The sequence below is a fragment of the Streptococcus mitis genome, from assembly GCF_047459985.1.
Lineage (GTDB): Bacteria > Bacillota > Bacilli > Lactobacillales > Streptococcaceae > Streptococcus > Streptococcus mitis_DZ.
The window spans coordinates 1-57671 of the sequence record NZ_JASHHD010000009.1 but is presented as its reverse complement, the minus strand read 5'-3'; the positions used below and the strand labels follow the sequence as shown (position 1 = coordinate 57671).

Genomic DNA, 57671 nt, shown 5'->3' with positions numbered 1-57671 from the left:
AGAAAATAGATTTAGAGCAACAGGTACAGAACTTGGTGAAGATAGCTAAAGAAAAGGGCTATGCCCAATTGAAATCAAGGCATATTCAGGACTACCAAGCCTTATTCCAGCGTGTTCAATTGGATTTGGGAGTTGATGTTGACACATCCACTACAGATGATTTGCTAAAAAATTATAAGCCACAAGAGGGTCAGGCTTTGGAGGAGTTGTTCTTCCAGTATGGACGGTATTTATTGATTAGTTCTTCTAGAGACTGCCCAGATGCTCTACCAGCTAATCTACAGGGAGTCTGGAATGCGGTCGATAATCCTCCGTGGAATTCGGACTATCACTTAAATATCAATCTGCAGATGAATTATTGGCCAGCCTATGTTACCAATCTCCTAGAGACGGCCTTTCCAGTCATCAACTATGTAGATGATTTGCGTGTTTATGGTCGTCTAGCCGCTGCAAGGTATGCAGGAATCGTCTCTCAGGAAGGGGAGGAGAAGGGTTGGTTGGTTCACACACAAGCGACTCCCTTTGGTTGGACGGCACCTGGTTGGGATTACTATTGGGGGTGGTCACCAGCTGCCAATGCGTGGATGATGCAAACTATTTATGAAGCCTATTCATTTTACAGGGACCAAGACTATCTCAGGGAGAAAATTTATCCCATGTTGAGGGAAACAGTTCGTTTTTGGAATGCTTTTTTACATGAAGATCAGCAGGCGCAACGTTGGGTGTCTTCTCCGTCTTATTCCCCAGAACATGGTCCGATTTCGATTGGCAATACCTATGACCAATCTCTGATTTGGCAGTTATTTCATGATTTTATTCAGGCTGCTCAGGAATTGGGTCTGGATGAGGACTTGTTGACTGAGGTTAAGGAGAAGTTTGATTTACTAAATCCTTTGCAAATCACTCAATCTGGTCGAATCAGGGAGTGGTATGAGGAGGAAGAGCAGCATTTTCAAAATGAGAAAGTGGAGGCCCAGCATCGGCACGCTTCCCATCTAGTGGGACTCTATCCTGGCACTCTCTTTAGCTATATGGGGCAAGAGTATCTTGATGCGGCGCGTGCTAGTCTCAATGATCGTGGAGATGGAGGCACAGGCTGGTCTAAGGCTAATAAGATTAATCTCTGGGCGCGTCTAGGAGATGGCAATCGAGCCTACAAATTATTAGCAGAGCAGTTAAAGTCATCCACCTTGCCAAATCTTTGGTGTAGCCATCCTCCTTTTCAGATAGATGGTAATTTTGGTGCTACGAGTGGCATGGCAGAAATGTTACTCCAGTCTCATACATCTTATCTGGTGCCTCTAGCCGCCCTACCTGATGCCTGGTCAAGTGGTTCTGTTTCAGGATTAGTGGCACGTGGATATTTTGAAGTTAGCATGAGCTGGGCGGATAAAAAACTTTTACAGTTGACCATTTTATCAAGAAGTGGGGGAGATTTGCGAGTCTCTTATCCAGGTATTGAGAAGAGTGTGATTGAAATGAATCAAGAAAAAGTAGAAGCGAAATGCATGGGGAAAGATTGTATTTCTGTGCCAACAGCAGAAGGGGATCTTGTTCAATTTTATTTTTAAGAAGATGTTAGAAGGCAGTAGTTTGAGACTGCCTTTTAATAAGGATTTGAGAATGTAAGCAGTTTCCAACTAGTTGAAAAAGGGTTATAATGGTAGTAGGAAGTAATTTGTTTGAGAGAGGGTGAGTATGATGGCTTATATTGAGATGAAACATTGTTACAAGCGTTATCAGGTTGGGGACACGGAGATTGTGGCCAATCGTGATGTGAATTTTGAGATTGAAAAGGGGGAGCTGGTGATCATTCTTGGTGCGTCTGGTGCAGGTAAGTCAACGGTTCTTAACCTTCTTGGGGGAATGGACACCAATGATGAAGGGGAAATCTGGATTGATGGTGTCAATATTGCAGACTATAGTTCCCACCAGCGCACCAATTACCGTAGAAATGATGTCGGTTTTGTTTTTCAGTTTTACAATCTAGTTTCCAATCTGACAGCTAAGGAAAATGTGGAGTTGGCCTCAGAAATCGTAACGGATGCCTTGAATCCTGAGCAGGTTTTGACAGATGTAGGTCTGGCTCATCGTCTCAACAACTTTCCAGCCCAGCTTTCTGGAGGGGAGCAACAGCGAGTCTCCATTGCACGCGCAGTAGCCAAAAATCCTAAAATTCTCCTTTGTGATGAACCGACTGGAGCCTTGGATTATCAGACAGGCAAGCAAGTCTTGAAGATTCTCCAAGACATGTCTCGTCAAAAGGGAGCGACGGTGATTATCGTGACTCACAATAGCGCATTAGCACCTATTGCTGATCGCGTGATTCATATGCACGATGCCAGTGTCAAGGATGTGGTGATCAACCAGCATCCTCAGGATATCGATACATTGGAGTACTAGCATGATGAAGCGAAAAACCTATTGGAAGGACTTGATTCAGTCCTTCACAGGCTCCAAGGGGCGTTTTTTATCCATCTTGACCTTGATGATGTTGGGGTCTCTAGCTCTAGTAGGCCTCAAAGTAACTAGTCCCAATATGGAGGCGACAGCCAATGCTTATTTAACAACTGCTCAAACCTTGGATTTGGGAGTTATGTCTAACTATGGCTTGGATCAAGCAGATCAAGAAGAACTAGAACAGACAGAGGGCGCAGAGGTAGAGTTTGGCTATTTGACAGATGTAACTATGGATAATGGGCAGGATGCCATTCGGCTATATTCCAAACCAGAGCGAATTTCAACCTTTCAGCTAAGGGAGGGGCGACTTCCGCAGTCAGATCAGGAAATCGCTTTAGCTAGTCATTTGCAAGGTCAATATCGTGTGGGACAGGAGATTAGCTTTAAAGAAAAAGAAGGCAGTCATTCCTCTTTAAAAGACCATATCTATACCATTACTGGTTTTGTTGATTCAGCTGAAATCCTCTCTCAGAGAGATATGGGCTACGCAGTAAGTGGAAGTGGGACTCTGACAGCTTATGGAGTGATTTTACCTAGTCAGTTTGATCAGAAAGTCTACAATATAGCACGCTTAAAATATCAAGATTTGTCAGGTTTAAATGCTTTCTCAGCAGCTTATGAAGAAAAATCCAAACAGCATCAGGAAGATCTAGAACAAACTCTGTCAGATAATGGCAAGGCACGTCTGCAACTCTTGAAAAAAGAAGGACAAGAGTCTCTTGTCAAGGGCCAAGAGACCCTTGTCAAGGCTGAGACTAATTTGCAGGAAGGAAAGCGTCGTTTAGCAACTGCGCAAGCTCGTTTACAGGCTCAGGAGAGTCAACTAGCCTTGCTTCCTCAAGCCCAGAGAGAGCAGGCCAGTACTCAACTTACCCAAGCCAAGCAGGAATTGGGTAAGGAAGAGGACAAACTAAAGCAGGCTGAACAAAATCTAGCCCAAGAAAAGGAAAAATTAGAAAGACATCAGCAAGTCTTGGATGATTTAGCTGAGCCAAAGTATCAAGTATATAATCGTCAGACCATACCTGGCGGTCAAGGCTACCTCATGTACAGTAATGCTTCAGCCAGTATTCGGGCAGTGGGCAATATCTTTCCTGTAGTGCTTTATGCCGTAGCTGCTATGGTGACCTTTACAACCATGACTCGTTTTGTGGATGAAGAGCGAACACATGCAGGGATTTTTAAGGCCTTGGGCTATCGTAGCAAGGATATTATCGCTAAATTTCTCCTCTATGGTCTAGTAGCTGGGACTGTCGGAACAGCTCTAGGTAGTATACTTGGACATTATTTACTAGCCGGTGTGATTTCAAGTGTTATTACAAAAGGTATGGTAGTGGGAGAAACCCAGATTCAGTTCTATTGGACCTATAGCTTACTGGCTCTTGCTTTAAGTTGGTTGGCGAGTGTGTTACCAGCCTATCTGGTGGCTCGTAGGGAACTTCATGACGAAGCAGCCCAGCTTTTATTACCTAAACCACCTGTCAAAGGGGCTAAAATCTTACTGGAGCGCATCGGTTTTATCTGGCGTCGTCTTAGTTTTACTCATAAGGTAACAGCCCGCAATATCTTTCGTTATAAGCAGCGGATGTTGATGACAATCTTTGGTGTGGCAGGTTCTATAGCTCTGCTCTTTGCTGGTTTGGGAATCCAATCCTCTGTAGCAGGAGTTCCGTCTAGACAGTTTCAACAAATCCAACAGTATCAGATGATTGTCTCTGAAAATCCTAGTGCGACCAATCAGGACAAGGCAGAGCTAGAAGAAGTATTGAAAGGGAAAGATATTCAAGCCTACCAGAAAATCTATTCTAAAACGCTAGACAAGGATTTCAAAGTTAAGGCTGGTCTTCAAACCATTACTCTTATGATGACAGATAAGGGAGATTTGACCCCCTTTATCCATCTTCAAAATCATCAGCAGGAACTGACATTAAAGGATGGCGTCGTTATCACAGCTAAACTCGCCCAGCTGGCAGGTGTCAAGGTTGGGGAGAACCTAGAAATTGAAGGTAAGGAGCTAAAGGTCGCTGCCATTGCTGAGAATTACGTTGGTCACTTTATTTATATGAGTCAGGCTAGCTATGAGCAAATTTACGGACAGGTGCCCCAAGCCAACACTTATCTGGTTACGTTAAAGGATACCCGTGCTACTAGTATCGAAAGTCAGGCAGGCTTACTTATGAATCAATCTGCGGTGTCCAGTGTTGTCCAGAATGCTTCAGCCATTCGACTCTTTGACTCCGTCGCCAGCTCACTCAATCAGACCATGACCATCTTGGTCATCGTATCGGTTCTGTTAGCTATTGTTATTCTTTATAATCTGACTAATATCAACGTAGCTGAGAGAATCCGTGAACTCTCCACTATCAAGGTTCTCGGTTTTCATAATAATGAAGTCACCCTCTACATTTACCGTGAGACGATTGTGCTGTCCCTTGTGGGTATCGTCCTTGGTCTGGTAGCTGGTTTCTATTTACACCAATTTTTAATTCAAATGATTTCGCCTGCGACTATTCTCTTTTATCCGCAGGTAGGCTGGGAAGTCTATGTAATCCCCGTGACGGCAGTAAGCATTATTTTAACCTTGCTTGGTTTCCTTGTTAATCGCCATCTGAGAAAGGTTGATATGCTTGAAGCCTTGAAATCTGTAGAGTAATTTAGTTGTTTTTATCAGATCGAACTTGAATTTACTCGTAAATCATGACCACCCGCATAGCGGGTGGTTTTTTTGTCTCGCACCTAACGGAGCGAGACGGACTAATAGTCACATAATTATAAGGCTAATAGTATTAATTTCACTATCAGCCTTACAGGTTATTTAACGTTTCAGAAAAACTATAATGTCAAGATTAACTAAACAGTATCTAATTCCTTCAAATAATTTTCTATCTTCATCAACATTAAAGGATTGTTATAAATCTTACATAACTCTCTTGCTTCTATATAATAATTTTTGACTTGTTCTTTGTCTAGAAATTTGGTCCCAGCATTTCCTACAAGAATAAGTAGAGGAGCCAGTTGGTAGCTTGTCTGTCTTTGTTTACAGAGTTCAATCGTCTCAAGAGCTTCTTGGATGGCTTCGTTATATTTTTTCTTTGACACTAGGTAGTGAGCGTAGTTGTAACGAACTCTGATGTAGCCAAATAAAAACTCTTGATGCTCAAAATTTTTTGTCTGATATAACTCCATCAAATGAGAGTAGTTTGCCTCATATTCTTGTTCACGACCCACTAAGGAATAGAAATTAGATAGAGTATTCAACGCCTTTAAATAAATCAGAGTATCTGAGGAGACTTTTAATAATATTTTTTCCAATGAAGAAATAGCCTCACACTTACTGTCATATTGATAGAAGTCAATAATAGCTTTAATCCATTCAAGATAAGTTCGGTCTTCTAGTGTTAGAAAAGTACTTCGCTCAATCTCTATTCTATAAATATATTCCAAATCGTCATAATTCCTATCATCTAATAGGCGAGCAGATAATTGCTTGAAATTAGAGAGGTTAGATTTAATTTCAATTTGTTCATTAAAAAAATAATCTAATGGCACTTCAAGTCGTTGGGAGAGTTTGAACAAAAGGTCTGCGGAGGGAATAAAATGACCTCTTTCAATTTTACTAATCTGACTTTGTTCACAAATTCCTTCTGCAAGAGTTTGTTGGGAGAGTCTCAACTCTTTTCTTTTCAATCTGAATTTCTCTGCGAGTGTATTCATTAAAGATAATAATCCTTCCTATTTGCTTAATTTCATTATAAAATTTTTAGTTCAAAATAGCAAGTTAAAGGAATAAATAATTCTTTATGGTAATAAAGTCAAAAAAAAGTTAAAAATTACATAAAAGTACTTGGCTAAATAAAATATATCTGTTAAAATAAGGATAATGAAAAAGAAAAGGGTTTCACGAATGAAGAAAAATCGTGAAATTCAAAAATTAGCTATATTAGCATTACTCGTTTTTTTACATTTAGTAACACAATTCCTTACCAACAATTCATTCAGAAGAATAAACAATTGGAGATTCGAGTGCAATCACAAAAGAAGTCCAATGGTCTTGATGTTGGGAAGGCTGAAGGAACGTGCAGTTAGAAAGGAGGAAAAAATAGGATACTATAATTCAGACTGAGATTTCTAATTAAAATATGTAGTTGCATTTCGCTCATTTTCATAATATTTCATTCAGAGGAGTAATAATATGTTAAAATTTAGAAAAGTAGTTGCATCATCCCTTGCCGTTTTGGCATTTAGTTTGGCTCTTCCTGTTTTGGCAGTTTCTCACCGTGGTGGCGAGTGGACCTATGGAGGCCATCATGATCCAAATAATTGGGGAGCATTTTCGAATTATTATCATGGTTCACGGGATCACTGGGCCTATGTTGAAAGTAATGGACGTGACAATCAAAAAACAGCTTATGCAGGAGCACGTAGTGCGGCCTATGCGTTTGTTAATACAAATTTTGGGGAGCAAGTTACATTTGATGCGGGATGGTAAAGAATAATTGAAGAAGATTCTTTTATCAATAGTTTAGTAAGCTTATTAGTTTATAGAGAGCAGGGGTATTTCTGCCCTCTATTTTAGAATAAGGAATGCACTATGAAAAAATTATTTATACTCATATCCAACCTGCTTGCTAGTTTGTTCTTTGTTTGGGTATTTACCATTTGGACTGATACATATGTCTCCCATTATTACCCCAACGTTGTTGTACGTGATTCTTCCCCTGAAACAACTTTTCAGCATGTTGCTACACGCTTGGAAAAACTAGCAGAAGAAACGGATAGCTTTATTGTGATTCAACACCAGGATCCTAACTTAGAAGGTACTCCAGTGTTTTCTTATACGACCTTTGGGAACGGAAAGTTGCCTGATGGGCTACAGGAAAAAAATTTAGAAGATGCTCAAAGTAGTAGTGTTGAAACAAACTATTTTGTATTCGATGGAAACCTAGATATTCACTTGCTAAGAGAGGAGCTAAGTCAACTTGGCTTGACTAACATGCACCTGATAATTCCATCTAAACTATCTACGTTAATGGCTATCTTTAGTAACGGATTTCAGTTAATCGGTTTATTGATTTTCATCTTAACCTTTGGAGCACTGACTTTAATTAGTCAAATTAGCCAATTACGGTCGTCGGGCATTCGCCTCATTTCAGGAGAGAAACGGTGGTCCATTTTCCTTAGACCAGTTGGTGAGGATTTGAAAGGGATAGCTGTTGGTTTCAGTTTAGCTGGCGTGCTCGCCATTCTTATGCAAAAAATTCTGTCGCTTCCAACGCAATCCCTAATGACCATAGGAGAAGGCTTGCTCAGTTATAATCTCATCTTGTTGTCGATCTCCCTGTTTTTCGCTCAACTCTTCGCAGTTGGGATAAAAAAGATACACCTGATGCAGATTATAAAAGGGCAAGTGCCTGTCAGAGGAATCATTAGTTTGATTTTAATCGGTCAACTATTAGCGATTATTATTGTAACGCTGGGAATAGGGAGTAGCTTAAAGTATTCCCAAGCCTGGCAACAGCATCGGATTGGACAAGAGGCTTGGAGCCAGGAGAGGCAACTGATTACCCTATCAATCAGCCGTGAAGGAACGAGTCCTGGTTTTGATGAACAAGCTCAAAGGAAACTCAGAACTTGGTATCAATTGATGGATCTGGCTGTTTCAGAACAAAAGGCTTTCTTATCTAGACACCAGTTAATTGACCGTACTTTGCAAAATGGCATGGCTTCCTCCAAAAACTTTATAACCTCTACAGAATGGCACGATTACAGCCCGAATGGCAATGTCCTTATCGTCACACCGCAATACTTGAAGCGTCAAAACATTCCTGTAGATACAACTATTGAGCAAAAGATGAATCACCTTGATGTAGGGGAGTTTGTCTTATTGCTGCCTGAACACCTCCGTTCAGAGGAAGAACATTATAAATCTGTTTTTGAAGACGACTTAACCAGTCGCATGTCTAGTCGAGATGAACGACAGCAAATGACTGCTACGGTAGGTTATTTGGAATCAGGTCAGGATCGTTTTGTGTATAATACGACCCCTATTTCTTACCAGCAGTTTTTGAAAGATCCAATCATCATTGTTATAACACCCCAATCAACTGGTCCACAGTCCATTCTGTTTTGGGTAGACGCAGTACAGAACTACGTTCTCTTTAATCAATTGTCTGATGCCCAGGAGCTTATCCAGAGACAAGGCATTGAAAATTGGGTCTCAGAAATGCAAACAGGTTACCACAACTACATCACATTATTGGATAATATCCAGAGGGAACGTTGGGTAATGCTAGCAGGAGCTGTGCTTGGGATTGCAACTTCAATCTTGTTGTTTAACACTATGAATAGGCTCTACTTTGAAGAATTTAGACGTGCCATTTTTATCAAACGCATTGCAGGTCTCAGGTTCTTAGAAATCCATCGCACTTATCTCTTTGCTCAACTGGGTGTGTTTTTACTGGGATTTGTTGCGAGTGTATTTCTTATGGTAGAGATAGTAGTTGCTTTCTTAGTCTCGTTACTCTTTACTGGTCTATCTCTTTTACAGTTACATGTCCAAATGCAGAAAGAAAACAAGATGTCCATGCTTGTTTTGAAGGGAGGTTAATATGATTGAACTTAAACAGGTGAGTAAATCTTTTGGAGAACGAGAGTTATTTTCGAATCTTTCAATGACATTTGAGGCTGGAAAAGTCTATGCCTTAATTGGTTCAAGTGGTAGCGGAAAAACAACCTTGATGAACATGATTGGGAAATTAGAATCTTATGATGGGACGATTTTTTACCGAGGTAAAGACTTGGCCAATTATAAATCGAGTGATTTTTTCCGTCACGAATTGGGCTACCTCTTCCAGAACTTTGGCTTAATTGAAAACCAAAGTATTGAAGAAAACCTTAAGCTAGGTCTCATTGGTCAAAAGTTGAGTCGGTCGGAACAGCGGTTGAGACAGAAGCAGGCTTTAGAACAGGTCGGCCTAGCTTATCTTGACCTAGATAAGCGCATCTTTGAGTTATCGGGCGGAGAATCGCAACGGGTTGCCTTGGCAAAAGTTATCTTAAAGAATCCACCCCTTATTCTGGCAGATGAGCCAACAGCTTCAATAGACCCAGCAACCTCTCAGTTGATTATGGAGATTTTGCTATCTCTTCGAGATGATAATAGGCTAATCATTATCGCAACACATAATCCGGCAATTTGGGAGATAGCTGATGAAGTGTTCACGATGGATCGTCTGAAATAAAAATCCTTGTTTTTAATTGCACGATGAGTTACTGAAATATTATCATGAATCAATAATTGGAGTTAATTTAGAATTGTACTTTATTAATATTGAGGTAACTTTTTCTTGATAAGGGAAGAAATAGTGGAGAGGAAGTTAGAATGAAAAAATTCGACAATTATATTATTGAGAAGCCTTGCGATTCTAATTCAGATAAACTGCAAAAAATCTTAATAATTGAAAGTTTGGTAGATGATATTTTGCAATTTTCTCTCAGAATCAATAATAGTGTAGGAGAGATTTTCCTCCTACAACTGTTTCAAAAGAAATATTTACCCATTGGGAGAAGATGTTGCAGTGGATAATGTGTTACTCACTGAAAAATATAATTTTCAACTAAAAGATTTTGAAGGATTAATAATTAAAGAATAAGAAAAATCCTCCGTTTCAAAGAGCAGGGAACTCTTTGTGACAGAGGATTTTTTTCTATAGTTCTTTAGCTGCTGCAATTGCGGCTTCGAAGTTTGGCTCAGAATTGATATTGTCCACATATTCAACGTAGCGAATAGTATTGTCAGTATCAAGGACAAAGACTGCACGTGCTAATAGGTGCCATTCATTGATTAAGAGGGCATAATCACGTCCAAAGGAATGGTCGAAATAGTCTGAGAGCATGATGGCATTTTCAATGCCTTCAGCACCACACCAACGTTTTTGGGCAAAAGGTAGGTCCATGGAAACAGTCAATACGACCGTGTTGTCCAGTCCAGCCAGTTCTTCATTAAAGCGACGCGTTTGAGTTGAGCAGATACCTGTATCGATAGAAGGCACGACACTCAAGACTTTTTTCTTCCCATCAAAATCAGCCAGAGATTTTTTAGAAAGGTCTGTCGTAGTGAGAGAAAAATCAAGTGCCTTGTCGCCGACTTGTAGTTGTTTACCTGTAAAGCTCACAGGATTTCCGAGGAAAGTTACCATAAGATACTCCAATCTTTTTTCTTCCATTGTAGCTGAAACAGTTAGAATTTTCCAATGATTTGACTGGAAATGTGGGCATAGAAAAAACGTCAATTCGGAAAAGAATGACGTTTTTCAGAGGCTTATTTTGCCAATCCTTCAGCAATCTTGTCAAGGTTGTATTTCATCATGTTGTAGTAGCTATCGCCTTCTTTACCTTGTTCTGCGATAGAGTCAGTAAAGATTTGTGCGTAGATTGGGATGTTTGTGTCTTGTGAAACAGTCTTCATTGGACGGTCATCCACACTTGATTCTACAAAGAGTGAAGGAACTTTTGTTTGGCGAAGTTTTTCAACCAAGGTCTTGATTTGGTCAGGTGTTCCTTCTTCTTCAGTGTTGATTTCCCAGATATAGGCACTTGGGACACCGTAGGCTTTAGAGAAGTATTTGAAGCATCCTTCGCTGGTTACGATCAATTTCTTCTCAGCAGGGATGTTGTTAAATTTCTCTTTAGCTTCCTTGTCAAGTTTGTCTAGCTTATCAGTATATTCTTTGAGATTTTTTTCGTAGAATTCCTTGTTGCTAGGGTCTTTAGCGCTCAATTGTTTTGCGATATTCTTAGCAAAAATAATCCCGTTTTCAAGGTTAAGCCAAGCGTGTGGATCTTCTTTGCCTTTTTCGTTTTGACCTTCAAGGTAGATAACATCAACGCCTTCGCTGACTGCAAAGTAGTCTTTGTTTTCAGTTTTCTTAGCATTTTCTACCAATTTTGTAAACCAAGCATTGCCACCTGTTTCAAGGTTGATACCGTTATAGAAAATCAAATCAGCTTGAGAAGTTTTCTTAACGTCTTCAGGGAGTGGTTCGTATTCGTGTGGGTCTTGACCAACAGGAACGATACTGTGAAGATCAATCTTATCACCAGCAATATTTTTAGTAATATCAGCGATGATTGAGTTTGTAGCAACAACTTTTAGTTTTTGACCAGAAGCTGCATCTTTTTTTCCGCTAGCACATGCTACAAGAGCAATGACAGAAAGAAAAAGAACGAGTAATGTACCTAATTTTTTCATTAGATCCTCCAATTTATTGGGGTTTTGCCCCTTATTTTAACAAATGTTTATTTTTCAGTTTCAAATATCGTTGTTTTGGAGCGATAAAGAAGCTAATGAGAAAGAAACTAGCGGCTGTAAGCACGATACTAGAACCTGCCGCAACGTTAAAGCTATAGCCGATAAAGAGTCCTAAAACTGAAGCTGTAGCTCCAAAGGTTGAGGAAAGGAAAATCATGCTTTTTAGGCTATTAGCATAGAGATAAGCAGTTGCCGCTGGGGTAATCAGCATGGCTACAATCAGGATAGTTCCGACACTTTGCATGGCTGTCACAGACACGAGAGTCAGGAGTACCATGAGAAGGTAGTGATAGAAATTGACAGGCATTCCCATGGCTTTAGCCAAGAGTTCATCAAAGGAAGTTATCAAGAGTTGCTTGAAGAAAATCCAGATTAACAAGAGAATGGCTGCACCAACACCCATAGTAATAAACATATCCGTATCTTGGACGGCCAGGATATTACCAAAAAGGATATGGAAAAGGTCAGTTGAACTTTTAGCGACACTAATCAAGATGATACCGAGGGCTAAGAAAGAAGAAAAGGTAATGCCGATGGCGGTATCGCTTTTGATAATCGAGTTCCCCTTGATGTAGGTAATGATGATGGCAGCTAGCAGTCCAAAGACAATGGCTCCGATAAAGAAGTCAAGGCCCAAGATGAAGGAGAGGGCTACACCTGGTAAGACAGCATGCGAAATGGCATCTCCCATGAGTGACATCCCACGTAGAATGATGAAACATCCTACAGCTCCAGCTACGACCCCGATGACAATAGCTGTTATCAAGGCATTTTGGAGAAAGTGGAAGTTCTGCAATCCATCTATAAATTCTGCAATCATAGGTCACCTCCATTGAAAAAGAGTCGATTACCGTAAGCTTCTTTAAGATTGGCTTCGGTAAAGGTTTCTTTGGTCGGACCAAAAGCAATCACTTCTCGATTGACAAGCAAGACTTGATCGAAGTAGTGGGGAACCTTGCTGAGGTCGTGGTGGACGATGAGAACCGTCTTCCCAGCTTTTTTCAGATCTCTCAGCGTATTCATGATGATTTCCTCACTGACTGAGTCAATCCCAACAAAGGGTTCATCCAAGAGGATATAGTCGGCTTCCTGCACCAAACATCTGGCAATCAAGACCCGCTGGAATTGACCTCCAGACAGTTGACTGATTTGCCGTTCAGCGTAGTCAGCTAGGCCGACGATTTCAAGGGCTTCTTGCACTTTCTTCCAATGTTTAGCATTTAAACTTCGAAAGAGAGGAATAGAGGGAAATAGTCCTAACGAGACGCATTCCTTGACCTTGATGGGAAAGTTGTAGTCGATATTGATTTTTTGTTCGACATAGGCGATTCGATGTAAGGATTTTTTAACTTCCTTGTCATCGAGAAATGCCTGACCTTGATGTGGGATAATTCCCAGCATACCTTTTAATAGTGTTGATTTCCCAGCGCCGTTTGGACCAATGATACCGATAATTGTTGGTCCATGGAGCACTAGTGAAATATCCTTAAGTGCCAACGTTTCTTTGTAGGAGACACTGAGGTTTTCGATACGTATCATACAGTTGTATTCCTCCTGACTCTTAATATACATTAAAAAAAAAATTAAGTCAAGTTAATTTTTAAAAAAATTAAAATATTAATAGTAAAACATTTAAGTTTTTTTAATCTTGTATTTTAATTGCATTCCCAGGTAATTTTTGTTAAGCTAAAAACAAGTACAAATGAAAGCGAGAACAAGATGACACGTTATCAAGACGATTTTTATGATGCTATCAATGGAGAATGGCAGAAGACAGCTGAAATCCCAGCAGATAAGTCTCAAACGGGAGGTTTTGTTGATTTAGATCAGGAAATTGAAGACCTGATGTTGGCGACAACAGACAAGTGGTTGGCAGGAGAAGAGGTGCCTGAGGATGCTATTTTGGCAAATTTTGTCAAATACCACCGCCTAGTTCGTGATTTTGACAAGAGAGAAGCTGACGGTATCAAACCTGTCTTACCACTTCTTAAAGAATTCCAAGAATTGGAGACTTTTGCAGATTTTACTGCTAGACTAGCAGAGTTTGAACTTGCTGGAAAACCTAACTTCCTTCCTTTTGGTGTATCACCAGACTTTATGGATGCCAGAATCAATGTTCTATGGGCTAGCGCTCCAAGCACGATCCTGCCAGATACGACCTACTATGCAGAAGACCATCCTCAGCGCGAAGAGCTCTTGACTCTTTGGAAAGAAAGCAGCGCAAATCTCCTCAAGGCTTATGATTTCTCTGATGCAGAAATTGAAGACTTGCTTGATAAAAGACTAGAATTGGACCGTCGAGTTGCGGCAGTGGTGCTCTCTAATGAAGAAAGTTCAGAGTATGCTAAACTCTACCATCCATATTCATATGAAGACTTCAAAAAATTCGCACCTGCTCTACCTTTGGATGACTTCTTCCAAGCCGTTCTTGGGCAAGTACCAGACAAGGTTATCGTAGACGAGGAACGTTTCTGGCAAGCAGCAGATCAATTCTATAGTGAAGAGGCTTGGCCTCTCCTCAAGGCAACCTTAATTTTAAGTGTTGTTAATCTCTCAACCAGCTATTTAACAGAAGAAATCCGTGTCTTGTCAGGTGCCTATAGCCGGGCGCTTTCAGGTGTTCCAGAAGCCAAAGACAAGGTCAAGGCAGCCTACCAGTTAGCACAAGGTCCTTTCAAACAAGCCTTGGGTCTCTGGTATGCCCATGAAAAATTCTCTCCAGAGGCTAAGGCAGATGTAGAGAAAAAAGTGGCAACTATGATTGATGTCTATAAGGAACGCTTGGCTAAAAATGACTGGCTGACTCCTGAAACTCGTGACAAGGCCATCGTCAAACTCAATGTCATTAAGCCTTATATCGGTTACCCAGAAGAATTGCCAGCACGCTACAAGGACAAGGTAGTGGATGAGACTGCTAGTCTTTTTGACAATGCTCTAGCCTTTGCGCGTGTGGAAATCAAGCACAGTTGGAGCAAGTGGAACCAGCCTGTAGACTACAAGGAGTGGGGAATGCCTGCTCATATGGTCAATGCCTACTACAATCCACAGAAGAATCTGATTGTTTTCCCAGCGGCTATTTTACAGGCTCCTTTCTATGACTTGCATCAGTCATCTTCTGCTAACTACGGCGGTATTGGGGCAGTTATTGCCCATGAAATTTCCCACGCCTTTGATACTAACGGAGCTTCCTTTGATGAAAATGGTAGCCTTAAGGATTGGTGGACAGAGAGCGACTATGCTGCCTTCAAGGAGAAAACACAAAAAGTTATTGACCAATTTGATGGACAGGATTCTTATGGAGCAACCATCAACGGTAAATTGACTGTGTCAGAAAACGTAGCTGACTTGGGAGGAATCGCTGCAGCACTTGAAGCAGCCAAGAGAGAGTCAGACTTCTTAGCAGAGGAATTTTTCCATAACTTTGGCCGTATTTGGCGCATGAAAGGTCGCCCAGAATTTATGAAACTTTTGGCTAGCGTTGATGTGCACGCGCCAGCTAAACTCCGTGTCAATGTACAAGTACCAAACTTCGATGATTTCTTTACAACCTATGATGTCAAAGAAGGTGATGGTATGTGGCGTTCACCAGAAGAGCGTGTGATTATTTGGTAATGCAAAGAGACAAGTAATCAGAAAAAAGGCATCCAATCAGGTGTGAAAACCTTGATAGGATGCCTTTTATAATGGAAAGAATTGCTGTATAGTTTACTTATACTCTTCGAAAATCTCTTCAACCACGTCAGCTTTATCTGCAACTTCAAAGCGGTTCTTTGAGTAACCTGCGGCTGGTTTGCTCTTTGTTTTTCATTGAGTATTAAATTGCGATATACATAATCATCAGCTGACTAGAAAAAAGGATTGAAAGTTTTTTCGTGAGCAATAGTAGTAGCTGGACCATGCCCTGGATAGACGTCGTAGTTTGGTAGGGTGAAAAGTTGGGTTTGGATACTATGGAGAAGTTGCTCCGTACTACCAGTTGGAAGGTCGGTCCGCCCGATAGTTTCACGGAACAGAGCATCACCTGTCAAGACTAGGTGAGCATCAGGAAATACTAGGGAAACACCACCGATAGAATGTCCTGGTGTTGGCAAGACAGTGAAACGAAATTCCTCTAATTGGTATTCTTCATGAAAGACAAAGGTGTGCTCAGCTGGTTTTGCGACCACATCTGCCATATCATCGTGGCGGGGAAGCCCAGAGAGATTATCGACAGGAGTATAGAGCCAGCTGGCTTCGCTCTCTGCGATATAGACAGGAGGATTGCCAAAAGTTTCGCGAACTAAGTCCAGACTCATGATATGGTCATAATGAGCGTGGGTCAAGAGAATAGCGCAGATCGGTTTGTTGATCTTCTCAATTGTTTGACGAATAGCTTCCCAATGGCTACCAGGATCGACAACGATGAGGTGCTTTTCACCTTCTAGGTAATAGGTGTTTTCATAGGCAACAGGATTCACAGTTTTATGGATTTTCATACTAGCTCCAATCTCAAAGAATGTACTAAGATAAGTATAGCATAGTTAGGGAGAATAAGCATAAAAAGGAAATAGTTCTAGAAAGAAGAATACGGTTTGGATAAGAGAAATAAGCCCCGAATGAGTTTGAGGCTTAAACTGTTTTAATTTCCTGCGTAATATTTTTGGATTCCCTTGACAATCCCTTCAACCAGTTTATCTTGGTATTCACTACTACGGATTTTTTTGTTTTCTTCTGGATTGTCCATATATCCCATCTCTATCAAAACAGCTGGTTTAGCTGTTTCACGTAGGACAGCAAAGGTTGCTTGCAAGAGTCCGGCGTCCCTAGCTCCAGTTTCGACTAGTAGTGAAGAATGAATATCGGCTGCGAGACGATTACTTTCACTCATCCGTTCAGGATTGTTGTGCCAATCCTTGTTAATCTTGCTAGGGAAACCAGGTTCATCCTTGTAAGAATAGGTCTGGATACCTAGATTAACGGTTGTATCATTCCCTTTTGCATTGAAATGAAGGCTGATGAAAAAGTCGGCATTGGTCTTGTTGACCATACGAGAACGCTCAGTAATAAAATCAACGTCTACATCACTGTCTCGAGAGGTGAGAACGGTGTAGCCGAGACCTTCTAATCGTTTACGTAGTTTACGATAAACTTGTAGGTTCAAGTCTTTTTCAGTTATGCCATAGTAATAAGCTCCGCGGTCCTTACCACCGTGTCCTGGATCGAGAAAGATAGTTTTAGAGTAATGTCCTTTTTGAAAACCTTGTGCTAATTCACGGACCCATTTCCCATTCCCTTGGAAGAGGTGGTTTTTACCATCCACAGCATAGGTTCCTGTAACATACACACCATCGTCCTTAAGATAGTACCAAGCTTGATAGTCTGGGTCGTAGATCCATTCTTTGTGGGCCATGTAGCCACCAGATTTGAGGTAGTAGGAACCAATCCATTGTTTTTGGGCATAGCGTCCGCCAGATTTTAGATAAAACCAACTAGAGTAGCTTTGGTCGTAGACCCATTCCTTATCAGCCATAGCACCGCTGGATTTGAGGTAGTAATCGCCCTTCCAGACATTGGCCAACATTCTACCGTAGCCATCAAAAGCATACCACTTGCCATTGATTTGGCTCCATTGGTTGGATAAATATTTACCTGACCCATTGATATAGTACCAATTATTTCCCATTTGGTACCAGCTGTTTTCAAGCAAATAGCCATGATTATCAAAGAGATAATCATCATAGAGAGTATCTGTAAATTTGACCCCAGTTTGACTATAAAAAGTCCACTTGCTTCCTTCTTTTACCCAGCCAGTCTGTATAGGTTGATTAGGTTTGGTTTCTTGCTCACTTGAACTAGTTGCACTTGACGAAGTTTCTGTACTAGCTTGTGAACTGCTAGCAGAAGTATTTGTAGAATTACTTGTTGAGCTATTGGTTGAACTAGTCATAGGGTTAGTAGTGGAATGACTTGTGTCGTCAGCCAAAACCACTTGGCTGGATAAGCCAAGAACAGCCAAGGCTAAAAGGGTCAGTCTTTTGTGTGATTTCATGTTGTTTACCTTTCTAGAGAAATGAAATTTCAGTAATTATCGTAAAAAACTGTGCTTATTACCATTATACACTAAAAAAGTTAGAAAATTATCAAAATATCAAACCTTATTTTAAAAAAAGATGGAGAAAATAAGGAAAATTGGGAAGATTTTTAAAAGGAAATTAGAAGTATGCTATAATTTAGGAAAATAATAAGGTAAGTTTCTGTTGAAATTTTAAGAATGTAAGGCAATATGTTATACTAAAAATGAGAAAATAAAGACTTGCTCAAGTAAATAAGAGGAGAAGTTATGGCTTTTTTAGATCAATTAAGAGATAGTGCTAGAATTGTGAAAGAAACAACAAGTAATGTTATTTCTGAAGGAAAGCAAAATGTTGAAAATAATCGTAAGAGGAAAGAAATCCAATTGCGACAAAATAAAATTAATGATTTATATAGATTAATTGGAATTAAATTTGTTGAAGAAAATTTAGAAGAAATCAAGGAAAATTCTCTCTATTCTTCAGAAATTGCTGAGATAAAAGAGTTATTTAAAGAACAAATAAGTATTCAAAAATCGATTGATATGGATGACCAAGATTTGATTTCTTGTCCAAACTGTGGAGAAAGTCTAGCAAGAAGTTTTGAGTTTTGCATCAATTGTGGTAAAGCAGTGAAGAAGAGTTAAAAATGAAAGATTATACTGTAAAAATAGTCTGTCCAAGTTGTTCTAAAAAGATAGGAGTGGGTTGGAAATTTTGTGCTTTTTGTGGAGAATATATTGATAATTCAAAACCAAAAGTTGAACTATGCTATCTTGATGACAATAGGAGTCACTACAATCAAAAGGAAAAAAATGCGCATTTTAAAATGCCATCAAGCTTTAAGAAGGTTAGCGAAAAAATAAAGGATAGTATTTCTGAAAAAATTGATAAGGGTGAGGAAGTTTCAGATAATACCTTGTCTTTCTTTACCTTTGTGATTACAAAAGATGGTGTTGAAATAAAGGAACTTGATGAAATTGTAAATGATCTTCAAAATAGTTCTATACAAAAGGATTATCTTGGTTATTACTTACAAAGTGAATCTGAAGATGTCTATGTCAACAATGTAAAAAGTGAAGTGGGGAAAAAACACTATCTAACGAATAGAGATACGCTTAGACAGGGTGAGACTATTTATATATTTAGTCTCATGAATCAAAAGGATGTTGAGTGGCAGCAGGAAGGAATTACTCTTCAAATAGCTGATAAAATTAGTGATAGTTTTGAAGTTTTTGATGATGAAATTCTCTATCTTATCCCAAATGATGATCAAGTAATTTTAAATAACAGCATTCTTCAGGATAAAATTCGTTTAAAAAACTATGATTTAGTATCCATTCATCACAGATTATTCCTTGTCTACGGTAATCAATTAATTTTTCAAAATGAATTGACTGAAGAGCAAGAGAAAAGTATTGCAGAAAATATCAATAGTATCTCAGATGATACAAGCTTATCTGTTTCAATTCGAAAACGTTTGGCTGGAGAAAAGCTGTTGCTTTCGGATATTGATTTTTCAGTATCTTCTGGGGAAATAGTGCTCATTTTAGGAGGATCTGGTGCAGGAAAAACAACACTCATCAATGCAATAATGGGAATTGAAAAAGCAGATGCTGAAATCTTGTTAGGAAATATTAATATTTATAATCAATTTGATAAAGTTAAAAGAATGATAGCGAATGTTCCTCAGTTTAGTTTGCACCGTGAAAAAGATAGTGTCTATATGACATTGAAAAATGCTGCTGAGATGAAACTAGTTAGGGATTTTACAAAAGACAAGTCTCTATTGGAAGATAAAATTTCAAGGGTTTTAGAGACCGTGAAATTGACAAAGAAAAGAGATTCTTTAGTGTCAGAGCTTAGTGGCGGAGAAAAGAAGAGACTAAGTATTGCAACGGAGTATATTGCAGATCCTGTTTTATTTGTCTTGGATGAACCAGATTCAGGTGTAGATGGCAGCAATGCTCGTTCTATCATGTCTAGTCTTAGAAATATAGCTGATGATAATAAGATTGTTTTTATTATTTCTCATAGTCCTGATAGAACGCCTGAGTTGTTTGACAAGGTCTTAGTTCTGGCTAAAAGTGAGGAAGAATCTTGTGGTAAATTAGCTTTTTACGGTTCTGTAGAAGAGACTTTGAGTTTTTTCAATGTAAACCAATTGGAACTTGTAGTATCTGAAGTAGAAGCGACTCCAGATGCCTACATTAAAAAATATAAAGATTATAGAGGAGATTAAGATGAATTACGTATCGAATAAAGAACAGGTGTTAATCTATTTAGGGAAATTTAAACGTAATTTCTTAAATGCAAATGGATGGTATGCATTTGTAACGACTATTATTATTGCATTGATTGCATGTATTGTATCAGGGAAAAAAGAGGGTTTTGACTCAAGGATTGTAAACACTTCATTTATTATTGTTTGTGCTTGTATTTGGATTGGAATTTTTAATTCTATTACCTTGATTTGTCGTGAGAGGGATATTATTAAGCACGAGTATCGAGGAGGGATGAACTTATCATCTTATATGTTTGCTCATATGCTGTTCCAAGGAATTATCTCTTTGATTCAAGCTGCTATTTTTTCAAGCGTCCTGTTTATATTCTATAGTAGTCAAATTTCATCGTTTTCAACTACATTTAATAATGATATTTTACGCTTTATCTCTTATTTTATGACCATATTTTTGATGATTTATTCTGCGGATGCTTTGGGCTTATTTATTTCATCAATTGTTAAAAATGTTGAACAGGCCATGACGGTCATGCCCTTTGTGATTCTGTTACAATTCCTATTTTCAGGAAATCTTCCTCTGGATGGTCTATTAAAATTTTTATCTTATTTGACAGTTAGTCGATATGGTTATGATAGCTTATTAGGCTTATCGAATACTAATACAGCTGGTTTCAGCTTATTTGGAATGAACGCAAACCAAGAACAAATACGTATAAATCTGATTATTTGTTGGTTGGTTTTGATTGCATTTTCAATTCTTTTTGCATACTTGGCAAGTAAGTTTTTAAAATCTGTTGAAAATGATACTAGAAGTTAAAGTTTTTTTATAAACATGTATTAGTAAAAATGACTTTCTATCTATTGAGAATATAAGAGGAAGACTAGTTGCCTGTCTTAGATGGGTAACTGGTTTTTCTTTTAGGTGGAATACTCTTTTTCTAGTTTTCATATTCTTAAAAAAGTGATAAAATGGTAGGAAGAATTGGAGAGTAGAGATGCCTAAAGAAGTGAATTTAACAGGCGAAGAAGTTGTCGCTTTAACCAAAGAATATTTGACGGAAGAGGATGTTCATTTTGTCCATAAGGCCTTGGTCTATGCGGTGGATTGCCATTGTGGCCAATATCGTAAATCAGGTGAACCTTATATCATTCACCCTATCCAAGTGGCAGGTATTTTAGCTAAACTCAAGCTGGATGCTGTAACGGTAGCTTGTGGTTTTTTGCATGATGTGGTTGAGGATACAGATGCGACCTTGGACGATTTGGAAAGAGAGTTTGGTCCTGATGTGCGCGTGATTGTCGACGGGGTTACAAAGCTTGGTAAGGTTGAGTACAAATCGATTGAGGAGCAGTTGGCTGAAAACCATCGCAAGATGCTCATGGCCATGTCTGAGGACATTCGCGTTATCTTGGTCAAACTGTCTGACCGCTTGCACAATATGCGGACCCTGAAACACCTTCGAAAAGACAAGCAGGAGCGAATTTCCAAAGAAACTATGGAAATCTATGCCCCACTTGCCCACCGTCTGGGGATTTCTAGTGTCAAATGGGAGTTGGAAGACCTGTCTTTCCGTTATCTTAATCCAACGGAATTTTACAAGATTACTCATATGATGAAGGAAAAGCGCAGAGAGCGTGAAGCCTTGGTGGATGAGGTAGTTACGAAACTAGAAAACTATTCGACAGATCGTCACCTAAAAGGGAAAATTTATGGTCGTCCCAAGCATATTTATTCGATTTTCCGCAAAATGCAGGATAAGAGAAAACGTTTTGAGGAAATCTATGACCTGATTGCCATTCGTTGTATCTTAGATACCCAAAGTGATGTTTATGCCATGCTTGGTTACGTGCATGAGCTATGGAAGCCGATGCCGGGTCGCTTCAAAGATTATATCGCTAATCGCAAGGCCAATGGTTATCAGTCTATCCATACCACTGTTTATGGGCCCAAAGGGCCGATCGAATTCCAGATTCGGACAAAGGAAATGCACGAGGTGGCTGAGTACGGGGTTGCGGCTCACTGGGCTTACAAGAAGGGCATCAAGGGGCAGGTTAACAGCAAGGAATCTGCTATTGGAATGAACTGGATCAAGGAGATGATGGAGCTCCAAGACCAGGCTGATGATGCTAAGGAATTTGTGGACTCTGTTAAGGAAAACTATCTGGCTGAGGAGATTTACGTCTTTACCCCAGATGGAGCTGTCCGTTCACTTCCAAAAGATTCAGGACCGATTGACTTTGCCTATGAAATCCATACAAAAGTTGGGGAAAAAGCAACTGGTGCCAAGGTCAATGGTCGCATGGTTCCGCTGACAACTAAGCTCAAGACAGGAGATCAGGTTGAAATTGTCACAAACCCGAACTCCTTTGGGCCGAGTCGTGACTGGCTCAATATGGTCAAGACCAGCAAGGCTCGTAATAAGATTCGCCAGTTCTTTAAAAACCAAGACAAGGAATTGTCTGTCAATAAGGGTCGTGAAATGCTGATGGCTCAGTTCCAAGAAAACGGCTATGTGGCCAATAAATTCATGGACAAGCGCCATATGGACCAAGTTCTGCAAAAGACTAGCTACAAGACAGAAGAATCCCTCTTTGCGGCCATTGGTTTTGGCGAAATCGGTGCTATTACCGTCTTTAACCGTCTGACTGAAAAGGAACGTCGTGAAGAAGAGCGGGCCAAGGCAAAGGCTGAAGCAGAAGAACTTGTCAAAGGTGGCGAGGTCAAGGTTGAAAATAAAGAAACCCTCAAGGTTAAGCATGAGGGTGGTGTGGTCATTGAAGGTGCTTCTGGTCTCCTAGTGCGGATTGCCAAGTGTTGTAATCCAGTGCCTGGTGACGATATTGTCGGTTACATTACCAAGGGTCGTGGTGTGGCTATTCACCGTGTGGACTGTATGAACCTGCGAGCTCAAGAAAACTACGAGCAACGTCTTCTTGATGTGGAATGGGAAGACCAGTACTCAAACTCAAATAAGGAGTATATGGCCCATATCGATATCTACGGTCTCAATCGTACAGGTCTCTTAAACGACGTTCTTCAAGTTCTCTCAAACACAACTAAGAATATCTCAACAGTCAATGCCCAACCAACCAAGGATATGAAATTTGCTAATATCCATGTATCCTTTGGTATTGCTAACCTCTCTACGCTGACTACGGTTGTGGACAAGATTAAGAGCGTACCAGAGGTCTATTCTGTCAAACGGACCAACGGCTAATTGTCCTAGCTCTTACTAGAAAGGCTATTATGAAAATCATTATCCAGCGGGTTAAAAAAGCCCAAGTGAGTATCGAAGGTCAGGTTCAGGGAAAAATCAATCAGGGACTCTTATTGTTGGTCGGTGTTGGACCAGAAGACCAAGAGGAAGATTTGGACTATGCTGTGAGAAAGCTTGTCAATATGCGGATTTTTTCAGATGCAGAAGGCAAGATGAACCTGTCTGTCAAAGATATTGAAGGAGAAATCCTCTCTATTTCTCAGTTTACCCTCTTTGCAGATACTAAGAAAGGCAATCGGCCAGCCTTTACAGGTGCAGCTAAGCCTGATATGGCATCAAACTTCTATGATGCTTTTAATCAAAAATTAGAGCAGGAAGTGCCCGTTCAGACAGGTATTTTTGGAGCGGATATGCAGGTTGAGCTGATCAATGACGGACCTGTTACCATTATCCTAGATACTAAAAATAGATAAGAAAGACCAAGCCCAGCCGGCTTGGTTTTTCTTATCTATCATAAAATACTCCAAAATGAAATCGGTTCTTGATAGGCTTTGGAGAAATCTTGTTTCAGGCTTTGGTTTATGCGATAGGAAGAAATGAGGTGTCCTAAAATTAGGAGAGTTCCTTGAAGGAAAAGTGGGACACCACTTAAACATATCAAGGAGAGAATCATCAGGCAATCCCATAGGAGGATTTGTAGGGCAAAACGCCAGAATTTCGGTCTAATCTGGGAATAGAGTTGACTAAAGTGGTCACAAAGCTGGTTAGAAAGATAAGTCAGTAGCACAGGATGAAAGAAAATGAGCCAACCGCTATAAATCAAAATCCAATCCCAAGTAAGCCCTTCTTTAAATGTCAAAAATGCCAGCATGATTCCATCGATGACAAGGAGTTGAATGGTTTTGCTGTAGATGATTTTTTTCATGCTAAAACCTCCTTTTCTTTAGAGGCACTCCCATAAAGAGATGTGTTTGTTGTAAAAATCTGGATAGTTGTCCCTTAGGTAGTTAGTCGTCGTATAATAAAAAGTAGAATGGCAAGCAGTGACGACTGGCATAAGAGAGAAAAAAAGATGAGAACTAACGAAGGCTAAAAGGACAAAAAATAGAAAATCAATGGAGAGAACTCCTAAATAGTAGAAGCGAATCTTTTTATTGATTTGAGGATAAATCTCAGAGAAATGATGTTTGAGTCGGACAAGCAAGCGAAATAGCAGGAGTCCCTGAGCAAGGAGGAAAATAAAACCAGAGAGCAAGAACCGGTCTAAAAATGTCTCTTGTCTCGTGTTAAAAAATGCAAATAGTAGCAAATCAATGACTGCAATTGCTACAAAATGGATTCTAAAGAGATTTTTCATAGGATGACCTCCCTCTTTTATCTAGCTTTATTCTACACCAAACCAATGGTAGTTACAACTAAAATGATAATAAACAGTAGAAGGGTGATTCTATTAAGTCGTCTTGCTTTCTTTATTTGAGTTTCCTTCTATTATCTAGCTTCTTCATCATTCCAGACAAATAAAGCTCCAATTGCATTGAGGATATAAAAGATATATTTACCGATATTGGCGAAGTTTCCTTGAATGCCAGCCTTTGTCAGCTGCACAAAATTGTAAATCAACCAAAAGCCCCATTGAGTTGTTAATTTTAATGCATTCAAAGCATTGGCAATGAGGGACAGTGCAAAGGCAATCGTTGTCACGTAGGCAAGGAGATTCATCTTACCTCCATAGCCGATATAGTTGGTCACAAAGGCAAAGAGGAAGGCAATAATTGAAATGATGATGGCCGCCAATTTTACCTGTTTTTGGCTCATTTGGTTGGGTCTGCCTTCTTGCGAAACTTCCCATTTTTTAATAGCAAAGGTATAAATGAGGAAGGTAACAGGATAGGTGATGATGGCCGCTTTATTTCCAAGGATATAATCAATGGTACCAGACAAAATCGTATTGACAATGCCAAAGTAATTTCCCCATTTGCTTAATTTTCCTGTAAAACGAGTGGACAACATGGAAATTCCAACGTTGGTTACGGAAATCAATCCAAAGGGAACAAGTGCAGTCCATGGTCCCCAGTCTACAAATTTATCTAGACGTGAGTTGAGGTAACCAGATGCAATCGCAATTCCAACGACCAAAGCAACCCCGAAGAGGTCAAACCATTTGGATGTCGCAAAAATTTTTAGTGATTTTTTCATAGCTTAAACTATCTTTCTTTTTTTTAACAAACATTCTACAACTAAATGAAAGTAAAATCAAATGATAGAAATAAAACCCTGAAAATCAAACTTTCAGGGTTGGTTGGGGTACTTGAGAAATTAGTCGATTTTTTCGACATAGAGTTGTTTGGCAATGTCCATACTTACTTGTAAATCCTCGTTTTTACTGAGGATAGTGAAGGTATTGCTGAAGCCATCAAACTGCTTGACTTGGAGCTGGTCACCGATGTGAAGTGAGTGCTTGTCTAGATAATTGAGAATGTCAAAACTATCATTCACCCGAGTCAGGCGGTAGGCGCCAGCTTCCTTGATATCAGCTAGTGGCAGGTTATTGATTTCAACTAAGAGTTCTCCCTTGGAAGGAATGGTGCCTCCGTGAGGGCAGGTCTTGGGGAATCCAAGCAATTTATCCAGTCTCTCCACAAATAGCTCAGAGACAGTATGTTCCAATACCTCAGCTTCCTCGTGAATCTGGTCACTCGTATAGTCTAAATGATGGACTAGAAAAACTTCAATCAAACGGTGTTTACGGTAGAGCTCAGAGACCAGTTTGAGTCCAAGGTCAGTCAGTAGATAGCCAGCTTCCTTGTCCTTGAGGATGAGATTTTCGCTCTTCATTCGTTTAATCATTTCGGTTACGGCAGGGGGAGAGACTTGCATACGAGCCGCAATTTCCTTGTTGGTAATCTTATGCAAATCTATGCCAATTTCATAAATACATTTTAGATAGTCTTCTTTGTTTGGGGTCATTCGTTTCCTCTTGTCTAATATCTTTATCTAGTATATCAAAAAAAGCTAGATTTCTCTAGCTGTGACTTTTTATGTTATACTTATTGCAAGAGAAAAAATGAGGAGATGAATATGACAAAAATAGCTCTTCTTTCAGATATTCATGGCAATACCACTGCTTTAGAGGCTGTTTTGGCCGATGCCGGGCAGCTAGGAGTGGATGAATACTGGCTTTTGGGAGATATTCTTATGCCAGGGACAGGGCGTAGAAGGGTATTGGACTTGTTGGCTGAAATACCGATTACGGCTAGAGTTTTGGGAAACTGGGAAGACAGTCTTTGGCATGGTGTCCGCAAGGAATTGGATAGTACTCGTCCCAGCCAACGCTATCTCTTGCGCCAGTGCCAGTATGTTTTAGAGGAAATTTCCCTAGAAGAAATCGAACTGCTCCACAATCAACCTCTCCAGCTTCATCGTCAGTTTGGGGATTTGACGGTAGGAATTAGCCATCATCTGCCTGATAAGAACTGGGGGCGAGAGTTGATTCATACTGGAGCACAAGAGGATTTTGACCGTTTGGTGACCAATCCGCCTTGTGATATTGCTGTTTATGGTCATATTCATCAGCAGTTGCTTCGTTACGGGACTGGTGGGCAATTGATTGTCAATCCGGGTTCGATTGGCCAACCTTTCTTTCTAGATGCCCAGCTGCGGAAGGACTTACGGGCCCAGTATATGATTTTGGAGTTTGATGACAAGGGCTTGGTAGATATGGACTTCCGACGGGTAGACTACGATGTGGCAGCTGAATTACAGCTGGCTAAAGACCTTAAACTTCCCTATTTTGAGGTTTATTATGAAAGTCTGGTCAATGGTATCCACCATACTCATAATCAGGAATTTCTGAGAGAATTGGCCCAGAAAGAGGGATATGATAGGGAATTAGATGCCTGGTTGGAAAGTGGTAATAATTGACATTACAACTGAAAAGGGTATAATAAAAGAAAAAGAAGAGTAGAGGCAGGGTAGCCTCTTAAAAAGGAGAAGAGGATGCAAATTCCAAGTAGATTTACCATTGCGACTCATATGCTGATAATCATTGCCCTCAAGGGGAAGGAAAGCAAGGTAACCAGTGATTTTCTGGCTGCTAGTGTTGGGGTCAATCCAGTCATTATCAGAAAAACCTTGTCCCAGTTGAAGAAGGCAGAGTTGATTTCAGTAGCGCGTGGGACAGGCGGAACAGAGATTGTTAAGGATCTCAAGGACATTAGTCTTTTAGATGTTTATCAAGCGGTTGAGTGTCTTGGTAAGACAGGTCAACTCTTTAGTTTTCATGACAATCCAAATCCAAATTGCCCAGTTGGAGCTCATATTCATGATGTTTTGGATCAAAAATTGGAGAGAATCCAGCTGGCTATGGAGGCTGAACTTGGTCAGACTAGTCTAGAGCAAGTCGTGGCAGATGCAGAGAATAAAATGAAGGAGTGATTTTTTCTTTAAAACAAAAAAGCTTGTGAGAAGGTTCACACCTTATCATAAGCTTTTTATCTATTTTTCCAGGCTTGGTAACGGGTATCAATTAATAATTGGGTAAGACGTCCCATGGTTTCTCTTTCTTTTGGAGTGAGGGATTGCGCTTGGACGAAGAGATGATGAATGTGTTCGATAGCCTTGAAGGAAGATAAGTCATTGATGGAGCTAATCCCAGCATCCAGAATGGTACCAAAGAAGAGGTCGAAGTAGAGCTGGAGTTCCTCATCAGGGACTGTGGCCACCCACTCCTTGAAGGTTGTGTCGACTTGTTGGCTATCACTGTTGGTTTTATCCAGTTGGACGAAGTGCTTATCCTCAATTTGCCAGCTAAAAGTATCGTGCTGAGCGATACCACCCAAGGCAGTACTTTGAACAATGATTTGGTGGGCAGGGATTTCCAGCATCATACCGATAATGGAACCTTGTGGAATGAAGACCTTGGTTCTATCCATTATCCTTTGATAGCCCTCGGTCTGTGTCAGTTCTTTATGGAGACCAGGCGCATCAAAGGTATAAACTGCTGTTATTTGATTTTGCAAGCTTTGCTCAATTTGACTAGCAGCATAGATGGCTAGATTTCCTCCCTTGGAATGCCCAGCCAGAATGACCTTTTGCTTAGGATGGTGGGCAAAAAAGTTCTTTAAATAGTGGAGGGCGTGCTTTTGGGCGGGAATTTCCTTCATATAGGTCAGGTGGAAATCTTCCTTCCAGCCAATGATACTGTCATCAGTCCCACGAAAGACAACCAGATAGGTATCGAGAGTGAGGCGGTAGGTCATAGCCGCAAACTGCTTTTGCAATTCAGGGTCAATGTCATTGATAAAATGGGAGAGTTTGCAATTTTTAAAGCGCTTGTGTTGAGCTAGTTCATCTAATAGCTGGAGGCGATTTTTACTGGTCAACATGTTAGGTTCCCTTGGAACCTGAGCTATCAGGTCTAAAAGTCGCTGAGGAGTTGAGGAGACCAGATTATCAAAGGGGAGGTAGGTGGTTTCTGTTAAGGCTAAAACATCTAATTCATTCAACGGAAGGTCGTAAAAGGAATCGTATGCAACATCTTTCAGATAGTCAAAAATATTGGCCATAGGAGCTCCTTTCTTTTTATTTATCTTATCAAATTTCCCTCAAATTAGCTAGTAGGATTGCCACACTTTGTTGGCTAAAAACAAGCTATTTCAAATTCAGTTTCAGACCTTCTAGCATGGAAAAATCTGTTATAATAATAGAAAAGGAGAAGCGCATGCACAAGATTTTATTAGTAGAAGATGATCAGGTCATTCGTCAACAGGTCGGAAAGATGCTCTCTGAATGGGGATTTGAAGTGGTTCTGGTAGAAGACTTTATGGAAGTTTTGAGTCTATTTGTCCAGTCGGAACCTCATCTGGTCCTCATGGATATTGGCTTGCCCTTGTTTAATGGCTATCACTGGTGTCAGGAAATCCGCAAGATTTCCAAAGTACCCATCATGTTTCTGTCTTCGAGAGACCAGGCTATGGATATCGTCATGGCAATCAATATGGGGGCGGATGACTTTGTGACCAAGCCCTTTGACCAGCAGGTCCTTCTAGCCAAGGTTCAGGGCTTGTTGCGCCGTTCCTATGAGTTTGGGCGTGACGAGAGCTTACTGGAATATGCCGGTGTTATCCTCAATACCAAATCCATGGATTTACATTATCAAGGGCAAGTCTTGAATTTGACCAAGAACGAATTCCAGATTTTACGAGTGCTGTTTGAGCATGCAGGCAATATCGTAGCACGTGATGACCTGATGCGGGAGCTTTGGAACAGTGACTTTTTCATTGATGATAATACGCTCTCTGTTAATGTGGCTCGTTTGCGTAAAAAGTTGGAAGAGCAGGGCTTGGTAGGATTTATCGAGACCAAGAAAGGGATAGGGTATGGACTGAAGCATGCTTGATTGGAAACAATTTTTTCTAGCCTATCTGCGCTCCCGTAGTCGTCTGTTTGTCTATCTGTTTTCTTTGATGTTTCTGGTCTTGCTCTTTCAGTTTTTATTTGCCAGTTTGGGAATTTACTTTCTCTACTTTTTCCTCTTGTGTTGCTTTGTAACCATCCTATTTTTCACTTGGGACATATTGGCGGAGATGCAGGTTTATCGCAAGGAACTTCTCTATGGAGAGAGGGAAGCTAAGTCTCCTTTGGAAATAGCTTTAGCAGAAAAATTAGAAGCGCGTGAGATGGAACTCTATCAGCAGAGGTCAGAAGCAGAAAGAAAACTGACGGATTTGCTGGATTACTATACCTTATGGGTCCATCAGATTAAGACCCCCATTGCAGCCAGTCAACTCTTAGTTGCAGAAGTAGCCGACCGCCAACTGAAGCAACAGTTAGAACAGGAAATTTTCAAAATCGACTCCTATACCAACCTAGTCTTACAGTACCTGCGTTTAGAAAGTTTCCATGACGATTTGGTCTTAAAGCAAGTTCAAATTGAGGACTTGGTCAAGGAAATAATTCGTAAATATGCTCTTTTCTTTATTCAAAAAGGCTTAAATGTCAATCTACATGACCTTGATAAAGAAATCGTGACGGATAAAAAATGGTTACTAGTGGTTATTGAGCAAATCATTTCAAATAGTCTCAAATACACCAAGGAAGGTGGTCTGGAGATTTATATGGAAGGCCAGGAACTCTGTATCAAGGATACGGGAATCGGGATAAAAAACAGTGATGTCCTCCGAGTCTTTGAACGTGGATTTTCAGGATATAATGGACGTCTGACCCAGCAGTCATCTGGACTTGGTCTCTATCTATCTAAGAAGATTTCTGAAGAACTAGGTCATCAGATTCGCATCGAGTCTGAGGTTGGAAAAGGAACGACAGTAAGAATCAAGTTTTCCGATATGAATCTGATAATTGAGTGAGCATATTAGATAAGAGCCCAAGATAAAACAACTGGGCTTTTTTATCTATAACTGTATATCCGAGTAAATTATTTTATCTAGTAGAAATATGGTTTCCTCACAAAAATGTAAGATTACTATTTTAAATGTAAGATAACTGTATGATATAACAGTAATTTTTCTGATAAAATTTAAAAATGAGAAAGAGGAAATGTGTGAAAAAGTTTAATACTTTTCAACTCAAAACGTTTTTTCTTCGGATAAGTAAAAAATTTTATTCCTTCTCTATCTATCTATCTTTTTAAATTAATTGATTTCTTCAGAGAAAGACTGTAAAATTTTTGATATAATATCAAGGATGGATTGATGGATATTTAAAAGATAATGTTCAAAAGAATTACAGATGAGAATTAAAAATATGTCAGTTTGGACAGAAGTCTCTCTACCATCATCCATGCAGAAACAAGATTATATGAAATAAAAGGAGTAACCAATGTCCGGAAACTATTCAACACGTGAATTCCGCGAAAAACTATATGATGACCTTCATGTTCGATTAAGAGATACACTGATTTTGATGTGTTCGATTTTTATTGCCTCTATAGGTCTAAATATGAATTCAACAGCTGTCGTTATTGGAGCCATGCTGATTTCCCCTCTTATGACACCGATTGTTGGACTGGGGTTTGGTTTAGCTATTTTTGATACGCGTTTAATCAAGCAATCTCTACAGGTTTTACTTACTCAAGTATTGGTCAGTTTGCTTGTCTCGACTCTGTATTTCTGGATTTCTCCCTTATCTTATGCAAGTAGCGAGTTGATTGCACGAACCTCTCCAACCATTTGGGATGTTCTCATTGCTATTGCTGGTGGGATAGCAGGTTTCATTGGTTCAAGGAAAAAAGAAGCAAACAATATCGTACCAGGAGTAGCCATCGCAACAGCTCTGATGCCACCTATCTGCACTGCAGGATATGGTTTAGCTAATGGAAATGTACGATTTTTATTTGGGGCTCTTTATCTTTTCTTGATCAACTGTGTCTTTATCATGCTAATCAACATTGTTGGAACAAGATTTTTGATTAGAAAATCTCCCTTAAGTTCATTTAATGAGCTAAACATTAAAATGAAAATTGGGTTGATATCCTTGATTGTATTATTGGTCCTTCCAGCCAGCTATTCAGCAGTCACTCTGACGATGGATCAAGCGCGAAAAGAAGGGATCAAACAGTTTGTAGGAAATGAGTTCGCCAATCATACGGTCATTAATCAAGTCTACAAGTCAAGTAGCAATGAATTAGTCTTGACAGTTGTTGGAGATCCAATTTCAGAAGAAGAATTAGAAACCATTCGCCAAAAACAAGCCTCTTACGGTATTCAATCTGTTCAATTGAAAGTCAAGCAAGTCCATAATTCGACAAAATTAGATAGTGAGACGATTAAGGAATTTTACGAAAACATTGACAAGTATATCGATCAAAAACTCTCTGAAAAAGATTCACAAGATGACATCGTAAAAGAAATTGAGGCAGACAAGGACTGAGGATAGTCAACTTATCTAACTCATGGAAGCAAATCTTGGGAGAATATCCTATATCCCAAACTTAGTAGATAGAAAAGCTTGCTGATGAAGATACTTTTGTGGTGGTTTGACCAATCACTACTAGCTCAGACTAAATAAAGAAGCAACAACGTTTTCAGTTGTTGCTTTTTTAGGTAGCTGGGATTTTTATCTCAGATTTTATCGTTTATTTTTCAACTCGTGATTTGTTGGCAATATCAGCAAGAATCAATTCTACAAATGCATCTACTGGCATAGTTTCAGTTTCTTTTTGACCATAACGGCGAACGTTTACAGCCTTCTCTTCCATTTCCTTGTCACCAACAATCAATTGGTAAGGAATCTTTTGAGTTTGTGAAGCACGGATCTTGAACTGCATTTTTTCATTGCGTTCATCCACATCTGCACGGACTCCACGGTCACGAAGTTTCTTAGCTACTTCCCAAGCGTAGTCTACGTGTTTTTCGTTAGAAACTGGGATGAGGGTTACTTGGTGTGGTGCCAGCCATGTTGGGAAGGCGCCTTTGTAGTTTTCAATCAAGATAGCTGTGAAGCGTTCCATGGTTGAGATAACCCCACGGTGGATCATCACTGGACGGTGTTCTTCACCATCAGCTCCGATGTATTTAAGGTCGAAGCGTTCTGGAAGCAAGAAGTCAAGCTGAATCGTAGAGAGGGTTTCTTCTTTTCCAAGGGCAGTCTTAACCTGGATATCCAATTTTGGTCCGTAGAAGGCTGCTTCGCCTTCAGCTTCAAAGTAGTCAACACCCATCTCATCAAGGGCAGCACGAAGCATGGTTTGGGCATTTTCCCACATTTCATCGTTATCAAAGTACTTGTGAGTATCTTGAGGGTCACGAAGAGAGAGGCGGAAACGGTACTCGTTTAGGTTGAAGTCTTCATAAACATCGATAATCAACTGAAGGGCACGTTGGAATTCTTCTTGGATTTGTTCTGGAGTTACAAAGAGGTGACCGTCGTTGAGTGACATTTCACGCACACGTTGAAGACCAGTGAGGGCACCAGATTTTTCATAACGGTGCATCATACCGATTTCAGCGATACGGATTGGCAACTCACGGTAAGAGTGAACATGGTGTTTGAAGACTTGGATGTGGTGCGGACAGTTCATTGGACGAAGGACAAATTCTTCCCCGTCACCCATGTCCATAGTTGGGAACATGTCTTCTTGGTAATGATCCCAGTGACCAGAAGTCTTGTAAAGTTCTACAGAAGCAAGTGGTGGAGTGTATACGTGTTGGTAGCCAGAAGCCAACTCTTTGTCGACGATATAACGTTCCAATTCACGACGGATAGTTGCACCATTTGGCAACCAGAATGGAAGTCCTTGACCAACCTCTTGAGAAATCATGAAGAGGTCAAGCTCTTTACCAAGTTTACGGTGGTCACGTTCTTTGGCTTCTTCACGCATTTGAAGGTAGTTTTTCAAGTCTTTCTTGTCGAACCAAGCTGTACCATAGATCCGTTGCATCATAGCGTTGTCGCTATTTCCACGCCAGTAAGCACCAGCTACGTTAAGAAGGTGGAAGATTTGAATGCGACCAGTTGTTGGCACGTGAGGTCCACGGCAGAGGTCTACATACTCACCTTGACGGTAGATGGTCAAGCCCCCCTCGTCTTCTGAGTGCTCTTCGATCAATTCTAATTTGTAAGGATCGTGTTTGAAGATTTCACGCGCTTCATCTTTTGTCACTTTTTCACGAATAGATGGGAAGTTTTCTTTAACGATTTTTTGCATTTCTTCTTCGATACGAGGAAGATCTTCGTTAGAGATTTGACCAGCTTGGTTGTCGGTATCGTAGTAGAAGCCATCTTCGATAGCTGGGCCAACACCCAAGTGAATGTCTGGGAAAAGGCGACGAGCTGCTTGTGCAAACAAGTGAGCAGCTGAGTGACGCAAGATATCAAGAGCATCTTCGTGATCAGGTGTCACGATTTCGATGCTTCCATCTTCAGTTATCGCACGAGTCGTGTCGATGAGTTTGCCGTTGAATTTACCAGCAAGAGCTTTTTTAGCTAGGGAATTGCTGATAGATTGGGCAATTTCAAAAGTTGTAACGCCAGATTCGAATTCACGAACAGCGCCATCTGGGAAAGTAATCTTAATCATGGTTTTCTCCTTATATTAGTTCTCCATTATTTTTAAAGCAGAAGTGTTTCCCTATTTTGCAGTATTAAATAAAGAAAAACAAAAAGCGACATCCTCGAAAGGACGTCGCAACGTGGTTCCACCTTCATTTATGTTCCTCAAAAAAGAGGGACACCTCTGATTGGCTCTAACGTGGCCACCGTTTTATGTTTTCATAAAAGTCAGTAGAGTAGTATCAGTATAGTCTTCCTATGCGTTCTCAGCAACCACGCACTCTCTGGTAGAAAGGGCCTAAGTGACTTATCTCTATGCATTATTATAGCATGATTGCGAGATTTTTCAAGGTTTTTGTGAAAGTTTTTTGTTTTTTCTTTTTTGTAGAAGATACTTGATTCCAAGACCAGAAGCCATGCCTGCGAGGGCAAAGATTTCATAGGCTAAGAAGTAGAGAAGGATAAATTCTCCGAAAGTAATGATTGTAAAGCAAAAGAGCAATCCAACTCCAATTAACCACCAAACTGAGAACTTGAAACGATAAGAGTAGAATAGTGATACTATGAAAGTCGCCAGTGGAGAAAAGATAATAACGTTGCTGATGAAGAGCTCCTTCAAGATATAGTTTTCAGTAATAGTCCATAATAACAGTTCATAAAGTGGCCAATAAAAGAAAAATATAACCAGATAGTAGGGGAGATATTGAGAGAATTTACGCATGGTAATCACCTCACTTTTCAAGCTGTCTACTTAGATATCCTTCCTATAACTATTATAGCACATTTGCGGTATAGATAGTAAATTAGTTGACAAAGAACCTAGTTATTGGTAGAATAAGAAATGTCGTAAAGACAAATAACTTCTTCTTGGTTACAGGCATGCCAACCTGTCACTCGGATGAAGCCAAATAAAAAGGAGAAACATCATGGCAATCTCAAAAGAGAAAAAAAATGAAATCATTGCACAATATGCACGTCACGAAGGTGATACAGGTTCAGTAGAGGTTCAAGTTGCTGTCCTTACTTGGGAAATCAACCACCTTAACGAACACATCAAACAACACAAAAAAGACCACGCTACTTACCGTGGATTGATGAAGAAAATCGGTCGCCGTCGTAACTTGCTTGCATACTTGCGTAAAAACGACGTTAACCGTTACCGTGAGTTAATCAACTCTCTTGGACTTCGTCGCTAATCTGCTTTATTTTCCACTTACATTGCGTTGTCACCTTACCTCGATATACTCAAGTATAATCTTCGGTTACGGTTCCTAGCACTGTAAGGTAAAATAAACCAGAATGATCTCCCTTCGGGGAGATTTTTTGTTTCACTAACATTTTTGTATAATCTTCGGCTTGCCGCCTAATCTATAAACGCTTTATCCAGCAAGAATCATGATGCTAAGGGCGTAAGAAATCCGTATGAAAATAGGGAAAGGACACAGTGTTCGATGAACACAAGGAGTTTCATCTTTTTCACTAGGATTTTAGCCCGAGCTCAAATCAGCTCTCTGACTTCAGAGGACTTTTTTGTGTGCATTTTTCTAGTCTTGCTCATGATTTAGAAATGTGGTATACTATTTATTAAAATTGTCTAAATTTTTAATTTTTGTTAAAGGAGGGGTTCATGCTTTCCAAATTTTATGGAAACCATCAAAACCTGAGATATTTTTTTCTCCTTGCTATTTTGCTAGGAGCATTGGGAATTTCTATGTTTCTAGCTGTTTCTATGGGTTCAGTTCAAATTAGCTTGAGTGATACTTATCGGATTATTTTGAGTAAGATGGGGGCCCCTCTGGATATAGGAGAACTTTCGAAGTCTACACTTGCTATTGTTTGGAATATGAGATTACCACGGGTTTTTCTTGGTTTGATAGTTGGTGCTGGTCTTTCCATGTGTGGCAGTGTCATGCAGTCAACGGTCAACAATCCAATTGCAGAGCCCTATGTATTAGGAATTTCAGCTGGGGCAACCTTTGGAGCAACTTTGAGTATTATTCTTGGATTTAAAGTTATGATTGGTCTAGGATCTTTCCTCGGAGCGATTTTAGCAACAGTTGCAGTTCTACTCATCGCATCCATGCAGGGTAGGATGACAACTTCTAGCTTAATCTTATCGGGTACTGTAGTGAATGCCCTATTTTTGGCTTTTTCAAACTTTATTATCTCTATTGGGGCCAATGCTGATAGCGTTATGACCATCAAGTTTTGGACCATGGGTTCTTTAGCGGGAACCTCTTGGGGACACTTAACGTTGCCAACTATAATCGTGGGAATCGCCTTTTTATTTTTCTCTACACAATACCGTGTTTTCAATGCCATGATGATGGGAGATGAGGCGGCCTTGACTTTGGGAATTCCCTTGCGTTTATACTGGTATCTCTATGTGACGATTGTAGCTGTGATGACAGCTATCTTGGTATCGACCTGTGGGATCATCGGTTTTGTCGGTTTGATTACACCGCATTTGGCTCGAAGTTTGGTTGGTACAAATTATAGAAGGCTTTTTCCAATTGCAACCTTGCTAGGTGCCCTCTTTGTCATCTGGGCAGATGTACTATCTCGTATCATCATTCCAAACGCAGAGCTTCCTATTGGTATTTTCACAGCCTTAGTAGGTGCCCCCTTCTTTATCTACATGGTTGGAGGTAGGCGAAGGGAGGTGAGGGGCTGATATGGATTTGATTTGTCAGGATATCCACTTTGGACTAGGAGAGAAAAAAATCCTAAAAGGAGTTTCTCTTAAGGTTGAAGGGAATCAATTTCACACGATACTAGGACCAAATGGAAGCGGGAAAACCAGTCTACTTAAACTCCTTTATCGTCAGGAAAAGGCGGATAAAGGCTTGATAAGCTTAGATGGAAACCCTTTGGAGCATTGGTCACTCAAAGAAACAGCCAAGCAAATGGCAGTTGTCACCCAGTTCAATCAATTGCAGTTTGATTGTACAGTTGAAGAAATTGTCTTGCTGGGAAGAACTCCCCACCTGTCTTTTTTAGAGAAGGAAAGGGACAGGGATTTTACGCTCGTTCAAGATGCCCTCGTTAAGGTGGATATGCTCGAGAAGAAAACTCGTCTTTATTCGTCCCTGTCGGGGGGAGAGAAACAGCGAGTCTTGTTAGCACGCGCCTTGGCGCAAGAACCGACACTCTTGCTCTTAGATGAACCGACCAATCATTTGGATATCAAGTATCAGCTAGACTTACTGGCCATTGTCAAGGAACTCAAGATTAATGTACTAGCTGTCTTGCATGATATTCAGCTAGCTTGTCGCTATTCGGATTATCTCTATCTGATGAAAGAGGGGGAAATCCTTTATCAGGGGACTCCGCAAGAGACCATCACACCCGAGTCTTTGCAGGCTGTCTATGGCGTTCAAAGTAAGGTCACTTGGACAGAAGATCAGCAAGCCATGATTCACTATTTATAAAAATAAAAAAGGAAAGTAAAAAATGAAAAAATCACTTAGTATTTTGCTCCTAACAGTAGCTACCTTAACTTTGGCAGCTTGTGGCAACACTTCTAAAGAAACATTAACTGCACCAGCTACAACAGAAGCCAGTCCAAAAGCTAGTACGGAAACCAGCTATCCTGTAACCATCAAAACTTATGATGCCAAAGGAAACGAAGTCGAACAAGTCTTTGAAAAGGCACCTGAAAAGGTCATCACCAACAACCTCTCAACAACTGAAATCCTACTTGAACTCGGTTTGCAAGATAAAATTGCTGGCATGCTCAATCCTGATAATGCTGTAACTGGTAAATACAAGGATGCTATTGAAGCCATCCCTCACATTGGCGATAAAAAATCTGTCTCACAAGAAACAGTTCTTTCTTATGAACCAGATGCCTTGATGGGACGCAACATGATGTTTTCTGAAAAGTCAATGGGAACCATTAGTGCTTGGAATGAAAATAAAATCCCTGTTTATACGCAAAAAGCTTCACTTTCAACTATCCAACAAGATTTAGGAAATATCGTAGAAGATGTGAAGAATCTTGGTACCATTTTCAATGTCCAAGACAAGGCTAACCAATATGCCGAGCAATTACAAGCTAAAATCGATGCGGTTAAAAAAGCCAACCCAGAAACACAGGGTGAAAAGAAAAAAGCTCTGATTATGGTGGCCTACAATGACGAAACCTTTGGTGCCTACAAGTCAGCCCTTCAAGAAAGTTTGCTCAACCAACTTGGTTATACCAATGTTGCAACAGGAACTTCTGGTTTGACCTTGGAAAATCTAGTATCAATGGATCCAGAGTTGATTATCTATGTAACGAGCGACCGTAATCAAAAGTTAGATGAAAAAGCAGTGGATTTGATGAAGGCAAATACTGTTTTGGAAAATGTCCCAGCAATCAAAAATCAAAAAATCATGACCATCTCTTACGATGAGTTGATGGATTACGGTCCTGCAGTGATTGATTCCCTTGAGAAAATCAATGACTTTATCAAGCAATAAGGAGTTTAACTGGGAAGGGATTCAAGTGAGGATCAGTCTTCCTTCAAACTATGATCCTCAACAAGCCTACCCAATGATTCTTTTAAATGATGGGCAATTGGACTATTTGTCAGACCTATCCCAATCTGTAATTTTGGTGGGTTTGATCCCAGAAAATCGCCTAGATGACTTTACACCTTGGCAGGCATCTGCTCTGAGAGATGGAGCTCCAGATTTTGGTGGTCAGGCAAATACCTATCATGATCTTTTATTTGGGGGTCTTTTAGACAAGTTGCAGTCGCTTTATCGTTTGGATGAAGCACGTCTTGCCTACGGAGGTTACTCACTAGGTGGTTTGGTGGCAGTTTACAGTCTTTTCAGCTTTGACAAGGTATCCTGTGTCTTCTCCATCTGCGGTTCCTTTTGGTATCCTGATTTTGTGGCTTACTGCAAGGAAAAGAAAGTGGAAAATCTAGACTGTTTGCTGTATTTACAAAATGGTCAAACAGAAGGAGCCCATCATACCAATAGCTTGGCCCAAGCACCAGCCTATGCTGAGCAGATTCATACCAGTCTTCAGAAATGCTATCCGAATGGTCAGTTTGTTTTTGATCCTTATGGACACCATGAGCAAGTAGCTGAACGATTTCTAGCCTTTTCCAACTGGTTGGCCCAAGAATGGGAAATCGAATAAAATAATTATCCCCTGGTAAAAGCCAAGGGATAATTGTATTTTTTAACCAAGAGCCTCTCTCTTCTTATCTGGATTCCAGATAAAGCTTGCGATGAAGCTAAAGATGATGGTTAGGATAGCGAGGATAATGGCAAGGATAAGGGCAGGGATGCGGATAAACCACCAGAGTGGGTTTGGTTTTTTATCATTGTGCCATTGTTTCGTTTCTTGGTCCAGACGTTGAAATTCTACTTGGATACGATTGGCGACTGTTTCAATGCCTTCATCATTCATTTTCTTGATATCTGAGATATCGATTGGATTTCCAAAGTTCATATCGACACGTTCACGGTTAATCAAGCCTTTTAAGGTCATAGGCCCTGTATAGGTAACAGGCATGATACGAACCTTGGCCATCTTGGCAATCAAGGCTACGCCCCCCTTGACATCGTTTGAGTGACGGCTCCCACTTGGAAACATGATGAGAGAGCGGTTACTTTTTTTGAGGACGTTGATAGGATATTTGATGGCAGAAGCGCTAGGATTTTCACGGTCGATAGGAAAGGCACCACACATACGAATCCACCAACCAAAGATACGGTTGCTAAAGAGTTCTTTTTTGGCCATAAAGATAAATTGTTTTGGCTTGGTCGCAAAGGCCATATAAACAGGATCCCACCAAGTGCGATGAGGCGCAACTAGAATATAATTTTCATCTTGATTAGGAATTTTATCAGTATTATGATAGTGGGCATTGCCATTGATGGACCATAGGAGCAATACAACCAATCCACGTAAATAAGTATAAAACATGCGATCTCCTTCGATTCTTTTCTTGTTATTATTATACCCTATCAAAGGATGGCTGGCAAACTTTTCCATTGGCTAGGTGCATATTTAGGATGAGATTAGAATTCTTTTAGAAAAAATGATATGATAGAATTTATGGATAAAAATAAGATTATGGGATTAACCCAAAGAGAAGTCAAGGAAAGACAGGCTAAGGGCTTGGTCAATGATTTTACTGCTTCGGCTAGTACTAGCACTTGGCAAATCATCAAACGAAATGTCTTTACCCTTTTTAATACTTTGAACTTTGCCATTGCTTTGGCACTAGCCTTTGTGCAGGCTTGGAGCAATCTGGTCTTCTTTGCTGTTATCTGCTTTAACGCTTTTTCTGGAATTGTGACCGAGCTACGGGCCAAACACATGGTGGACAAGCTCAATCTTATGACCAAGGAAAAGGTTAAAACCATTCGTGATGGTCAAGAAGTGGCTCTGAATCCGGAAGAATTGGTGCTAGGAGATGTCATTCGTTTGTCTGCAGGAGAGCAGATTCCCAGTGATGCCATTGTATTAGAAGGTTTTGCTGAAGTCAACGAAGCCATGTTAACGGGTGAGAGTGACTTGGTGCAAAAGGAAGTAGAAGACTTAATGCTGTCAGGTAGCTTCCTTGTCAGTGGTTCTGTCTTTGCCAAGGTCAAGCATGTGGGGGCGGACAACTACGCAGCTAAGCTCATGCTTGAAGCCAAGACAGTGAAGCCAATCAACTCGCGTATCATGAAATCGCTGGACAAACTAGCAGGTTTTACTGGGAAGATTATCATTCCTTTTGGTCTGGCTCTCTTGCTAGAAGCCTTGCTTTTAAAAGGCTTGCCTCTCAAGTCATCCGTTGTAAATTCATCGACAGCTCTTTTAGGAATGTTGCCCAAGGGAATTGCCCTTTTGACTATTACTTCTTTGTTGACTGCGGTGATTAAGCTGGGCTTGAAAAAGGTCTTGGTTCAGGAGATGTACTCTGTTGAGACCTTGGCGCGCGTGGATATGCTCTGTTTGGACAAGACGGGCACCATCACCCAAGGAAAGATGCAGGTGGAGGCCGTTCTTCCTTTGACCGAAGAGTATGGAGAGCTAGCGCTGGCTAGCATCTTGGCCAGTTATATGGCTCATAGTGAAGATAAAAATCCAACAGCCCAAGCTATTCGAAAGCGTTTTGTGGGGGAAGTTACTTATCCTATGATTTCCAATCTTCCTTTCTCAAGTGACCGCAAGTGGGGTGCTATGGAGTTAGAGGGTCTGGGGACAGTTTTCTTAGGGGCACCTGAGATGTTGCTGGACTCTGAAGTCCCAGAAGCCAGAGAGGCCTTGGAGAGAGGGTCACGTGTCTTGGTCTTAGCCCTCAGTCAGGAAAAACTAGACCATCACAAGCCCCAGAAACCTTCTGATATTCAGGCTCTAGCCTTGCTGGAAATCTTGGATCCGATTCGAGAGGGAGCAGCAGAGACGCTGGACTATCTTCGTTCTCAGGAAGTGGGATTGAAAATTATCTCTGGTGATAATCCAGTCACCGTTTCAAGTATCGCTCAAAAAGCAGGTTTTGCAGACTATCACAGCTATGTAGATTGTTCGAAGATTACTGATGAAGAATTGATAGCCATGGCTGAGGAAACAGCCATTTTCGGACGTGTTTCACCGCATCAAAAGAAACTGATTATCCAAACTCTGAAAAAAGCAGGCCACACCACTGCTATGACAGGAGATGGTGTCAATGATATTCTAGCTCTCCGTGAGGCAGATTGTTCCATCGTGATGGCTGAGGGAGACCCGGCAACACGGCAGATTGCCAATTTGGTTCTCTTGAACTCAGACTTTAATGATGTTCCTGAGATTCTCTTTGAAGGTCGTCGTGTGGTCAATAACATTGCCCACATTGCACCGATTTTCTTGATTAAGACGATTTATTCCTTCTTGCTCGCGGTGATTTGTATTGCCAGCGCTCTTCTGGGACGGTCTGAATGGATCTTGATTTTCCCTTTCATTCCAATCCAGATTACCATGATTGACCAGTTCGTGGAAGGGTTCCCACCATTCGTTCTGACTTTTGAGCGAAATATCAAGCCTGTCGAGCCAAACTTCCTCAGAAGATCCATGCTTCGTGCTCTACCAAGTGCTCTCATGGTTGTGTTCAGCGTTCTTTTTGTGAAAATATTTGGAAGTAGCCAAGGTTGGTCTGAGTTAGAAATTTCAACTCTACTCTATTATCTCTTGGGGTCAATTGGTTTCTTATCTGTATTTAGAGCCTGCATGCCATTTAGCTTGTGGCGTGTGCTATTGCTTATTTGGTCAGTTGTAGGTTTCCTTGGAACAGCTCTATTCCCAAGAATCCAAAAATTGCTTGAAATTTCAACACTTACAGCACAAACACTACCAGTCTATAGCGTCATGATGTTCATCTTTATTGTGATTTTCATCCTGACAAGTCGTTATCAAATGAGAAAATAAAGAAAGGCTGCAATCGATGGTTGCAGTCTTTTTTGGTGTAAGATTGAAGGTTGAAATATGGTATAATAGAACTAATAGTAATTCGGAAAGTGAGAAAAAATGATTTCAAAGAGATTAGAAACGGTAGCTTCCTTTGTGCCTCAAGGAGCCGTTTTGCTGGATGTGGGAAGTGACCATGCTTATCTACCGATTGAATTAGTTGAAAAAGGTCACATCGAGCGTGCCATTGCAGGTGAGGTCGTAGAAGGTCCCTACCAATCTGCAATCAAAAATGTCAAAGAACATGACTTGGTAGAAAAAATACAAGTCAGACTCGCCAATGGCTTATCAGCTTTCGAAGAAAGTGACCAGGTCTCTGTAATCACTATTGCAGGAATGGGAGGTCGTTTGATAGCTTCAATATTAGAAGAGGGATTGGATAAACTAGCCAATGTTGAGCGTTTAATCCTCCAGCCCAATAATCGTGAAGATGATTTGCGTCTCTGGTTGCAAGATCATGATTTTCAGATTGTAGCAGAATGTATCCTAGAAGAAGCTGGTAAATTTTATGAAATTCTAGTGGTGGAAGCTGGACAAATGAAGTTATCAGCCAGTGATGTCCGCTTTGGACCTTTCTTGTCCAAAGAAGTCAGTCCAGTATTTGTACAAAAATGGCAAAAAGAAGCTGAGAAGTTAGAGTTCGCCCTAGGACAAATCCCTGAAAAAAATCTGGAGGAACGTCAAGTTCTTGTAGATAAAATTCAAGCCATCAAGGAGGTTCTCCATGCTAGCAAGTGAAGTAATTAGCGCATATGAAGCCTTTTGTCCTCAGGAATTTTCTATGGAGGGAGACAGTCGAGGCCTGCAAATTGGCACTTTAGACAAGGATATCCAAAGGGTCATGGTGGCTCTCGATATTCGTGAAGAGACGGTGGCTGAAGCCATTGAAAAGGATGTGGACTTGATTATCGTCAAGCACGCGCCAATTTTCCGTCCCATCAAGGACTTGGTAGCCGATCGACCTCAAAATCAGATTTATATCGATTTGATTAAGCACGATATTGCAGTTTACGTCAGTCATACTAACATTGATATCGTTGAAAATGGCCTTAATGACTGGTTCTGCCAGATGTTAGGTATTGAGAATACAACTTATCTGCAGGAAACAGGTCCAGAACGAGGAATTGGACGTATTGGGAATATTCAGCCTCAGACATTTGGGGACTTGGCCCAGCTTGTCAAGCAAGTCTTTGGTCTAGATAGTCTTCGAATGGTGCATTATCAAGAGACTGATTTGCAGAAGCCTATTTCAAGAGTGGCCATCTGTGGTGGAAGTGGGCAGTCATTCTATAAGGATGCTTTAGCAAAGGGGGCAGATGTCTATATTACTGGCGATATTTATTACCACACAGCTCAGGATATGTTGTCTAATGGCTTGTTGGCATTGGACCCAGGCCACTATATCGAAGTGCTTTTTGTAGAAAAAATTGCAGAACTTCTTACTCAATGGAAAGAGGAAAAAAGTTGGACTATTGATATTGTAGCTAGTCAAGCATCAACCAATCCTTTCCACCATATCTAGTTATACTCTTCGAAAATCAAATTCAAACCACGTCAGCTTCCCCTTGCCGTACTCAAGTACAGCCTGCGGCTAGCTTCCTAGTTTGCTCTTTGATTTTTATTGAGTATTAGAAAGTGAAAACAATGAAAAAAGTTGCCATTATTGGAGCAGGGATTGTGGGGGCGACAGCTGCCTACTACCTCTCGAAAGAAAGTGACCTAGAGGTGACCGTCTTTGACCATGGACAAGGGCAGGCTACCAAGGCTGCAGCAGGAATTATCAGTCCTTGGTTTTCAAAACGCCGCAATAAAGCTTGGTACAAGATGGCGCGCTTGGGGGCTGACTTTTATGTGGATTTATTAGCTGATTTAGAGAAGTCAGGGCAAGAAATCGACTTTTACCAGCGTTCGGGAGTCTTTCTCCTGAAAAAGGATGAAAAAAAACTCGAAGAACTCTATCAACTGGCCCTTCAGCGCAGAGAAGAGTCTCCCTTGATAGGGCAATTAGCTATTCTGGATCAAGCATCAGTAAATGAATTATTCCCTGGCTTGCAGGGATTTGACTGCCTGCTTTATGCTTCTGGTGGAGCGAGAGTGGATGGACAACTCTTAGTGACTCGTTTGCTGGAAACCAGTCACATCAAGCTGGTCAAAGAAAAAGTGACTCTGACACCTTTAGCATCAGGCTACCAGATTGGCGAAGAGGTGTTTGATCAGGTTGTTTTGGCGACGGGAGCATGGTTGGGGAACATATTAGAACCCTTAGGTTATGAAGTGGATGTTCGTCCTCAAAAAGGACAACTTAGAGATTATCAGCTTGGTAAAGACATGGAAGCTTACCCTGTTGTTATGCCAGAAGGAGAGTGGGATTTGATTCCTTTTGCAGGTGGGAAATTATCCTTAGGCGCTACTCATGAAAATGGTATGGGATTTGATTTGACAGTAGATGAAACCTTGCTCCGACAAATGGAGGAAGCAGCCTTACCCCACTATCCTAGTTTAGCAGAAGCTACTAGAGCTGGTGAGCGTGTGGGAATCCGTGCCTACACCAGTGATTTCTCACCTTTCTTTGGGCAGGTGCCAGAATTGGCAGGTGTCTATGCGGCTAGTGGGCTAGGTTCATCAGGCCTCACAATAGGTCCTATCATTGGTTACCATCTAGCTCAACTGATTCAAGGCAAGGAGTTGACCTTGGACCCTTTGAACTACTCAATTGAAAACTATGTCAAACGAGTAAAAAGCGAATAAGCATTTTACTGAATTTTTAGCCTCCCCCTCTATGATGGCAAATGACATTCCCTATCAAAAATGGTAAAATAAGAAAAAATAATCCGAGAATCGAGGAAAGAAGATGCAAGAAAAGATTTTGGTAACGGGTGGAGCAGGATTTATCGGTACCCACACTGTTATTGAGTTAATTCAAGCAGGCCATCAGGTTGTTGTGGTGGATAACCTTGTTAATAGTAACAGAAAAAGTTTAGAAGTTGTTGAGAGAATTACAGGAGTTGAAGTGCCTTTCTATGAGGCAGATATCCGCGATACAGATACTCTTCGTGACATTTTCAAACAAGAAGAACCAACAGGGGTCATTCACTTTGCTGGATTGAAGGCTGTCGGTGAATCTACTCGTATTCCTCTTGCCTACTATGATAACAATATCGCTGGAACTGTTAGCCTTTTGAAAGCCATGGAAGAAAACAACTGTAAAAACATTATTTTCAGTTCTTCTGCGACAGTTTACGGAGATCCTCATACAGTGCCAATCTTGGAAGATTTCCCACTTTCAGTGACCAATCCATATGGTCGCACTAAGCTTATGCTTGAGGAAATTTTGACAGATATCTACAAGGCAGACTCAGAATGGAATGTGGTCTTGCTTCGTTATTTCAACCCAATCGGAGCCCATGAGAGTGGTGACTTAGGAGAAAATCCAAACGGTATTCCAAACAACCTCTTGCCATATGTGACTCAAGTAGCCGTTGGTAAACTAGAGCAAGTGCAAGTATTCGGAGACGATTACGATACGGAAGATGGAACTGGTGTTCGTGATTATATCCACGTTGTTGACTTGGCTAAAGGTCACGTTGCAGCACTGAAAAAAATCCAAAAAGATTCGGGTCTAAACGTTTATAACCTTGGGACAGGTAAAGGTTATTCTGTTCTTGAAATTATCCAAAACATGGAAAAAGCAGTGGGACGCCCAATTCCTTACCGCATCGTAGACCGTCGCCCAGGTGATATCGCGGCCTGCTATTCAGATCCTGCAAAAGCCAAAGCAGAACTCGACTGGGAAGCGGAACTCGGCATCACTCAAATGTGTGAAGACGCATGGCGTTGGCAAAGCAAGCATCCAAATGGGTTTGAAGACTAAGATGGTGATGTCAATCATTGTCCCCTGTTTAAATGAAGAGGAAGTACTTCCTCTTTTTTATCAGGCTTTGGAAGCTTTACTTCCAGATTTGGAAACAGAAATCGAGTATGTCTTTGTCGATGATGGATCAAGTGATGGGACCTTGGAACTCTTAAAGTCCTATCGGGAGCAAAATCCAGCAGTGCATTATATTTCTTTCTCGCGAAATTTTGGCAAAGAAGCAGCCCTCTATGCAGGCTTGCAATATGCGACAGGAGATTTAGTGGTGGTGATGGATGCAGACCTCCAAGATCCTCCTAGTATGTTGCTTGAGATGAAAGCTTTACTAGACCAGAATGCAGACTTGGACTGTGTAGGAACACGGAGAACTAGTCGAGAGGGGGAACCTTTCTTTCGCAGTTTCTGTGCTAATCTCTTTTATGGCTTCATGAAAAAGATTAGTCCAGTAGCCCTGCCATCAGGTGTCCGTGATTTTCGCATGATGAGAAGGTCTGTAGTAGATGCCATTTTAAGCTTGACCGAGTCCAATCGTTTTTCGAAGGGACTCTTTGCCTGGGTCGGCTTTAAAACCCACTATCTGGACTATCCTAATGTCGAAAGGCAGGCTGGCAAGACCAGTTGGAGTTTTAGTCAACTCTTTTTCTACTCCATTGAAGGGATTGTCAATTTTTCAGATTTTCCCTTGATTATAGCCTTTGTGGCTGGCCTCCTATCTTGTTTTATTTCTCTGCTTATGACCTTTTTTGTTGTGGTTCGAACCCTCATTTTAGGTAATCCGACATCAGGTTGGACCTCTCTGATGGCTGTCATTCTCTTTCTTGGGGGAATTCAACTCTTGACCATTGGTATTCTTGGCAAGTATATCAGTAAGATTTATCTAGAGACCAAAAAAAGACCACTTTATCTTATCAAAGAAAAAAGTGACCTTCCTGATTTTATAGAAAAAAATAAAGTGAAAAGACTATAATTTTACATGGAAATGTGCTAAACTAGAAGGAGTGGAACGTTCTTGTCGATATTAGAGTTAATCTTTAATCAAGGCACGTGTCGGACAGTTTCTAACAGCTTCTAGGACGTCCTGACTAGGAGAAATTTCTTTTTCTAGTTGATCAGGTTCATCGTAAAAACGCACGATTCCATTATCGTGGTAATCAAATAAATCAGAATAAGTTTGGCAAAGCCCACAGGCAATGCATCGTTCAGGTATAAGTGTGATTTTCATATTTATATTGTAATAAGAAAAGTAAAAAAAAACAAGGAGTAAGGTATGGCAAAAGAACCGTGGCAAGAAGATATTTATGAAAATCAAGAAGAAACAAGATCAGGCCGTCGTAAGAGAGAACAAGGTGGAGGAGTGCTAGCTAACCGTATCTTGACTATTTTAGCAAGTATTTTCTTTGTAATTGTGGTGGTGATGATTATTGTTCTTATCTATCTGTCATCGGGTGGGAGTAATCGCACAGCAGCTTTGAAAGATTTTCATGATTCAGACACAAAAGTAGAGCAAGTTTCTTCTACTTCTAGTAGTTTAGAGCAGGCATCTTCTAGTTCAGAGGAGAAGGTAGAAGAGTCATCTAGTAGCTCAGAACATTCAACTGATCCAGAAGGAACGACAAAAGTCTTAGCTGGAGAAGGAGAAGCAGCCATTGCAGCTCGCGCTGGGATTTCGATTGCTCAGTTAGAAGCCTTAAATCCTAGTCATATGGCTACAGGGTCTTGGTTTGCTAATCCAGGTGATGTTGTCAAAATAAAATAGGAGTTGATATGAAAACAATTCAAATTGCTATTGACGGCCCTGCTTCAAGTGGTAAGAGTACGGTCGCAAAGATCATTGCCAAGGATTTTGGATACACCTACCTAGATACAGGTGCTATGTATCGTGCGGCGACCTATATGGCTCTCAAGAACCAGTTAGGAGTGGAAGAAGTTGAAGCACTTCTAACCTTATTGGACCAGCATCCAATCAGTTTTGGGCGCTCAGAAACTGGAGAACAGCTTGTCTTTGTAGGAGATGTGGATATTACCCATCCCATTCGTGAAAATGAAGTGACCAATCATGTTTCAGCCATTGCGGCAATTCCTGAAGTGCGTGAGAAACTAGTTTCTCTCCAACAAGAGATTGCCCAGCAAGGCGGGATTGTCATGGATGGTCGCGATATTGGAACTGTTGTATTGCCACAAGCAGAATTGAAAATTTTCCTAGTAGCTTCTGTTGATGAACGAGCAGAACGCCGTTACAAAGAAAATATCGCCAAGGGAATTGAAACAGACCTTGAAACCCTAAAAGAGGAAATTGCTGCGCGTGACTACAAGGATAGCCATCGTGAGACTTCGCCTCTCAAACAAGCAGAGGATGCTGTCTACCTTGATACAACTGGTTTGAGCATTCAAGAAGTAGTTGAAAAAATCAAAGCAGAAGCTGAAAAAAGAATGTAAATGTAGAAAAGCCGATAGATTGATATCGGTTTTTTCTAAATTTGTCAAAATGCTGATTTTAAGGTATAATAGTTGCTGTTCGAGAAATTTTGATTTTCAAAGAATAGTGAATGATGATAAGGAGAAACCATGAACAACCTACCAAATTGCCCAAAATGTAACTCAGAGTATGTCTACGAAGACGGTGCCCTACTGGTTTGCCCAGAGTGTGCTCATGAGTGGAATCCTGCTGAAGTTGCAGATGTAGAAGAGGGAGTTGTTGCTATCGATGCCAACGGAAATAAATTGGCTGACGGTGATACAGTAACTCTCATCAAGGACTTGAAAGTAAAAGGTGCGCTAAAAGATTTGAAACAAGGGACGCGCGTGAAAAATATCCGCATCGTAGAAGGCGACCACAATATTGACTGTAAAATCGATGGCTTTGGTGCCATGAAACTTAAATCAGAGTTTGTGAAGAAAATTTAAGCATGTCAAAGAACTACAAACTTATATTTTATAGCCGTATCTTCTTGTTTCTAGCGGCTTTTACGGGAGTTTATCTTGAAATTGCCAAGCATGGTGGATTTGGGATGCTTCTCTATTACACGGTTCTGTCAAATCTTTTAGTAGCGATTTTTACGCTCTATCTCCTAAAGGCTATGAGCCGTTTAGGTGAAAATTGGCAAAGGCCAAGTCTCTTGCGCTTAAAAGGTGGGGTCACCATGAGTATCATGATTACCTGTGTGATTTACCATTTCCTCTTAGCGCCCATTGCGACTAATTTTTATACTCTAGAAAATTTCCTTTGCCACTATATCGTTCCCCTCTGGTTTTTAGCAGATACCCTCTTTTTTGATAAACAGGGTCAATACAAGATTTGGGATCCAGTTGTCTGGACGATTTTACCCTTGCTGTATATGATTTTTGCTCTTTTCAATGGTTTGGTTTTAAAACTCAATATTCCAAATGCCAAGGATAATCCTTTCCCTTATTTCTTTTTGAATGTGAACAAGGGTTGGAATATTGTGTTTAAGTGGTGTCTGATTATCTTTGTTGCCTATATGGTGGCAGGATTTATCTTCTACTTTATTAAGCAAATCAAGAGAAAATCATCCTAATACTCTTCGAAAATCTCTTCAAACCACGTCAACGTCCATCTGCAACCTCAAAACAGTGTTTTGAGCAACCTGCGGCTAGTTTTCTAGTTTGCTCTTTGATTTTCATTGAGTATAAGACACAAGGGATTCATTTTCTAGTTTAAGAAGGAGTCTATATACCAATGAGACTTCTTCTTTTCTTGCTTATTTGATGACTATCCAAAAAGTAGAAGATTAAGAGAAATATAGAAAGAGATTTCATGAAACAATTTTTAGAACGGGCCAGTATTTTGGCTCTCTCCCTCGTTTTGATTACATCCTTTTCCATCTCGAGTGCTCTACCAGCCATGTTTGACTATTATCAAGGATATCCTAAGGAACAAATTGAGCTCTTGGCGAGCTTGCCATCCTTTGGAATCATGATTATGTTGCTACTAAATGGCTTCTTAGAAAAAATATTTCCTGAGCGCTTACAGATTAGTTTGGGCTTGTTGATTTTATCACTGAGTGGAACGGCTCCTTTCTGGTATCAAGCCTATCCCTTTGTCTTTGGGACACGGATTCTTTTTGGTTTGGGAGTTGGGATGATCAATGCTAAGGCTATTTCGATTATCAGTGAACGTTATCAAGGAAAAACGAGAATTCAGATGCTAGGGTTACGCGGTTCTGCAGAGGTTGTCGGAGCTTCTCTCATTACCTTGGCAGTCGGTCAGTTGTTGGCCTTTGGTTGGACAGCTACCTTCCTAGCCTATAGTGCTGGATTTTTGGTGCTGACCCTATATCTGCTCTTTGTTCCTTATAGAAAAGAAAAGAAAGAAATCAAGAAAAAAGAGAAGGAAGCAAGTCGCTTAACTCGGGAAATGAAAGGCTTGATTTTTATCCTAGCCATTGAAGCGGCAGTTGTAGTTTGTACCAATACGGCTATTACTATTCGTATTCCAAGCTTGATGGTGGAAAGAGGACTTGGAGATGCCCAGTTATCTAGTTTTGTTCTTAGTGTCATGCAGTTGATCGGGATTGTGGCTGGTGTGAGTTTTTCTTTTTTGATTTCTATCTTTAAAGAGAAACTGCTCCTCTGGTCTGGTATTACCTTCGGCTTAGGGCAAATCGTGATCGCCCTGTCTCCATCCTTGTGGGTGGTAGTAGCAGGAAGCATTCTTGCTGGATTTGCCTACAGTGTAGCCTTGACGACGGTCTTTCAACTTGTTTCTGAACGAATTCCAGCTAAACTCCTCAATCAAGCAACCTCATTTGCGGTTTTAGGCTGTAGTTTCGGAGCCTTTACGACTCCATTCGTTCTAAGTGCAATTGGCATGGTTACTCAAAACGGGATGCTAGTCTTTACCATCTTAGGATGTTGGTTGATTGTAACCTCTATCTTTGTCATGTACCTACTTCAAAAGAGAGCTTAGGATTGGTTTCCTAAGTTTTTCTTTTTGTAAATTCTGTACCCATACAGTTGTAAATTTTATACCTTGTTACGAGGCTATTTTCTTGATAAAATAGAAGTTATGACGAGATATAAAGCAACTATTTCCTATGATGGTTATGCCTTTGCTGGTTTTCAGCGCCAGCCTCATGCGCGTAGCGTTCAGGAGGAAATTGAAAAAACCTTGACTAGATTGAATAAAGGGCAAGCCATTACTGTTCACGGTGCTGGTAGGACAGATAGTGGGGTTCATGCTCTAGGACAGGTCATTCATTTTGACCTGCCTTATCAAATGGATGAGGAGAAGCTTCGTTTTGCTTTGGACACTCAATCACCTGAAGATATTGATGTGATTTCGATTGAGCTTGTGGCGGATGATTTTCATTGCCGTTATGCCAAGCATAGCAAGACCTATGAGTTTATTGTGGATAGGGGGCGTCCCAAAAATCCTATGCGCCGTCATTATGCTACTCACTTTCCTTATCTGCTTGATGTGGAACGGATGCAGATTGCAATCAAAAAGCTAGAGGGAACACATGATTTTACCGGATTTACAGCCTCTGGGACTAGTGTAGACGATAAGGTTCGCACCATCACAGAAGCTAGTTTAACAGTCGATGAGACAGGCCAGTTTTTGACCTTTACCTTTTCAGGAAATGGCTTCTTGTATAAGCAGATTCGCAATATGGTGGGTACACTGCTCAAAATTGGAAACAACCGCATGCCAGTAGAGCAGATTGACTTGATTTTGGAGAAGAAGGACAGGCAACTTGCAGGTCCGACGGCAGCACCAAATGGTTTGTATTTAAAGGAGATTCGTTATGAAGAATAATCGTATTTTAGCACTTTCTGGAAATGATATTTTTAGTGGTGGTGGATTGTCCGCTGATTTGGCTACCTATACCTTGAATGGCTTGCATGGCTTTGTAGCAGTGACTTGTTTGACAGCCTTGACAGAAAAAGGATTTGAGGTCTTTCCAACTGACGATATCATTTTTCAACATGAATTAGATAGCTTGCGTGATGTGGAGTTTGGGGGAATTAAGATTGGTCTTCTCCCTACTGTCAGTGTAGCTGAGAAGGCCTTGGACTTTATCAAACAACGTCCAGGAGTGCCTGTGGTGCTGGATCCTGTCCTGGTCTGCAAGGAAACGCACGATGTAGCTGTAAGTGAACTCTGCCAAGAGCTGATTCGCTTTTTCCCTCATGTCAGTGTGATTACGCCTAATCTCCCAGAAGCAGAATTATTAGCTGGTCAGGAAATTAAAACCTTGGAAGACATGAAGGCTGCAGCGCAGAAATTACATGCCTTAGGAGCACCAGCAGTCATTATCAAGGGAGGCAATCGCCTTAGTCAGGACAAGGCTGTGGATGTCTTTTATGATGGACAAACCTTTATAGTCCTAGAAAATCCCGTTATCCAAGGGCAAAATGCTGGTGCAGGTTGTACCTTTGCCTCTAGCATTGCCAGTCACTTGGTTAAAGGTAATGAACTTTTACCAGCAGTAGAAAGCTCTAAGGCTTTCGTTTATCGTGCTATTGCACAAGCAGATCAGTATGGAGTAAGACAATATGAAGCAAACCAAAACAACTAAAATCGCCTTTGTATCCCTATTAACCGCCCTTTCTGTGGTTCTAGGTTATTTCTTAAAAATCCCAACACCGACAGGTATTCTAACTCTTTTAGATGCGGGTGTCTTCTTTGCGGCCTTCTACTTTGGTAGTCGTGAAGGGGCTGTAGTCGGAGGACTAGCAGGTTTCTTGATTGACCTCTTATCAGGCTACCCTCAGTGGATGTTCTTTAGCTTGCTCAACCATGGCTTGCAGGGATTTTTCGCAGGATTTAAAGGAAAAACTCAGTGGCTAGGTCTTGTCTTAGCAACGATTGCCATGGTAGGGGGCTACGCCTTGGGTTCTACTTTGATGAATGGCTGGGCTGCAGCCCTACCAGAAATCTTACCAAATTTTATGCAAAATATGGTAGGAATGATTGTAGGATTTATTCTTAGTCAAAGTATCAAGAAGATTAAGTAAAGAGGGTGAGCCAAAAGTCTTTTAAATATGAAAAACGCATACTATCAGGTGTTGAAAAACCTTGATAGTATGCGTTTTATTGTGGGAAGATTTTTATACTCTTCGAAAATCAAATTCAAACCACGTCAGCTTCGCCTTGTCGTAGATCTATGTAACTGACTTCGTCAGTTTTATCTACAACCTCAAAGCAATGCTTTGAGCAACCTACGGCTAGCTTCCTAGTTTGCTCTTTGATTTTCATTGAGTATTAAATAATATTAATCAAAATAAAGCAAATCTTTGCTGGTACTTGTAAAGAGGTCAAATCCATCCTTAGTAACAACACCGCAGTCTTCGATACGGACACCGACTTTACCAGGGATATAGATACCTGGTTCAACAGAGAAGCACATGCCTTCTTCGATGACCATGTCGTTTCCTTCCATGATAGATGGGAATTCGTGGACATCCATACCGATACCGTGACCGAGACGGTGGTTGAAGTACTCGCCGTAACCAGCTTTTTCGATGACTTCACGGGCAGCGCGGTCCACTTCATGGGCAGTCACACCTGGCTTGATAAAGTCAAGAGCAGCTTGTTGGGCTTCAAGAGTCAAGTTGTAGATATCTTTCTTGAATTGGTCTGGTTTTCCGACAGCGACTGTACGCGTCATATCTGACGCATAGCCGTTGACTAGAACCCCCAGGTCAAAGAGGAGCAGGGCATCTTTTTCAACTTTATTCGCTCCAGGGATACCGTGTGGATTTGCAGCATTATCACCAGTTAAGACCATGGTATCAAAGCTCATTTCATAGCCTTCACGTTTCATGGCAAAGTCAATTTGAGCGATAATATCTGTCTCAGTCTTATCAAGAGAAATATTGTCAAAACCAACCTTAACAGCCTTGTCCGCATAGAGACCTGCAACCATCATTTTTTGCACTTCGTCAGCTGATTTAATCAAGCGCATGCGTTGGATTAATGGAGTTAAGTTCTCAAACTCAGCTGTTTCAAAGACTGTTTTCAAGCCATGATATTTAGTCAAGATGAGATTGTCAAACTCAACTGCTACACGTTTGAAATCAAACTCTGGCAAGGCGTTTTGGATTTTTTTCCAAGGGTTTTCAGAGTCTACATAACCAACAACTGGGAAAGAGACAGTGCTAGTCGCACGTTCAACCTCAAGTGCTGGAACGAAGAGAAGCGGTTCCTGATCTGCAAGGACAAAAAGGAACATTTGACGTTCGTGTGGATCACTGTAAAAGCCAGTGAGGTAATTGATTGTGACGGGGTCAGATACGACAGCGACGTCTAGCTTTTCTGATTCAAGATATGTTAGGATTTGTTGTAATTTAGACATATGCTACCTTCTTTCTACCCCTCTATTTTTGCAAAATTTAGGAGAAAATGCAAGGGAGAAGGGGAAAAGAAACTAAAAAAATTCCAACAGCTAATAGCATGTTGGAAACTAAATATTAATTGAAGTCTGCCTTGCTTTTAACATCGCTGTATTCTTCAGCAACTTCTTGGCTAAGGATATCCTCATAAGCTGGAAGATCGATGTCCTGACCATATTTTTTCTTAAGAGCAGTAGTGACCAATCGATAGGCTAGGTTGGCATTACGAGATAAGATAGGCCCGTGGAAATAAGAACCGAAAACATTTTTATAGTGAACACCTTCACCGACCTTTTCTTCGTTGTTTCCATTACCGTAAACAACCTGACCTAGTGGTTTTTGGTCATCTGAGAGGAAGGTACGGCCTTGATGATTTTCAAATCCATAGTAGGTTTCATCGAATTCTTCATTATGAATTTTAATGTCACCGATAAAACGGTTATTGGTTTGGTTGAGTGTATAGTGTCCCATAACACCTAAACCTTCGATACGTCTTCCAGAAGCTTCGATATAGTATTGGCCTAATAGTTGGAAGCCACCACAGATAGCAAGGACAACACCATCATTTTGGATAAAGTTATCGATGCTTTCTTTTTTAGCAGGTAAATCACTAGCAATGATGCTCTGTTCAAAGTCTTGACCACCACCAAAAAAGGCGATATCATAGTGATTTTCATCGAAATCATCATGGAGTGAAACGATGTCAACTGTTACATGGGCACCAAGTTTTTCAGCTACATACTTGAGCATGAGGATGTTCCCATTATCTCCGTAGGTATTCATGAGATTACCATAGAGGTGGGCGATATTTAGTTGATAAGAATAGTTGCCGTCTTTTGAGGAAAGTGAAGTATAAACCATTAGTTCATCTCCTTTCTAACAATCTGACGATTGGCTAGCAGTTCTCGGAATTCCAGCATAGCCGTATAAGTCGCAAGGATATAAGCATGCTTGCAGTCTTGGTTCTCGATAGTCTTGAGGACTTGCTCTAGGCTACTTGTTTCAGTGATCTTGTCAGCTGGATAGCCAGTAACACGTAGACGACGAGCAATTTCAGAATGACGAACTCCACCCGCATTGATTTCAGGAATGTCCATATCAGTAATTTGTTCAAAATCTGCATCCCAGATCCAGCTTGTATCTATTCCGTCCGCATAGTTAGCATTGAGGAGGACAGATAGACTAAATGGGTAAGGAGCTAGTTTGATCATTTCGATGGCCTGGGTAGCACCAACAGGATTCTTGATGAGGACAAGGGTACATTCTTTGTCACCAATCTGGAAGGTTTCTTGGCGACCGAATACTGCACGACTCTTGTCAAATCCTTGTTTAATCAGTTGAGAATCAGCACCTAGGTAACGGGCGATAGCAACTGCAGCCAGAGCGTTGTAGATGTTGTAGAGACCACCTATTTGAATACCATATTCCTGACCGTCAATAACAAAACGAGAACGATTGTTAGTCAACTCAACCAATTCTGTCAGACGGTAGTCCAAGTCAGGACGTTTACATCCACAATTTTCACAGATATAAGCTCCCAAGTTAGCATAAGTATTGAGTTCATATTTCAGAATACTTTGACATTCAGGGCAGAGAATACCTTCAGTATTGTAGTGGGCCAGTTGTGCTGGACCTTTTTCTAGATCAAAACCAAAATACTGAACAGGATTTGAAATTGCAGGCTTGTAGAAAAGCGGACTATCACCGTTCAGCAGAACAGTGGCAGTAGGAACTTTTCGAATAGCGTCCAAAATCATGTTATAGGTCGTATAAATTTCACCGAAGCGATCCATTTGGTCGCGGAAGATATTGGTGATGACGAAGAGACTTGGCTGGATGTAGTCACAGATACGAGAGAGACTAGCTTCATCGATTTCAAGGACAGCGATGTTCTTGCCTGTTTTAGAAGATTTTGCAGTCAAGAAAGTAGTCGTAATCCCTGTGATCATGTTGGCACCACTTGGATTGGTTAACACTTGACCATAAATTTCCTTTAGGATACCGACAGTGAGAGCGGTCGTCAAGGTTTTTCCATTGGTACCAGTTACCACAACGATCTCGTAGTTCTTCGCTAAATGTTGTAAAATATCTTTATCAAATTGAAGGGCAAGTTTTCCAGGCAGCGTACTTCCACGGCCAAGACGGCTCAAAATAAAATGAGAAGAACGCCCAGCCAGAAGGCCCAAAGTATTTTTAAATTTCATGTTTCTATTATATCATAAAAGACGGAAAAGATAGAATTGAGATTTTGGATAAGAAAAAACAACCCTAGGAGGGTTGTTCAGAATGTAGACAAACGTCATTTTTGGCGTTTGTCTTTTTTGCTTTTCAAAAATATTTTGTCTTATCATCTGATATTCCAACCAAAAACCGGATTTAGAACAAAATAAAAAGGGATATTCGCTATCCATTTAACTAATTTTTTAATATTTAAACACGCTAAAGTAAGCCCAACCTTATCCTCCATTTTGGACTTTCCTTTCTCTCTAGTGTATCTCAAATTATGGTACTCCTTAGCCGTCCCAAAGAGTCGTTCAATTGTTTCTTTGCGCTTCTTATAGAGTTCCTTCATTTCTTTTTGGTGACGGATTTCCTCACAAAATTCAAGGTCATCTTTCCAGACATGTCTCGTTACTACTTTTTGAAAATTCTTGCTTTGGGTACAAACGGATAATAAAGGACAGGCAACACATACTTTGGGATTACTCTTATACTCACGGT

Annotated in this window: 56 protein-coding genes and 2 pseudogenes (1 of these 58 running past the window's edge); 38 read left to right on the top strand and 20 right to left on the bottom strand. The window is 40.6% G+C overall.

What is annotated here, in order from left to right:
• The 3 genes from QM959_RS06425 to QM959_RS06415 form a co-directional block, all read left to right on the top strand.
• On the top strand, positions 1-1571 hold the 3' portion of the coding sequence (locus QM959_RS06425) for a glycosyl hydrolase family 95 catalytic domain-containing protein (RefSeq protein ID WP_414372168.1). Its footprint begins 841 nt before the window's first position; only the last 1571 of its 2412 coding nucleotides appear in the window; its start codon lies beyond the left edge, outside the window; its stop codon occupies positions 1569-1571.
• Positions 1572-1701: 130 nt separating this feature from the next.
• Complete coding sequence (locus QM959_RS06420; protein ID WP_414372194.1) at positions 1702-2403, top strand: ABC transporter ATP-binding protein; 702 nt, start codon at positions 1702-1704, stop codon at positions 2401-2403.
• 1 nt (position 2404) lies between these two features.
• Positions 2405-5113, top strand: coding sequence for an FtsX-like permease family protein (locus tag QM959_RS06415; protein WP_414372167.1), 2709 nt, complete (start codon positions 2405-2407; stop codon positions 5111-5113).
• 197 nt (positions 5114-5310) lie between these two features.
• Here the strand turns inward: QM959_RS06415 and QM959_RS06410 are convergent, their stop codons facing one another.
• Positions 5311-6174 (bottom strand): helix-turn-helix domain-containing protein, encoded by an 864-nt coding sequence (locus QM959_RS06410; protein ID WP_414372165.1) that lies wholly within the window; start codon positions 6172-6174, stop codon positions 5311-5313.
• Positions 6175-6364: 190 nt separating this feature from the next.
• Here QM959_RS06410 and QM959_RS06405 point away from each other — a divergent pair.
• From QM959_RS06405 to QM959_RS06385, 5 genes and pseudogenes are all read left to right on the top strand, one after another.
• Positions 6365-6546 (top strand): annotated as a pseudogene (locus tag QM959_RS06405) (PhrA family quorum-sensing system peptide).
• A 106-nt stretch (positions 6547-6652) separates the two neighbouring features.
• Positions 6653-6949: a lactococcin 972 family bacteriocin gene (locus QM959_RS06400; RefSeq protein ID WP_414372163.1), complete on the top strand. Its 297-nt coding sequence runs from the start codon at positions 6653-6655 to the stop codon at positions 6947-6949.
• A gap of 102 nt (positions 6950-7051) precedes the next feature.
• Positions 7052-9067, top strand: a complete 2016-nt coding sequence (locus QM959_RS06395) for a bacteriocin-associated integral membrane family protein (RefSeq protein ID WP_414372161.1) — start codon at positions 7052-7054, stop codon at positions 9065-9067.
• Position 9068: 1 nt separating this feature from the next.
• The gene (locus tag QM959_RS06390) at positions 9069-9701 is read left to right on the top strand and encodes an ABC transporter ATP-binding protein (RefSeq protein WP_414372160.1); all 633 of its coding nucleotides are present in this window, start codon (positions 9069-9071) and stop codon (positions 9699-9701) included.
• A 140-nt stretch (positions 9702-9841) separates the two neighbouring features.
• Positions 9842-10000, top strand: a pseudogene (locus QM959_RS06385) (competence protein ComA); the annotation flags it as partial.
• Between the two features lie 166 nt (positions 10001-10166).
• Here QM959_RS06385 and tpx read toward each other — a convergent pair.
• The 4 genes from tpx to QM959_RS06365 all read right to left on the bottom strand — a co-directional run bounded on the left by tpx (position 10167) and on the right by QM959_RS06365 (position 13309).
• Positions 10167-10658: a thiol peroxidase gene (gene tpx, locus QM959_RS06380; protein ID WP_061366224.1), complete on the bottom strand. Its 492-nt coding sequence runs from the start codon at positions 10656-10658 to the stop codon at positions 10167-10169.
• A gap of 122 nt (positions 10659-10780) precedes the next feature.
• Positions 10781-11710, bottom strand: coding sequence for a metal ABC transporter substrate-binding lipoprotein/adhesin PsaA (gene psaA, locus QM959_RS06375; protein WP_084888713.1), 930 nt, complete (start codon positions 11708-11710; stop codon positions 10781-10783).
• A 31-nt stretch (positions 11711-11741) separates the two neighbouring features.
• Positions 11742-12590, bottom strand: coding sequence for a metal ABC transporter permease (locus QM959_RS06370; protein ID WP_000559796.1), 849 nt, complete (start codon positions 12588-12590; stop codon positions 11742-11744).
• On the bottom strand, positions 12587-13309 hold the full coding sequence (locus tag QM959_RS06365; protein ID WP_414372157.1) for a metal ABC transporter ATP-binding protein: 723 nt from the start codon (positions 13307-13309) through the stop codon (positions 12587-12589). Before QM959_RS06365 ends, QM959_RS06370 begins: the two co-directional genes overlap by 4 nt.
• A 180-nt stretch (positions 13310-13489) precedes the next feature.
• Here QM959_RS06365 and pepO point away from each other — a divergent pair, with 180 nt between their 5' ends.
• Positions 13490-15382, top strand: coding sequence for an endopeptidase PepO (pepO, locus tag QM959_RS06360; RefSeq protein ID WP_414372155.1), 1893 nt, complete (start codon positions 13490-13492; stop codon positions 15380-15382).
• A gap of 233 nt (positions 15383-15615) precedes the next feature.
• Here pepO and QM959_RS06355 read toward each other — a convergent pair whose 3' ends face one another.
• Positions 15616-16245 carry an MBL fold metallo-hydrolase gene (locus QM959_RS06355; protein ID WP_414372153.1) on the bottom strand — a complete coding sequence of 210 codons (630 nt, stop codon included), beginning with the start codon at positions 16243-16245 and terminating at the stop codon, positions 15616-15618.
• Between the two features lie 143 nt (positions 16246-16388).
• Positions 16389-17798: an N-acetylmuramoyl-L-alanine amidase gene (locus QM959_RS06350; protein ID WP_414372151.1), complete on the bottom strand. Its 1410-nt coding sequence runs from the start codon at positions 17796-17798 to the stop codon at positions 16389-16391.
• A gap of 291 nt (positions 17799-18089) precedes the next feature.
• Between QM959_RS06350 and QM959_RS06345 the strand changes: the two genes are divergently transcribed.
• The 5 genes from QM959_RS06345 to dtd all read left to right on the top strand — a co-directional run bounded on the left by QM959_RS06345 (position 18090) and on the right by dtd (position 23753).
• Positions 18090-18467, top strand: coding sequence for a zinc ribbon domain-containing protein (locus tag QM959_RS06345; protein ID WP_033688324.1), 378 nt, complete (start codon positions 18090-18092; stop codon positions 18465-18467).
• 2 nt (positions 18468-18469) lie between these two features.
• Positions 18470-20062, top strand: a complete 1593-nt coding sequence (locus QM959_RS06340) for an ATP-binding cassette domain-containing protein (RefSeq protein WP_414372148.1) — start codon at positions 18470-18472, stop codon at positions 20060-20062.
• 1 nt (position 20063) lies between these two features.
• Positions 20064-20879 (top strand): ABC transporter permease, encoded by an 816-nt coding sequence (locus QM959_RS06335; protein ID WP_414372146.1) that lies wholly within the window; start codon positions 20064-20066, stop codon positions 20877-20879.
• A 178-nt stretch (positions 20880-21057) separates the two neighbouring features.
• Positions 21058-23280 carry a RelA/SpoT family protein gene (locus QM959_RS06330; protein WP_414372144.1) on the top strand — a complete coding sequence of 741 codons (2223 nt, stop codon included), beginning with the start codon at positions 21058-21060 and terminating at the stop codon, positions 23278-23280.
• A gap of 29 nt (positions 23281-23309) precedes the next feature.
• Entirely contained in the window at positions 23310-23753 is a 444-nt protein-coding gene (gene dtd, locus QM959_RS06325) for a D-aminoacyl-tRNA deacylase (protein ID WP_247934634.1), read from the top strand.
• 38 nt (positions 23754-23791) lie between these two features.
• On the opposite strand, the gene QM959_RS06320 is transcribed toward dtd, so the two are convergent.
• The 4 genes from QM959_RS06320 to QM959_RS06305 all read right to left on the bottom strand — a co-directional run bounded on the left by QM959_RS06320 (position 23792) and on the right by QM959_RS06305 (position 26247).
• Entirely contained in the window at positions 23792-24205 is a 414-nt protein-coding gene (locus tag QM959_RS06320) for a hypothetical protein (RefSeq protein WP_247934635.1), read from the bottom strand.
• An 18-nt stretch (positions 24206-24223) separates the two neighbouring features.
• On the bottom strand, positions 24224-24637 hold the full coding sequence (locus QM959_RS06315) for a hypothetical protein (protein WP_247934636.1): 414 nt from the start codon (positions 24635-24637) through the stop codon (positions 24224-24226).
• 131 nt (positions 24638-24768) lie between these two features.
• Positions 24769-25476 carry a nicotinamide mononucleotide transporter gene (locus tag QM959_RS06310; RefSeq protein WP_247934637.1) on the bottom strand — a complete coding sequence of 236 codons (708 nt, stop codon included), beginning with the start codon at positions 25474-25476 and terminating at the stop codon, positions 24769-24771.
• 120 nt (positions 25477-25596) lie between these two features.
• Entirely contained in the window at positions 25597-26247 is a 651-nt protein-coding gene (locus QM959_RS06305; RefSeq protein WP_247934638.1) for a metal-dependent transcriptional regulator, read from the bottom strand.
• A 111-nt stretch (positions 26248-26358) separates the two neighbouring features.
• Between QM959_RS06305 and QM959_RS06300 the strand changes: the two genes are divergently transcribed.
• Positions 26359-27201 carry a metallophosphoesterase family protein gene (locus tag QM959_RS06300; protein WP_247934639.1) on the top strand — a complete coding sequence of 281 codons (843 nt, stop codon included), beginning with the start codon at positions 26359-26361 and terminating at the stop codon, positions 27199-27201.
• A gap of 75 nt (positions 27202-27276) precedes the next feature.
• Positions 27277-27714, top strand: coding sequence for an Rrf2 family transcriptional regulator (locus tag QM959_RS06295; RefSeq protein ID WP_247934640.1), 438 nt, complete (start codon positions 27277-27279; stop codon positions 27712-27714).
• 56 nt (positions 27715-27770) lie between these two features.
• On the opposite strand, the gene QM959_RS06290 is transcribed toward QM959_RS06295, so the two are convergent.
• Positions 27771-28844, bottom strand: a complete 1074-nt coding sequence (locus QM959_RS06290; RefSeq protein WP_414372141.1) for a DUF2974 domain-containing protein — start codon at positions 28842-28844, stop codon at positions 27771-27773.
• Positions 28845-28999: 155 nt separating this feature from the next.
• Here QM959_RS06290 and QM959_RS06285 point away from each other — a divergent pair, with 155 nt between their 5' ends.
• The 3 genes from QM959_RS06285 to QM959_RS06275 all read left to right on the top strand — a co-directional run bounded on the left by QM959_RS06285 (position 29000) and on the right by QM959_RS06275 (position 32166).
• Complete coding sequence (locus QM959_RS06285) at positions 29000-29677, top strand: response regulator transcription factor (RefSeq protein ID WP_000548991.1); 678 nt, start codon at positions 29000-29002, stop codon at positions 29675-29677.
• Positions 29670-30644 (top strand): sensor histidine kinase, encoded by a 975-nt coding sequence (locus QM959_RS06280; protein ID WP_247934642.1) that lies wholly within the window; start codon positions 29670-29672, stop codon positions 30642-30644. Before QM959_RS06285 ends, QM959_RS06280 begins: the two co-directional genes overlap by 8 nt.
• A gap of 472 nt (positions 30645-31116) precedes the next feature.
• The gene (locus QM959_RS06275) at positions 31117-32166 is read left to right on the top strand and encodes a DUF389 domain-containing protein (protein ID WP_414372138.1); all 1050 of its coding nucleotides are present in this window, start codon (positions 31117-31119) and stop codon (positions 32164-32166) included.
• Positions 32167-32371: 205 nt separating this feature from the next.
• On the opposite strand, the gene thrS is transcribed toward QM959_RS06275, so the two are convergent.
• Together thrS and QM959_RS06265 are read right to left on the bottom strand one after the other, a co-directional pair.
• Entirely contained in the window at positions 32372-34315 is a 1944-nt protein-coding gene (gene thrS, locus QM959_RS06270) for a threonine--tRNA ligase (protein WP_414372136.1), read from the bottom strand.
• A gap of 318 nt (positions 34316-34633) precedes the next feature.
• On the bottom strand, positions 34634-35008 hold the full coding sequence (locus tag QM959_RS06265) for a hypothetical protein (protein ID WP_247934645.1): 375 nt from the start codon (positions 35006-35008) through the stop codon (positions 34634-34636).
• 205 nt (positions 35009-35213) lie between these two features.
• On the opposite strand from QM959_RS06265, the gene rpsO reads away from it, so the two are divergent.
• The 5 genes from rpsO to QM959_RS06240 all read left to right on the top strand — a co-directional run bounded on the left by rpsO (position 35214) and on the right by QM959_RS06240 (position 39424).
• A complete protein-coding gene (rpsO, locus tag QM959_RS06260; RefSeq protein WP_001018251.1) occupies positions 35214-35483 on the top strand; it encodes a 30S ribosomal protein S15 in 270 nt (89 codons plus the stop codon).
• Positions 35484-35914: 431 nt separating this feature from the next.
• Entirely contained in the window at positions 35915-36961 is a 1047-nt protein-coding gene (locus QM959_RS06255; protein ID WP_414372134.1) for a FecCD family ABC transporter permease, read from the top strand.
• A 1-nt stretch (position 36962) separates the two neighbouring features.
• Complete coding sequence (locus QM959_RS06250; RefSeq protein WP_414372132.1) at positions 36963-37718, top strand: ABC transporter ATP-binding protein; 756 nt, start codon at positions 36963-36965, stop codon at positions 37716-37718.
• A 22-nt stretch (positions 37719-37740) separates the two neighbouring features.
• Entirely contained in the window at positions 37741-38751 is a 1011-nt protein-coding gene (locus QM959_RS06245) for an ABC transporter substrate-binding protein (protein ID WP_414372130.1), read from the top strand.
• Positions 38732-39424, top strand: a complete 693-nt coding sequence (locus tag QM959_RS06240; protein ID WP_414372128.1) for an alpha/beta hydrolase — start codon at positions 38732-38734, stop codon at positions 39422-39424. Before QM959_RS06245 ends, QM959_RS06240 begins: the two co-directional genes overlap by 20 nt.
• Before the next feature lie 42 nt (positions 39425-39466).
• Here the strand turns inward: QM959_RS06240 and QM959_RS06235 are convergent, their stop codons facing one another.
• Positions 39467-40216 (bottom strand): lysophospholipid acyltransferase family protein, encoded by a 750-nt coding sequence (locus QM959_RS06235; RefSeq protein ID WP_414372126.1) that lies wholly within the window; start codon positions 40214-40216, stop codon positions 39467-39469.
• A 132-nt stretch (positions 40217-40348) separates the two neighbouring features.
• Here QM959_RS06235 and QM959_RS06230 point away from each other — a divergent pair, with 132 nt between their 5' ends.
• From QM959_RS06230 to QM959_RS06205, 6 genes are all read left to right on the top strand, one after another.
• A complete protein-coding gene (locus QM959_RS06230; RefSeq protein ID WP_414372192.1) occupies positions 40349-42685 on the top strand; it encodes a cation-translocating P-type ATPase in 2337 nt (778 codons plus the stop codon).
• 99 nt (positions 42686-42784) lie between these two features.
• Entirely contained in the window at positions 42785-43462 is a 678-nt protein-coding gene (locus QM959_RS06225; protein WP_414372125.1) for a tRNA (adenine(22)-N(1))-methyltransferase, read from the top strand.
• Positions 43449-44246 (top strand): Nif3-like dinuclear metal center hexameric protein, encoded by a 798-nt coding sequence (locus QM959_RS06220; protein WP_414372123.1) that lies wholly within the window; start codon positions 43449-43451, stop codon positions 44244-44246. The genes QM959_RS06225 and QM959_RS06220 overlap by 14 nt, the downstream gene beginning before the upstream one ends.
• Before the next feature lie 122 nt (positions 44247-44368).
• Complete coding sequence (locus tag QM959_RS06215; RefSeq protein WP_414372122.1) at positions 44369-45472, top strand: NAD(P)/FAD-dependent oxidoreductase; 1104 nt, start codon at positions 44369-44371, stop codon at positions 45470-45472.
• A 103-nt stretch (positions 45473-45575) separates the two neighbouring features.
• Positions 45576-46595: a UDP-glucose 4-epimerase GalE gene (gene galE, locus QM959_RS06210; RefSeq protein WP_414372120.1), complete on the top strand. Its 1020-nt coding sequence runs from the start codon at positions 45576-45578 to the stop codon at positions 46593-46595.
• A gap of 1 nt (position 46596) precedes the next feature.
• Positions 46597-47562 (top strand): glycosyltransferase family 2 protein, encoded by a 966-nt coding sequence (locus QM959_RS06205; protein ID WP_414372118.1) that lies wholly within the window; start codon positions 46597-46599, stop codon positions 47560-47562.
• Between the two features lie 57 nt (positions 47563-47619).
• On the opposite strand, the gene QM959_RS06200 is transcribed toward QM959_RS06205, so the two are convergent.
• The gene (locus QM959_RS06200; protein WP_414372117.1) at positions 47620-47817 is read right to left on the bottom strand and encodes a ferredoxin; all 198 of its coding nucleotides are present in this window, start codon (positions 47815-47817) and stop codon (positions 47620-47622) included.
• A 45-nt stretch (positions 47818-47862) separates the two neighbouring features.
• On the opposite strand from QM959_RS06200, the gene QM959_RS06195 reads away from it, so the two are divergent.
• The 8 genes from QM959_RS06195 to QM959_RS06160 all read left to right on the top strand — a co-directional run bounded on the left by QM959_RS06195 (position 47863) and on the right by QM959_RS06160 (position 53573).
• Positions 47863-48351, top strand: coding sequence for an SAG1386/EF1546 family surface-associated protein (locus QM959_RS06195; protein WP_414372114.1), 489 nt, complete (start codon positions 47863-47865; stop codon positions 48349-48351).
• Between the two features lie 8 nt (positions 48352-48359).
• The gene (gene cmk, locus QM959_RS06190) at positions 48360-49031 is read left to right on the top strand and encodes a (d)CMP kinase (RefSeq protein ID WP_414372111.1); all 672 of its coding nucleotides are present in this window, start codon (positions 48360-48362) and stop codon (positions 49029-49031) included.
• A 129-nt stretch (positions 49032-49160) separates the two neighbouring features.
• Positions 49161-49499 carry a zinc ribbon domain-containing protein YjdM gene (locus tag QM959_RS06185; protein ID WP_414372109.1) on the top strand — a complete coding sequence of 113 codons (339 nt, stop codon included), beginning with the start codon at positions 49161-49163 and terminating at the stop codon, positions 49497-49499.
• A gap of 2 nt (positions 49500-49501) precedes the next feature.
• On the top strand, positions 49502-50131 hold the full coding sequence (locus tag QM959_RS06180) for a Pr6Pr family membrane protein (RefSeq protein WP_414372107.1): 630 nt from the start codon (positions 49502-49504) through the stop codon (positions 50129-50131).
• A gap of 239 nt (positions 50132-50370) precedes the next feature.
• Complete coding sequence (locus tag QM959_RS06175; RefSeq protein WP_414372106.1) at positions 50371-51522, top strand: MFS transporter; 1152 nt, start codon at positions 50371-50373, stop codon at positions 51520-51522.
• Between the two features lie 99 nt (positions 51523-51621).
• Positions 51622-52371 carry a tRNA pseudouridine(38-40) synthase TruA gene (truA, locus tag QM959_RS06170; protein WP_414372104.1) on the top strand — a complete coding sequence of 250 codons (750 nt, stop codon included), beginning with the start codon at positions 51622-51624 and terminating at the stop codon, positions 52369-52371.
• Positions 52361-53134, top strand: coding sequence for a bifunctional hydroxymethylpyrimidine kinase/phosphomethylpyrimidine kinase (locus tag QM959_RS06165; protein WP_414372102.1), 774 nt, complete (start codon positions 52361-52363; stop codon positions 53132-53134). Before truA ends, QM959_RS06165 begins: the two co-directional genes overlap by 11 nt.
• On the top strand, positions 53112-53573 hold the full coding sequence (locus QM959_RS06160) for an ECF transporter S component (protein ID WP_414372100.1): 462 nt from the start codon (positions 53112-53114) through the stop codon (positions 53571-53573). The genes QM959_RS06165 and QM959_RS06160 overlap by 23 nt, the downstream gene beginning before the upstream one ends.
• A gap of 257 nt (positions 53574-53830) precedes the next feature.
• Here the strand turns inward: QM959_RS06160 and QM959_RS06155 are convergent, their stop codons facing one another.
• The 4 genes from QM959_RS06155 to QM959_RS06140 all read right to left on the bottom strand — a co-directional run.
• Complete coding sequence (locus QM959_RS06155) at positions 53831-54913, bottom strand: M24 family metallopeptidase (protein WP_414372098.1); 1083 nt, start codon at positions 54911-54913, stop codon at positions 53831-53833.
• Positions 54914-55028: 115 nt separating this feature from the next.
• Positions 55029-55811 (bottom strand): lipid II isoglutaminyl synthase subunit GatD, encoded by a 783-nt coding sequence (gatD, locus tag QM959_RS06150; protein WP_414372096.1) that lies wholly within the window; start codon positions 55809-55811, stop codon positions 55029-55031.
• On the bottom strand, positions 55811-57154 hold the full coding sequence (murT, locus tag QM959_RS06145; RefSeq protein WP_414372095.1) for a lipid II isoglutaminyl synthase subunit MurT: 1344 nt from the start codon (positions 57152-57154) through the stop codon (positions 55811-55813). The genes gatD and murT overlap by 1 nt, the downstream gene beginning before the upstream one ends.
• A gap of 143 nt (positions 57155-57297) precedes the next feature.
• On the bottom strand, positions 57298-57671 hold a 374-nt coding region (locus tag QM959_RS06140), incomplete at its 5' end, for a transposase (RefSeq protein WP_414372093.1).

Coding starts and splice junctions, on each gene's coding strand:
- QM959_RS06395 (WP_414372161.1), top strand. CDS start 7,052: ATGAAAAAATTATTTATACTCATATCCAACCTGCTTGCTAGTTTGTTC.
- QM959_RS06165 (WP_414372102.1), top strand. CDS start 52,361: ATGAAGAATAATCGTATTTTAGCACTTTCTGGAAATGATATTTTTAGT.
- QM959_RS06415 (WP_414372167.1), top strand. CDS start 2,405: ATGATGAAGCGAAAAACCTATTGGAAGGACTTGATTCAGTCCTTCACA.
- QM959_RS06185 (WP_414372109.1), top strand. CDS start 49,161: ATGAACAACCTACCAAATTGCCCAAAATGTAACTCAGAGTATGTCTAC.
- QM959_RS06215 (WP_414372122.1), top strand. CDS start 44,369: ATGAAAAAAGTTGCCATTATTGGAGCAGGGATTGTGGGGGCGACAGCT.
- QM959_RS06335 (WP_414372146.1), top strand. CDS start 20,064: ATGAATTACGTATCGAATAAAGAACAGGTGTTAATCTATTTAGGGAAA.
- QM959_RS06195 (WP_414372114.1), top strand. CDS start 47,863: ATGGCAAAAGAACCGTGGCAAGAAGATATTTATGAAAATCAAGAAGAA.
- QM959_RS06225 (WP_414372125.1), top strand. CDS start 42,785: ATGATTTCAAAGAGATTAGAAACGGTAGCTTCCTTTGTGCCTCAAGGA.
- QM959_RS06365 (WP_414372157.1), bottom strand. CDS start 13,309: ATGATACGTATCGAAAACCTCAGTGTCTCCTACAAAGAAACGTTGGCA.
- QM959_RS06420 (WP_414372194.1), top strand. CDS start 1,702: ATGGCTTATATTGAGATGAAACATTGTTACAAGCGTTATCAGGTTGGG.
- QM959_RS06300 (WP_247934639.1), top strand. CDS start 26,359: ATGACAAAAATAGCTCTTCTTTCAGATATTCATGGCAATACCACTGCT.
- QM959_RS06390 (WP_414372160.1), top strand. CDS start 9,069: ATGATTGAACTTAAACAGGTGAGTAAATCTTTTGGAGAACGAGAGTTA.
- QM959_RS06280 (WP_247934642.1), top strand. CDS start 29,670: ATGCTTGATTGGAAACAATTTTTTCTAGCCTATCTGCGCTCCCGTAGT.
- rpsO (WP_001018251.1), top strand. CDS start 35,214: ATGGCAATCTCAAAAGAGAAAAAAAATGAAATCATTGCACAATATGCA.
- QM959_RS06350 (WP_414372151.1), bottom strand. CDS start 17,798: ATGAAATCACACAAAAGACTGACCCTTTTAGCCTTGGCTGTTCTTGGC.
- QM959_RS06220 (WP_414372123.1), top strand. CDS start 43,449: ATGCTAGCAAGTGAAGTAATTAGCGCATATGAAGCCTTTTGTCCTCAG.
- QM959_RS06340 (WP_414372148.1), top strand. CDS start 18,470: ATGAAAGATTATACTGTAAAAATAGTCTGTCCAAGTTGTTCTAAAAAG.
- QM959_RS06355 (WP_414372153.1), bottom strand. CDS start 16,245: ATGAAAATCCATAAAACTGTGAATCCTGTTGCCTATGAAAACACCTAT.
- dtd (WP_247934634.1), top strand. CDS start 23,310: ATGAAAATCATTATCCAGCGGGTTAAAAAAGCCCAAGTGAGTATCGAA.
- pepO (WP_414372155.1), top strand. CDS start 13,490: ATGACACGTTATCAAGACGATTTTTATGATGCTATCAATGGAGAATGG.
- QM959_RS06245 (WP_414372130.1), top strand. CDS start 37,741: ATGAAAAAATCACTTAGTATTTTGCTCCTAACAGTAGCTACCTTAACT.
- QM959_RS06235 (WP_414372126.1), bottom strand. CDS start 40,216: ATGTTTTATACTTATTTACGTGGATTGGTTGTATTGCTCCTATGGTCC.
- QM959_RS06265 (WP_247934645.1), bottom strand. CDS start 35,008: ATGCGTAAATTCTCTCAATATCTCCCCTACTATCTGGTTATATTTTTC.
- thrS (WP_414372136.1), bottom strand. CDS start 34,315: ATGATTAAGATTACTTTCCCAGATGGCGCTGTTCGTGAATTCGAATCT.
- QM959_RS06400 (WP_414372163.1), top strand. CDS start 6,653: ATGTTAAAATTTAGAAAAGTAGTTGCATCATCCCTTGCCGTTTTGGCA.
- QM959_RS06315 (WP_247934636.1), bottom strand. CDS start 24,637: ATGAAAAATCTCTTTAGAATCCATTTTGTAGCAATTGCAGTCATTGAT.
- galE (WP_414372120.1), top strand. CDS start 45,576: ATGCAAGAAAAGATTTTGGTAACGGGTGGAGCAGGATTTATCGGTACC.
- QM959_RS06155 (WP_414372098.1), bottom strand. CDS start 54,913: ATGTCTAAATTACAACAAATCCTAACATATCTTGAATCAGAAAAGCTA.
- QM959_RS06200 (WP_414372117.1), bottom strand. CDS start 47,817: ATGAAAATCACACTTATACCTGAACGATGCATTGCCTGTGGGCTTTGC.
- tpx (WP_061366224.1), bottom strand. CDS start 10,658: ATGGTAACTTTCCTCGGAAATCCTGTGAGCTTTACAGGTAAACAACTA.
- QM959_RS06305 (WP_247934638.1), bottom strand. CDS start 26,247: ATGACCCCAAACAAAGAAGACTATCTAAAATGTATTTATGAAATTGGC.
- QM959_RS06330 (WP_414372144.1), top strand. CDS start 21,058: ATGCCTAAAGAAGTGAATTTAACAGGCGAAGAAGTTGTCGCTTTAACC.
- QM959_RS06255 (WP_414372134.1), top strand. CDS start 35,915: ATGCTTTCCAAATTTTATGGAAACCATCAAAACCTGAGATATTTTTTT.
- QM959_RS06240 (WP_414372128.1), top strand. CDS start 38,732: ATGACTTTATCAAGCAATAAGGAGTTTAACTGGGAAGGGATTCAAGTG.
- QM959_RS06180 (WP_414372107.1), top strand. CDS start 49,502: ATGTCAAAGAACTACAAACTTATATTTTATAGCCGTATCTTCTTGTTT.
- cmk (WP_414372111.1), top strand. CDS start 48,360: ATGAAAACAATTCAAATTGCTATTGACGGCCCTGCTTCAAGTGGTAAG.
- QM959_RS06250 (WP_414372132.1), top strand. CDS start 36,963: ATGGATTTGATTTGTCAGGATATCCACTTTGGACTAGGAGAGAAAAAA.
- QM959_RS06275 (WP_414372138.1), top strand. CDS start 31,117: ATGTCCGGAAACTATTCAACACGTGAATTCCGCGAAAAACTATATGAT.
- truA (WP_414372104.1), top strand. CDS start 51,622: ATGACGAGATATAAAGCAACTATTTCCTATGATGGTTATGCCTTTGCT.
- murT (WP_414372095.1), bottom strand. CDS start 57,154: ATGAAATTTAAAAATACTTTGGGCCTTCTGGCTGGGCGTTCTTCTCAT.
- QM959_RS06410 (WP_414372165.1), bottom strand. CDS start 6,174: ATGAATACACTCGCAGAGAAATTCAGATTGAAAAGAAAAGAGTTGAGA.
- QM959_RS06205 (WP_414372118.1), top strand. CDS start 46,597: ATGGTGATGTCAATCATTGTCCCCTGTTTAAATGAAGAGGAAGTACTT.
- QM959_RS06290 (WP_414372141.1), bottom strand. CDS start 28,844: ATGGCCAATATTTTTGACTATCTGAAAGATGTTGCATACGATTCCTTT.
- QM959_RS06345 (WP_033688324.1), top strand. CDS start 18,090: ATGGCTTTTTTAGATCAATTAAGAGATAGTGCTAGAATTGTGAAAGAA.
- QM959_RS06295 (WP_247934640.1), top strand. CDS start 27,277: ATGCAAATTCCAAGTAGATTTACCATTGCGACTCATATGCTGATAATC.
- gatD (WP_414372096.1), bottom strand. CDS start 55,811: ATGGTTTATACTTCACTTTCCTCAAAAGACGGCAACTATTCTTATCAA.
- QM959_RS06230 (WP_414372192.1), top strand. CDS start 40,349: ATGGATAAAAATAAGATTATGGGATTAACCCAAAGAGAAGTCAAGGAA.
- psaA (WP_084888713.1), bottom strand. CDS start 11,710: ATGAAAAAATTAGGTACATTACTCGTTCTTTTTCTTTCTGTCATTGCT.
- QM959_RS06160 (WP_414372100.1), top strand. CDS start 53,112: ATGAAGCAAACCAAAACAACTAAAATCGCCTTTGTATCCCTATTAACC.
- QM959_RS06285 (WP_000548991.1), top strand. CDS start 29,000: ATGCACAAGATTTTATTAGTAGAAGATGATCAGGTCATTCGTCAACAG.
- QM959_RS06310 (WP_247934637.1), bottom strand. CDS start 25,476: ATGAAAAAATCACTAAAAATTTTTGCGACATCCAAATGGTTTGACCTC.
- QM959_RS06175 (WP_414372106.1), top strand. CDS start 50,371: ATGAAACAATTTTTAGAACGGGCCAGTATTTTGGCTCTCTCCCTCGTT.
- QM959_RS06320 (WP_247934635.1), bottom strand. CDS start 24,205: ATGAAAAAAATCATCTACAGCAAAACCATTCAACTCCTTGTCATCGAT.
- QM959_RS06370 (WP_000559796.1), bottom strand. CDS start 12,590: ATGATTGCAGAATTTATAGATGGATTGCAGAACTTCCACTTTCTCCAA.